This is a genomic window from Paenibacillus sp. JNU01 (assembly GCF_059130585.1).
On record NZ_CP169723.1, the window covers coordinates 2,364,528 to 2,422,198 of the forward strand.

Sequence of the window (57,671 nt, forward strand, 5' to 3'; positions counted from 1 at the left end):
AGTGCTAACCCGCTATCGCTGGGTCTGCTGGAAGCCCCAGGCAAGCTGGGTGCCGACATCGTCGTTGGCGATGCACAGCCCCTCGGCATCGCCGCTTCACTCGGCGGCCCGACATGCGGATATTTCGCCGTATCCCAGCCTCATATGCGCCGGATTCCTGGCCGAATTGTAGGCCAGACAACGGATCGCAACGGCAAACGTGGATTTGTACTCACACTGCAAGCGCGTGAACAGCACATCCGCCGCGAAAAAGCGACATCCAACATCTGTTCCAACCAGGCTTTGCTTGCGCTCAGCGCATCTGTATATATGTCCATCATGGGTAAACAAGGCATGATCGATGTCGCGGATCTGAATCTGCAAAAGAGTCATTACACCTTAAATACATTAACTGCGATTCCCGGTGTTAGCCTGACGTTTAAGGCGCCAACATTTAATGAATTTGTGATTAAGCTGCCTGAAGGAACTGACGTGGATGCCCTTCAGTTGAAACTGTTGGATGCGGGCTTTATTGGTGGCTATGAACTTGGACGTGATTATCCGGAGCTTGCCGGACATATGCTTATTGCTGTTACCGAACGACGTAGCAAAGAAGAGATCGACGAATTTGCACGAGTATTGGAGGGATCGCTGTGACTCAGGAAACGACAACAACGACAACATCGATACAAGGACAATCTGAAATGGGTGCATCAGTATCCACTCCGGCTCAATCTGAGACAGCTACAACATTCAGCGCACAGACCTTATCTCCTGCTCCGGAACAATCATTGATCTTTGAACTTAGCAGCCCTGGACGTGTCGCTTATTCCCTGCCGCAATGTGACTTTCCTCGTCAGGCTGTTGATACGTTGATTCCCCGGGAAATGCTCCGTTCGGAAGCAGCGGCACTGCCAGAAGTATTTGAGGTAGATGTTATCAGACACTATACTGCGCTGTCCCGTCGTAATTTCGGCGTAGATAACGGATTTTATCCGCTGGGTTCTTGTACGATGAAATACAATCCGAAGATTAATGAGGATGTTGCACGTTACAATGGTTTCGCCAAAATCCACCCTTATCAGCATGAATCCAGCATTCAAGGTGCACTTGAACTGTTATATACATTGCAAAATGACCTTGCGGGGCTGACAGGTATGGATGCGGTAACCCTACAACCAGCCGCTGGTGCCCATGGAGAATGGACTGGACTTATGATGATTCGTGCGTACCACGAAGGTCGTGGTGAACAACGTACCAAAGTCATCGTGCCCGATTCATCTCACGGTACCAACCCGGCAAGTGCAACCGTTGCAGGATTTGAGACCGTGACGATTCCATCCCGCGCAGATGGACTGGTTGATCTGGACGCACTCCGTGCAGCCGTTGGTACGGATACAGCAGCATTGATGCTGACGAACCCGAATACACTGGGTTTGTTCGAGAAAGACATTCAGGAGATTGCATCCATCGTACACCAGGCTGGTGGCTTGCTGTACTACGATGGCGCGAACTCCAATGCCATTATGGGCATTACCCGTCCGGGTGATATGGGCTTTGACGTGGTGCATCTGAACTTGCACAAAACGATGAGCACGCCTCATGGCGGTGGTGGACCTGGTGCCGGACCCGTCGGGGTGAAGAACCGTCTGATCCCGTTCCTGCCTAAACCGATGGTGATCAAGAATGATGATGGTGTGTATTCACTGGACCGTGAAGGAGATCAATCCATTGGCCGGGTCAAAGCGTATTATGGCAACTTCGGTATTTTGGTACGTGCCTATGCCTACATTCGCACCTATGGACCGGAAGGCTTACGCCGTGTATCGGAGTGTGCGGTACTGAATGCCAACTATATGATGGCCCGTCTCGCACCTTACTACGAGATTCCGTATCCAGGGGTATGTAAACATGAATTCGTCATGTCTGGTCGGGGATTGAAGCAGTATGGTGTGCGTACACTGGATGTTGCCAAACGATTACTTGATTTTGGATATCATCCGCCAACGGTGTACTTCCCGCTCAACGTTGAGGAATGCATCATGATCGAGCCAACAGAAACCGAAAGCAAAGAAACACTGGATGGGTTTATTGATACGATGATACGGATTGCCAAGGAAGCGGAAGAGACACCTGAATTGGTACTCAACGCACCTTACGGAACACCGGTCACTCGTCTGGATGAAACAACAGCAGCTCGTAAACCTGTACTGAACTGCGCTTGCAGTTAATCTAATCATTGTTCTCACAGAAGCTCTTGCTGACATTCCAATCAGCAAGAGCTTTTCGAATTGCCTTCCCTCCGAATCAGATTATCCCGCTCATAACAAAAAAAGCCGATATCCACAATGAATCGCGGATACCGGCAAAATTGCTGCACGACTGCAGCTTTTTATCGGAAAAAGAAACCCTTAAAATCGGGTGGAAACCCCTTAAAATTACATTATGCTTGAATGCTTTGAACCAATTCAACGACTTGTTCAGCCGTTTGCATATCCAGAGCTTTAGCAGCCAGTTCCTGCATATCCGCACGGGACAGCTTGGTGATCTGACTACGAGCTGGCAGAATGGATGTTGCGCTCATGCTGAACTCATCCAATCCAAGGCCGAGCAGCAATGGAATTGCTGTTTCGTCTCCTGCCATCTCACCGCACATGCCAACCCATTTGCCTTCACGATGCGCTGCATCGATAACCATTTTAACCAAACGCAAAATGGCTGGGTTGTAAGGTTGGTACAGATACGATACACGTTCGTTCATACGGTCTGCAGCCATAGTGTATTGAATCAGATCGTTCGTTCCGATACTGAAGAAATCCACTTCTTTGGCAAACTGATCCGCGAGAACTGCAGTCGAAGGAATTTCGACCATGATTCCGAGTTGAATGCTGTCAGAAACAGCAATACCTTCAGCAACCAGCTTCTCTTTCTCTTCGAGCAAGACAGCTTTTGCTTCACGGAATTCACCCAGTGTTGCGATCATTGGGAACATGACACGCAGGTTTCCATGTACGCTTGCCCGCAGCAATGCACGCAATTGTGTACGGAAGATATCCAGACGGTCCAGACACAGACGAACTGCTCGGAAACCGAGGAATGGATTCATTTCTTTTGGCAGATCCAGGTATGGAAGTTCTTTGTCTCCACCGATGTCGAGTGTACGAACAACAACAGGTTTGCCTTCCATTTTTTCCAGTACCGCTTTGTAAGCATTATACTGAATGTCTTCGGAAGGAAGCTTGTCTCTACCCATGTACAGGAACTCGGTACGGTACAGGCCTACAGCCTCGCCGCCATTCTCCAGAACACCCGTTACATCATTTGGTGTACCGATATTGGCTGCAAGTTCAACATGAACGTTGTCCACGGTTACTGTTGGCTCATCACGCAGTTTTCTCCACTCTGCACGTTGTGCATCATACTGTTCCTGTTTGGTACGGTATTCAGCAATAACTTCATCAGTAGGGTTAACCAGTACGTGACCATCCAGACCATCAACAATGATCATATCGCCTTGTTTCGCTTGAGCCAAGATGTCCTTGGTTCCAACAACAGCTGGAATTTCAAGAGAGCGAGCCATGATCGCTGAGTGAGAAGTACGTCCACCAATGTTAGTTGCGAAACCTTTAACAAATTGGCGATTCAATTGAGCCGTATCGGAAGGCGTCAGATCCTCCGCAAGCACGATCACTTCTTCATTGATCTCAGCCGGACTCATGAAGTCGATACCAAGCAAGTGATTTAGCACACGTTTGGTAACGTCACGCATATCTGCTGCACGTTCCTGCAGGTAGGCACTCTTCATGTTCTCAAACATGGAGATAAATTGCGATGCCGTTTCATTCAAAGCATATTCTGCATTGATCATGTTATCAGCAATACTCGCTTTAACCGGATCAATCAATTCCGGGTCATTCAAAATGAGCAAATGCGAAGCAAAAATCTCTGCTTTTTTCTCGCCAAGCTCTTGTAAAGTACGCTCTTTGATCGCCTCAAGCTCAGCCTGGGACTTGCCCAGTGCTGAGTCGAGTTTTGCGATCTCTGCGTCAACGTCGTTAATTTGGCGTTTTTCTACAGAGTAGTCAGGATGCTCCAAGATAAACGCCTTGGCGATAGCAATACCCGCCGAAGCCGCGATCCCGGAGACATTAAGCATTAATTTCGCCCAACCCTTCGTTAACCATAACGTCAGTCAAAGCTTGAAGAGCTTCAGCTTCGCCTTCGCCTTCAACGATAATGCTGATGGTGTCGCCTTGTTCCAATCCGAGGGAAAGAACACCCAGAATGGATTTCAACGTTACTTTTTTACCGTTAGCTTCTGCAAAGGATTCTGCACCTTTGAATTTGTTTGCTGTATTAACCAGGGCTGTCGCCGGACGTGCGTGGATACCATCTTCGTCTGTAATTCTGAATGTTTGTTGCATTACAATCATCTCACTTTCAGTAGTTTGGTTTAGGCATTGCATATATTTACACTTGCTTGCCATCGTCGTAACACTTCTTATTTTATCTCAATGATTGGCTGATCGCCAACTTTGAGCACTCCACTCTTCTTCAGGGTTACCGTGGAGCCCTCTGGCAGGTTGGTGAAAATAACTGGCGAAATGATCGATGGAGCGTTTGCTTTCACATACTCCAGATCCACTTCCATAATCGGCTGACCCGCCGATACCAGATCACCTTCCTGTACCAGTACGTTAAAGCCTTGACCCTTCAGCTTCACCGTATTGACACCTATATGAACAAGCACTTCCTTGCCTCCGTCGGACATGATGCCCACGGCGTGTTTGCTTGGAAATACATTAAACACCTTACCATACACAGGAGAAGTTATTGTACCATCATGTGGCAAAATTGCGAATCCATCACCTGTCATTTTCTCAGCAAAGACTGGATCAGGTACATTCGTAATGTCCAACAACTCACCATTGACTGGCATGACGATGTCCTCAGCAACGATACGCTCGCCTTGCTCACCTTGTGCCTTCTCCTCTTCTGGAGTTGGTTTGGCTGCTACTGGCGTTGGTGCTGGTGTTCGTCCTGCAATGATATCCTGCATTTGAGATTTGATCGTGTCGGAACGTGTTCCGAAGATGGCTTGAACATTATTACCCACTTCAAGCACACCAGATGCACCCAATTGTTTCAAACGATCTTTTTTCACATTGGATTTCTCATTAACTTCAATCCGCAAACGAGTAATACAAGCGTCCAGATGTTTGATATTTTCTTTGCCACCGAAAGCTTCGAGAATATTATGGGGCAGATCATCCGTTGAACCGGAGCCTCCACCAGATTCGGTTTCAGGCGTTGCATCTTCACGTCCTGGTGTTTTGAGATTGAATTTGCGGATGATAAACCGGAAACCGAAGTAATAGATTACCGCGAGAATCAATCCGACAATAATAACGTCCCACCATGGTGTACGGTTTGGAATAATACCAAAGATCAGGAAGTCAATGAACCCACCGGAGAAGGTCATACCGATCTTCACACCCAGAATTTGCATGGTCATGAAAGACAAACCTGCAAAGATACAGTGTACTGCAAACAGGATTGGTGCTACAAACAGGAACGAGAATTCAAGTGGTTCTGTAATCCCTGTCAGGAACGAGGTCAGCGCAGCTGAACCCATGATACCTGCAACATACTTTTTGTGTTCCGGTCTTGCTTCATGGTACATCGCAAGAGCGGCCGCTGGCAAACCAAACATCATGAACGGGAATTTACCAACTTGGAATGTTCCCGCTGTGAGGTTAACACCATCACGCAATTGATTGAAGAAGATTTGCTGGTCACCACGAATGACATCTCCAGCTTTGTTCACATACTCACCGAATTCAAACCAGAATGGGGAGTAGAAAATGTGGTGAAGACCAAACGGAATTAATGACCGTTCCACGACACCGAAGATAAATGCCGACAATGTCGGGCTTGTATCGACCATGAAGTGAGACACAGCATTCAATCCATTTTGAATTGGTGGCCAGATAATCACCAGAACTAACCCCAACAAGAGGGAAACAACCGAAGTGACAATCGGAACAAATCGTTTACCTGCAAAGAAACCCAGGTAGGACGGCAGTTCAATTTTGAAAAATCGATTGTAACAGAGCGCGGCGGCAATACCTATGATAATACCTCCGAACACGCCTGTACTCAATGTTGGGATACCCAGAATGCTGGCATAACCCGGTACTTCGCCGATCATTGCTGGTGTAACCCCTACGGCTGTACCCAGTGTGACGTTCATGACCAGATAACCGATGATGGCTGCAAGACCCGCAACCCCTTCGCCACCAGCCAATCCGACGGCTACACCGACGGCGAACAGCAATGCCAGATTGTCGAATACGATCTGCCCTGCGTTCATCATAATTGTTGCGATCGAATTCACCCAAGGGGTGTCGAGCGCCGTTACATATTGCAAGAAATCTGGATTAACCAGCATGTTACCGATTCCAAGCAGCAATCCTGCCGCAGGTAGAATGGCTACAGGCAACATAAGAGCTTTACCTACTCTTTGCAATACACCAAAAAGCTTTTTAAACATCGCGTCGTATCTCCCTTTCGTCTAAGTTATATGTCGTGATGCAAGCAAGGAAACACAAAAAAAGGCATGAATTAATAAAGTGAACTGTGCCAACCTTCGGGTATAGCATACCCTGTATAAGGTAAGAACAATCACACTCAAATTAACTCATGCCTGATCGAGTCAGTAACACGTCGCTTATGTTTATTCAGTTGCTTGATTACGGACACCATTGTAGCACCAGTTCTAATCTATTGCAAGCCTTTACACCAAAAAAATCAATCCGTCATTCCATCACTGGTCACTTATCCTCTTCTTCTTTCCGCTGATTCAGCCGTTGCAGGTGAATGGTTAGATAGCCTACCTCTGCAGGATAAACAGGCAGATTCAGTCTTTTCTCCATCACTTTGGTCAGTTTCCATGCAAGCGAGTACATTTCGGGATACTCCAACTTCAGCAGGGAATCCAACTTATGAAGCTCTTCCACTTTGTCTCCACGGCGAACACGCTCAAGAGCGAACCGAAGATGAGTCAGCAAACGAGAGTAATCAAGCGATTCCGTTTCAAACGAATAATCGAGTTGATTAGACACCAGGTTCACCAAATCCGTGATCAATTGAGAATGCTCACGTACTTGGGATATATTTTGATTGGTCATTGCACTATAGATATGGAGCGCAACAAAACCAATCTCGTCCATCCCGAGATCTACGCCCATTCTCTCTTTGATCAGACGAATGGCGTAATCTGCCATTCGATATTCTTCCGGATAAATCTCGCGAGTCTCATATAAAAATGGATTTTGTATGACAATACCCTGCTCTTTGCGTTTTAACGCGAAAGAAATGTGATCGGTTAATGCAATATGGATATGTTCATTCAGAGGAACATCTGTACGCTCTGCAATATACGTAATAACTTCGTTAATAATCTCGATCAGCGCTTCATCCACCTGTGGAAGAAGCTGTTTGTACTGCTCTTGCTCCTGCTGGTTTTTCAGAATAAACATTTTCTCCACAGCCATCAATGGAATGTGATCACTAGGTTTTCGGTTAAAGCCAATGCCTTTTCCAATAACAACGACTTCCCCGTGTTCAGGATGCTGTGCAATGATTACATTATTATTTAGCGCTTTATCTACATGCAGGCTGCTCATTGTTTGCACCTCTTTTTTCACACCATCTTAGGTGCGATTAAGTCACACCCTGTTACGAACGAAAAGACACCCGGAGCGGGCAATCCGCGCCGGACGTCTCGCTTAAAAAGTAACAAAAATTCGCCTTAAGGTCAATAGAGCAACCATGCAAGATTCGAAGTACTTCTTACTCGTCAACCCCAGCTCTCTCCACAATCTTGTCGATAATAGAAGGAGTTGTAACAGCCTCGCTCTGTTGAATGGCAACTGGAGCAGGTGTTTTGGACTTGGTAAGGCCTTTAATCAGCTGCTCTACATCGATGCCGGATACACTCTTCAGCATCTCTGGAGCCGTCGCCATAAGTTCGGTAACATAGTTACTCACTCGCGCTGCACCTTCACCTTTACCTGTATCTACCACCGTCAGTTTATCAATAGATGCAATTGGCTCTGCAATTTTGCCAGCCAGTTCAGGCAGCATTTTGACAATGATATCGAGTACAGCCGCTTCGCCAAACTTCTGGAACGCCTCGGCCAGTTTTTCCTTCGCTTCGGCTTCTGCAAGACCACGCAAACGAATAACTTCTGCATCCGCTGTACCTTTAGCAAGTTCTGCATCCGCCATGGCCTGACCTTCGAGTCGCTTCTGTTCAGCTGTTGCTTTGGCATGTGTTTCAATGGAATACTGCACAGCATCGGCTTCCCGCATTCTTTTGGCTTTATCCGCCTCGGCAGCCTGCTCCACCGCATAACGATCCGCTTCTGCCTTTTTCTTCACTTCAGCATCATATTGCTTCTCACGTACGACAATTTCTTTTTCCTGGAGATCGATCTCACGTTCTTTACGAACGAGTTCAACTTTCATTTCTTCTTCCACTACGGTTTGTCTAGCACGTGCTTCATGGATATGGTATGCCTGATCAGCTTCCGCTTTGGCTGTATCCTGATCCCGCTTAAATGTGGCTACTTTCAGTTCCTTCTCTTTGGCTGCCTCAGCGATATTGGTATCACGCAGCAACTCTGCTTTTTGACCCTGCTCTTCTGCATTGGCCTTTTGAATACGTGCATCACGCATCGCTTCCGCTTCGGCAATCTCGGCATCACGCTTCACCGCCGCAATTCTTGGTTTACCGAGAGCATCCAGGTAACCCTGTTTGTCACGAACATCTTTGATGGTAAAGGAGACAATTTGCAGACCCATTTTCTTCAGATCTCTAGCGGCTACGCCTTGAACCTCTTGTGCGAAACGATCCCGGTTCCGATATACTTCTTCTACCGTCATTGTACCGAGGATGGCCCGCAAATGCCCCTCCAGTACCTCCTGTGCTTCGCTTCTCAGCGCTTCTACAGGTTTACCGATGAATTGCTCAGCTGCCGTAGCAACGTCTTCTACAGCGCCTCCAACCTTGATAATAGCTACACCGTCAGCAATAACCGGAACCCCTTGCTCCGTGTACACTTCAGGTGTAGAGACATCCAGCTTGTGGGACAACAAAGAGATGAACTCCGATTGCTGGAACACGGGCAGGATAAATGCACCGCCACCACGAACAATTTTAATTTTTCGGCCAGAATCATCATCGGAGATATTCTTGCTACCCAGGAAAGACCCCGTAACGATCATCGCTTCATCCGGTCCAACCGTTTTATATCTCGCCCAGAAAGCCAAGCCCAGAATCAGTATTACAGCAACCACAACTATAGGAATCAACAATACATCCCAATTCAAATTCAAACTATCCATTCCACATCTCTCCCCTTATTCATTCATGATGAGTGCTCAAAACTACTTAGGTGACAAGAATACTTTATAAATCTTTAAGTACATTTTCATCCCATTCCGACACACGTAGTACGCCATCTACGACATCCACAACAACAACACGGGCTCCCGCCGCAATGGGGAGGTGTTCAAAACTGGATGCCGTTTGAATCGTACTGCCGGATGCAAAGCGGATCATTACTTCACCAAACCCTTTTTCCGGCACCGGAATGGTAATTTCCCCAATTTTCCCAGATAACTCTTTCATTGAAAATGCAATCGAGACATCGCTGTTACGCATCGGTTTGATATATGCGAAGAATACCAGCATGGCTGCAGCAATACCTATAAGCAGGGATAATATTAGACCCGACATCGCACTTAATGAACTGTAACGTGTCAGCATAATGCCTGCCCCACCGAAGGTTGTAATGGAACCAGCTAACACAACGGGTTTGAAAAAATCAAGACCTGGCATCTCAAAAGCCCCGTCCAGCAAGCCGTCAATCAAGTCACCCAGCACCAGGCTGACAACCGCAAATATGGCCCCTCCGATCAGACACCCCCAATAGATCGTCTCCATCCCCTGTTCCTCCTCTCTCTGCCGCAAATTCATCCTAACTGGGCATTCCACATGTAAATAAATACGTAGCTAACATCAAAATGTTTCAAAATCTTTCCTCAAATGTATTCTGGAGCCGATAATGGGTATTATCACGACATTCTTTACTTCATGCTTCAAGATCCTCCATCATTCGCGTACGCATCCAACACATAGAAAAACCGCAAGCCCCCATAAAGGAGACTTGCGGTTTTTGGACAACAGGATGTGTCCTTTCACTTGTATGTGATTATAGAATTACAGAGAAGCCTTGTAGATGGATACAACATCTTCCCGTTGCAGTTTCTTGAAGTTACCGAATGGACCAAACAACATAGCTTTATCAGCCATAACATCGATCTGGCTATCATCGATATCGTAATCAGCCAAACGGTTAGGGGCACCGATGGATGTCCAGAATTGGCTCAGCGCATCGATACCTTCTTCGGCAATCTGTCTGTCCGACTTGCCTTCAGGATTCACTTCGAATACATTAATTGCCAGACGTTTGAATCGATCCACATTGACATCCAGGTTATGTTTCATCCAGTGCGGGAACAAGATCGCCAGTCCGCCACCATGCGGGATATCATACACTGCGGATACCGCGTGTTCGATATTATGTGTTGCCCAGTCTCCTGCGAGACCCATATTCAGCACACCATTCAATGCCATCGTTCCGCAATACAGAATCGTTTCGCGCAGTTCATAGTTCTCCAGATCCTCAACCAGACGAGGCGCTGCTTCCATTACCGTACGCAGAATCGTTTCACAGAAACCGAGTTGAACCGGTGTGTTGGCATCCAGATGGAAGTAATGCTCCAATACGTGGGACATCATATCCACCATACCATATACCGTTTGGTCCAGTGGAACAGTGTATGTATTCACCGGATCCAGGATGGAGAATGCAGGGAATGAGTATGCACTACCCCAGCCCAACTTTTCTTGTGTATCCTGATTCGTAATAACCGAACCGGAGTTCATCTCTGAACCCGTTGCTGCCATCGTTAATACGGTACCAAGCGGAAGAGCGTCTTGTGCAACGGCTTTGCGCTGAGCAAAATCCCACATGTCGCCATCATATTTAGCACCTACAGCAATCGCTTTGGAGCAGTCCAGTACACTACCGCCACCTACAGCGAGAATCAGGTCAATGTTATTCGTTTTGCAAAGGTCTACCCCTTTATGCACTGTAGAAAGACGTGGGTTAGGTTCAACGCCTGCCAGTTCAGTCACTTCTGCTCCAGCTTCCTTAAGCAATCCGATCACTTGATCGTACAGCCCACTGCGTTTGATACTGCCGCCACCATATACAAGCAGAACCCGTTTACCGTATTTCGGCACTTCTGTCTTTAATGCTTCCAGTTGTCCTTTACCGAATATCAGACGGGTTGGATTATAGAATTGGAATGATCTCATATCTATTGTCGCCTCCAATGGAGTTTAGAATTTTTTGTGCAACTCCAATTATAGTACCCCGTTTATAGAAAAACAAATCGATAGCCACTCACTTTATAACAATCCGTTAATCTCCAAATGTGCTCTAAACATCTCGCTCGTTGAAGGCAAATCCTCAGCGTCCACCCATGTTTCATGGGCCCATAACCCAGCCTGTTTGAATGCTCGTGGACAATGAATAAAGCACTCTTCCACATCCACAATGACAGCTGCACCTATGGTTTTACCACTCCATCCCATGCTCGCAATGAATTCTTCATCCTTGGTGATGGAAGCTGTACCATTGATACGCAGCACTTCATTCATTCCCGGAATCAGAAAGAGCATACCAATACCTGGGTCAGACAGAATGTTCAACAAGGAGTCTATCCTTCGATTGCCTGGGCGTTCTGGATAAACGAGTCGATATGTATCATACACTTTTACGAATCCTGCTCCATCGCCCCGTGGAGATACATCACTTTTACCATTATGATCGGACGTGGAGAGGAAAAATAATGGTGACATGGATAAAAAATTCTGAACATGTGAATCCACAAATGAAATTGCCTTGTTACGCACATGTTCATGCGGTTCACCCACCATGCCTTGCAGTTCCTCAGCATCTGTAATCAACGTAATATCCAATGCCTGCTTTTCCAAGATATTAACCCCATTTCCTCAATTCATTGTGGTACTCTAGGACTTCACTCCATTATAACTGGCTCGGAAGTTCATTCCAATGCACACAAATATCAAGAAAGACAAGAACACCCGCTCATGATTGGGCGGGTGTTCTTGGGTTATGTTAATTATGTTGATTCCTATTCCGTGTATCCCATGCTGCTTACAAAACGACGGAAAGCCTGGCGTCCTGCTTCATCATATTTGTAGACACCTGCATGTTCGAGAATCTCGGCAAATTTCAAGCCGACTTCTTGCTGTACGATGGAAATGGCTTGTTCTTTGTCCAGGTTAGGCCCAAATCGTTCAACCAACTCTTCGGCCCAGCCCAGATGTTTGTTCAACACATGATCAGAAGCTTTAGCTGCTTCAGCAAGTTTGGCATCTCCAGCGAGAATATCCGCGATACTGTCCAGCTCTTCCTTCAAACGGCCCGGCAGGATGGCAAGTCCCATCACTTCGATCAGACCAATGTTTTCTTTCTTCAGATGGTGCATCTCACGGTGAGGATGGAAAATCCCTTCAGGATGCACATCATTCGTGCGATTGTTACGCAAAACGAGATCCATCTCGTAGCCACCGTCTGCACTGCGGCGAACGATTGGTGTTACCGTATTGTGTGGTACCTGTTCACCGTCTACTTCACTGAATGCTTCGATATCCACAGCCGAATCACTGTAAACCTTCCACGCTTCATATACAGCGTTACCGGCTTCAAGCAGCTCTGCAGGATCGTGTGAAGCCAGACGCATGACGGACATTGGCCATTTCACAAGACTCAAAGTAAGTCCAGGTGCATCCGCATGGCGGAAGACTGCCTCTGGCTGTGCATTTTGAATGGCAAACGTATGACGTCCGCCCTGGAAATGGTCATGTGTCAGGATAGAACCGCCAACGATCGGCAGATCTGCATTAGACCCGATAAAGTAATGCGGGTACTCCCCAACAAAAGCAAGCAGCCTGCGCAGCGTATCTTTGGTCAGTTTCATCGGCACATGGTCATGATGGAAAATGATACAGTGCTCGTTGTAGTACACATATGGCGAGTACTGGAACAACCAAGGCTCGTTGTTAAGCTCCAGCGGAATGACTCTCAAATTCTGACGGGCTGGGTGATTTACTCGACCCGCATAGCCTACATTTTCACGACACAGTTGGCATTTTGGATATATCGGTGGCGGAAGCAATTTCGCCATGGCAATTTCCTTCGGGCTTTTCTCCGGCTTGGAGAGGTTAATGGTAATCTCCATCTCCCCATAAGCCGTATCCTGCGTCCAATAGACGTTCTTCGAGATGCGATCCATCCGAATGTAGTTGGAGTTAATCGACAAGTCATAAAATTGAGATGTGGCCGCCTCAATGCCTTCCGTCTGCTCGGTGTGGCGGAATGCGCGTACCACTTCCGATGGGCGTGCCATCAAATGACCCATGATTTTGGCATCCAGCAAATCACGGAACGTATCGCTATTTTCAGGAATGAGTCCAATGGTAAATCCATAATCGATCAACGTATCCAGCATCGCCTGTGGACCATCGGGCACTGTTGTGTCCAACTCGCCGGCATAAGGCTCCGAGAATCCGAATTGTTCCAGCAAGAGGTTGCGGCTGTAATCCCAATCCGCTTCCTCAATTAATTGTTTCTGCAAGGCAAATGCAACCAGACGTTCAATGGCATGCAGTGCTTCCTGCTGCTCCGGTGTCCGCTCTGTGGCACCTGCTGCAATATGAGTCTGTGACATAAGGTGTTCGCCTCCTAGTTTTTTCCGTAGCCGTCAGGACGTGATTGGTGCCAGCTCCAAGCGCTTTGAATGACATCTTCCAGATTGGTCCATTTTGGATTCCAGCCCAGAACAGATCTCGCTTTTGCAGATGAAGCTACTAGCACTGCCGGGTCACCCGCACGACGTGGTTCCTGTACAACCGGGATATCGAGGCCAGTCACTTTTTTAGCTGTTTCGATCACTTGTTTTACCGAGAATCCTGTGCCGTTACCCAGGTTAAACACGTTACTGTTCTCACCTTTACGCAGGTAATCCACTGCACGCAGATGTGCATCAGCCAAGTCGCTCACGTGGATGTAGTCACGGATACATGTTCCATCTTCGGTTGCATAGTCGTCACCAAATACTGCGATATGCGAGCGTTGTTTCAAAGCCGTTTGCAGTACGAGGGGGATCAGGTGACTCTCTGGCTGGTGATCTTCACCAATTTTGCCGCTCTCATGCGCACCGGCTGCATTGAAGTAACGCAGGGAAACGTACTTGATATCCTGAACTTTATCGAACCATGACATCATGCGTTCCATCATCAGTTTCGTTTCACCATATACGTTGGTCGGCTCTGTACGATCGCTTTCTTCGATTGGCACTTTCTCAGGCTCACCGTAGGTCGCTGCCGTGGAAGAGAAGACGATGCGACGTACATTTGCTGCATTCATCGCTTCCAACAGACACAGTGTACCAAACACGTTGTTGTCATAATATTTAACCGGGTCTTTCATACTTTCGCCTACGAGTGAGTTGGCTGCGAAGTGAATAACCGCATCAATTGAATTTTCAGCGAATAGCTTCGCCAGAATTTCTTTGTCACGAAGATCTCCTTCATACAATTTACCGCCCAGCAGCGCCTCACGATGCCCTGTCTGCAAGTTATCCAGTACAACAACCTCTTCTCCACGTTCCAACAAAGCCGCTACCGTATGAGATCCAATATACCCTGCTCCACCTGTCACCAAAATTGCCATTTTACTTCGCCTCCTTCAATTCTTTAACACCGTCACCTACGCCGCATACATAAAAATCACCTTTGAGAGTGGTACGTGCTTCATATGCAGCGCCCACTTCGCTTACAAAACGCTCGACATCATTTTCATGCACCAGCGATACGGTGCAACCGCCAAATCCTGCGCCAGTCATTCGGGCACCAAGTGTGCCAGGAATACGCTGAGCTTCTTCCACCATAACATCCAGCTCATCACAGCTTACTTCGTACAAGTCGCGAAGCGATTCATGAGAAGCGTTCATCAATTGGCCGAAGGTTTCCAGATCATTACGCTGCAATGCTTCGACTGAAGCGAGCACACGCGCGTTCTCTTCCACAACATGTTGTGCACGCTGTCTAACTTTCTCATCCTTGATCTGATCCTGTAGTGTTACGAACTGCTCTGGCGTCAATTGAGCCAGGTAATTCAGTGCAGGCAGCTGTTCCTTCAAGATGGCAAGTGCCTGCTCGCATTGGGAGCGACGTTCATTGTACGCCGAATCCACCAGCCCGCGGCGTTTGTTTGTGTTCCCGATGACCAATTTGTAAGAGCCTGTACGGAAAGGAACCTTTTCGTACTCCAGTGTGTCACACATCAGCAGAATCGCGTGATCCTGCGCACCGTTTGCAACAGCGAACTGATCCATGATTCCACAGTTGACGCCTACGAACTCATTTTCCGCTTTCTGGGACAGAAGTGCCAGTTGAACCGTATCAATATCCGACACGCCCTCCAGAGACTGAATCGCGAATCCGGTAAGTACCTCCAGAGATGCAGATGATGAAAGTCCTGCCCCGTTCGGAATCTCCCCGTGGTACAGGAAGTCGTACCCTTTCGTTACATTCACACCTTTGCCTTGCAATTCAACCATGACACCAACAGGATAGTCGGTCCATTCACCCGTTTTCTCCTTACCAATAGTGGAAGTATCCAGTGCTCCTTCATAAGACATGTTCGTGGAAGCCAGTTGCAACTTGTTGTCCTGACGCTCACGGATTATTAATGTTGTTCCAAATTCAAGTGCTGCCGGAAGCACGTATCCACCATTATAGTCAATGTGCTCACCGATCAGATTCACACGACCAGGGGCATGAAATACACGGATGTCCGCTCCACTCTCTCCGTACTTCTCAATAAACTTTTGTTTCAATTCAGTTACGTTCACTGCTTCTGCACCTCGCCTCGTTGTTGTGGTTTTCTTAATGTTATTATATAAGAAAGCGGTGCCTCATGTAATGCAACCATGTGTGTTTCATATGGATAAATGTGACCTTTAGGCGTATAATGATCAGAGCATCCCGGAAAGAAGGAAACAACTATGGCAGATCAATCCAACGCCAAGAAAGACCCGCTTGCATCTTCAATAGAAAAAATACAGGAATCACCTTCCGGTAAAAGTGGAGCACTCAGTTATTCGGTCGCCTCCAATCCAGTCTATTATGAGCAAGGCGCACTGCATGTCCTGTTTGCCGGAGCAAGTCAGACCCTTCCGGGTCACGCCCTCGGCCCTAAATTGTTTGATTATTATCTGCTGCATTATGTAGAAAAAGGGGCGGGTACGTTCCGTACCGAACTGCACACCTACGAATTATCCGCAGGTGATTGTTTCCTCATTCACCCCGGGCAGCTGGTGAGCTACCAGTCACATGCCCGTAACCCATGGCAATACCGCTGGATCGCCTTTACCGGCAGCCAGGCTGCCCAGCATGCCGAGGAAGCAGGGTTTCGCCCGGAGAAGTCCGTTTTTCATGCCGGACCTTCCTGTGGAATATCCGATTGGTTATCCGTGATGCAGGATGCTTTTGCCGAGCGCAAAGAAAGCTCCCATTTCACATCACTGGGTACGTTATATATGATTCTAGCCGAAGCACAGAATCACCTTTCGCAGGGTCAAACCTTAATTCCAGGTGAGTCATCCATCCGACGTACGGTTAAACAGATGATTCAATATATGGCCACCCAATATGCTTATCCGGTCTCCATTGAACAAATGTCTGCGAGTCTCGGGTATAATCGTGCGTATCTTTCCCGTATTTTCAAACAGGAAACCGGACTTTCGCCAGTCACTTATCTGCTAAAACTGCGGATCGACAAGTCGCGCCAACTCCTAAGAGAACGCCCGGATCTGTCCATCGAACAGGTATCTGCATCGGTCGGACTGCCAGACGCGCTGTATTTCTCCAAACAGTTCAAACGATTCCACGGTGAAGCGCCCAGCTTGTATCGAGAGAAAATCCTCTCGCGTCCACGACATCAGGGGTTACAGAAGAATGCTCAACCTAACAAACGGTGATCAACATAATGGACCAAGAATCATATACGACAAAAAAGGTGCATTCCGCCATTATGGCTAAGATGCACCTTTTGCACGTTAATTATTTGTCATCAGACTTGGGTGACAGAATGGACTCAATCCGTTCCAATTCCTCTGTAGAGAAATCCAGTTGGCTGAGTGCAGCCACATTCTCTTCAATCTGGGAAGGACGGCTTGCGCCAATCAGCGCAGAAGTTACCCTGCCGTTACGCAGAACCCAAGAAAGTGCAAATTGGGCCAAGCTCTGACCACGGGCTGCTGCAATCTGGTTGAGCGCACGCACTTTGCGGAGCGTCTCCGGAGAGATGTTGCTCTCATTCAGGAATACCGACGGTCCTTTGGCACGTGAGTCTTCCGGGATACCGTTCAAGTATTTGTTCGTGAGTACACCTTGTGCCAGAGGACAGAAGGCAATACTGCCTGTTCCATATTCATCCAGCACGTCCTGCAAACCATCTTCAATCCAGCGATCCAGCATCGAATACTTCGGTTGATGGATCAACAGCGGCGTACCCAAACTTTTGAGAATCTCAGCGGCCTCTCTCGTCTGGTCTGCGGGATAGTTGGAGATTCCTACATAGAGGGCTTTGCCCGAGCGAACAATATGATCCAGTGCCATCATCGTTTCTTCCAAAGGCGTTTCGGGATCATAACGGTGGGAATAGAAAATATCCACGTAATCCAGGCCCATACGCTTCAAGCTCTGATTCAGACTGGATACCAGGTTTTTGCGTGAGCCCCACTCGCCATACGGGCCGGGCCACATATAATATCCTGCTTTGGTGGAGATCACAAGTTCATCCCGATAAGGTTTCAGATCCTGGGCAAGCACCTGTCCAAACAACTGTTCTGCCGAACCTGCCGGTGGACCATAATTGTTGGCAAGGTCAAAATGGGTAATACCCAGATCAAATGATCGGGTGATCATATTTCGTCCATTCTCAGCGTTATTGATACCGCCAAAATTATGCCATAGCCCCAGTGAAATCGCTGGCAGTTTCAAACCTGAACGTCCAACGCGGTTGTATTTCATCGTTTCATAGCGAGTATCGCTTGCTACGTAGACCATCATGAATCCCTTCTTTCCCCAGGTTCCGCCTCCTGATCCGGTCAACACCGGAGAATGCGGTTATTCAGTCCATACGTTTAACCAAGAAGCTGGTCCACATCATTCATTACCTCACCAATCGGCTCTGTAATCAGCAAATCCGCCCTGCTGTCGTAAGCGGTAGGTGTAGCATTGAGCAGAACGGTATGTTTTCCCTGAAAATACGTAATTAACTGGGCTGCTGGATATACCGTCAGTGACGTGCCGCCCACGAGTAACAGGTCTGCGGAAGACAATGCATCAATAGAGCGATACAATGTTGTCTGATCCAGCTCCTCCTCGTACAGCACCACATCCGGCTTGATCACACCACCGCATGCGGTACAGCGAGGTACGATATCTTGGGATTGTATAATATCATTCAGTGCATAAAACTGCTTGCAATCCATACAGGCATTACGATGAATTGAGCCGTGTAGCTCCAGGACATTGCTGCTGCCTGCCTTCTGATGCAATCCATCGATATTTTGCGTGATCACTGCCTCAAGTTTTCCCTCCTGCTCCAGACGGGCTAACAGTCGATGGCACCCATTAGGCTCCGCATCTGGATGAAGCATTTTGCCTCGATAAAAATCATAAAAAATATCGGCATGCTGATCAAAAAAATGCCGGCTTAACAACTCTTCCGGTGGATAAGGGGAATGCTGTTCCGTCTGATACAGACCCGCAGCCGAACGGAAGTCGGGAATCCCGCTTTCCGTTGAAGTCCCGGCCCCTCCGAAAAAAACAATACGGGAGCTTTCCTGAATCCAGGCAGCCAGTTGTTCTGTTGCGTTCATCCTCTCTCCTCCTTTTATATACAATATAAATTGAACTAAAGAATATTTACACTGACCACTCCGATGACAGAACAACCTTCCGATTAGCTTTCTTTTAGAAAGCTTTTAGGCTAACGCTTCGCTTCTTCAGATTCTATCTGTCCTCTCCGTTTTGTGTAAATGATTAGTTGTTCAATTTATATAGTTCAATCTGGCCAGAGTGACTTATATAATCACACTTATCTCATGATAATGGCGAATAATGGCATGGGCATCAACCAGGTGTGATCCTTGATCTAACTGCGGACAGTAACCCAGCGTATAGGATACCTCTGCATGCCGTCCCATCTGCATATCCCCATTACTGTCTCCAATGACAACGGCCATCGCAGGATCGATATGTAATTCCCGGCAAGCCAAAAGTGCTGCTTCTCCATCCGGTTTGCCCTGGGTCACCCGATCACAGCCTACAATGGATGTAAAAAATGAACGGATTCCCATCCAATCCAGATGTGTCTCTGCTGCAACTGTACTGTCTGAAGTGACAACCGCCAGAGGTATGTCCGCTGCCTGGCAACTCTGCAAGAAATCCAGTAATCCTGGCATCGGTTCAGCCGATTTGCGCTCTCGTACCGATCTCATGGCTACACTTGAGAATTGTCGTATCGTTGTGATCGCTTCATTCCATGGCATGCCTGCTGCATATAGCTGCCCGGCAAGCAATCCCGTGCACTCATCCACAGTTGCAATCGCGAGGGGACCTTGCGGATCATAACCGACAATATGCCCCTCTGCATTATGGGTGGTGCCCAGAACGTGCTCCAGTTCAACCGTAAATGAAGCACCAAGTTCGTTCATACGTGATTGTAACTGATTCAGTAACGTCTCTGCCCACGGCCCCCATAACTGGAGGAATTCTAGCAGTGTTCCATCTTTATCGAACAGGATACCTTTACATGGGATCTGCGCTCCATTCACTTGAAGCATGGCCACCCGTATCACCTCCATCAAGTTATGCTATAAATGCATACAGTCCTCAATGCAGACAGATTAATCTAGATCACTTAATGGTACTTAACCAACCCAGGACTGTCTTGACGGTCTGATTCAGCTGTTCTTCTCCACTCACTTCCGGCTCGCCATCCCCTTTTTGATGACCATAATCACCAAACTGGGCGTGGTTACCACCTTCAATGGTGTAGTACACCGTCTCCGCGGGCAAATACATACGTCCACTCTGATACTTGGTCATATTCACAACCTCATCTTTGGTACCCAGAATGGATAAGGCAGGTAGACCCAATGTCAACAGACTTCCTTTTTCATCCGGATAGGATGCCAAGAAGAAGATGCCCTGTAGTGCATCAGGATGCGACGCCACATAACGTGCAGCCATGGACCCACCAAGAGAATGTCCACCCATAACGAATTGTTCATCTGGATATGCGGCCAGAATCTCATCTGCCAGGTTTGGCTTGAGCACTGCCAGGTTAACTGGCATCTTGGCAATAATCGTGTGATGACCGGCAGCAGCCAGCTCATGGGCAAGTGGTGCATAACTTTCCGGTTTTACCAGTCCGCCGGGGTAGAAAAGAACACTCTTACCCGCCGGTTTGTCTGGCGCAAAATCAATCCAGTTCTCTTGTTCGCTCACCGTCACCTGATTGACTGTTTCCATGGCCGTTTGAGCTGTTTCCTGTGGACCGTATGGTGTGAATAATTTCCACGCAACAAATCCACATCCAATAACAATGAGCGCCAGAAGTACGAGCAGGAATTTCCCGATGCCCCTCTTCTTGCGCCCTGTATTATACCGATTTCTCAACGTTAATCACCTTTCTTCACTTCCGCAGGTGCCGCGGCTCACAGAATTGGGAGCCTTCGTTAATCAGGCTCCCCTCTCCGGATTGAAAAAATATTATTCAGCCTTGGCCTTGCGGTAAGCATCCATATATTGTTCTGCTTTGCGACGGACATGACTCAGGTCACCCGTCTTCACAGCTTCCGATGTCAAGTCGGAGCCGATCCCTACAGCCACTGCTCCACCCTTGATCCAATCCCCCAGATTAGATAAGGATACTCCGCCAGTTGGCATAAAATTCGCCTGCGGCATAGGACCTTTCATCGTTTTGATAATCGAAGGATCGTACAGATTACCCGGGAACAACTTCACAATGTCCACACCAAGTTCCAAGGCGCGTTGAACATCAGCAATCGTCATCACACCAGGCAGGATCGGAATTCGATACAGGTTGCAGATCTGAACGGTATCCGGATTTAGGGAAGGACCGACGACAAACTCGGCACCCGACATGATGGCCGCTCTTGCCGTTTGCGGTTCTAGCACCGTTCCCGCACCAATAATCGCGAACTTCTCTGGATCTTGTGTGTTCCAATGGTATACACGGCTTAATTTTTCAATGGCTTTGAGTGCACTGGGTACGGTCATCGTAATCTCGATAACTTTAATGCCACCCGCAATCGCTTGCTCGGCCATGGCAATGACCTGATCCGCAGAATCTGCACGCAGAACTGCCACAACCCCATTGTCCGTAATCTTTTGCAACAGCTGAAGCTTCTTCATTTCATTCTCTCCCTTGTCAATGTGGTGGTTGTGTATACAAGCCTTACATTTGAAGAACGAAGATGAGCCATATATGATTTCAGCAGCGACTAGCGCTCAACATGGGCAACGTTGTTCAGCTTGGCCTCGACCTGCCCCCACGTCGGGAGCGCCTCCCAATCGCCAACAGCCTGTATAACCATGGAACCGGTCAAATTGCCGAGACGAGTTGCTTCCTGCGGGGAGTATCCTTTTAATAGACCTGATAAAAATCCCGCGCAGAATCCGTCTCCTGCTCCTACCGTATCCAGAACATGATCCGCCTTAAAGTACGGAACTTCCGTTAGGGTACCATTCGCCAATACGTAGGTCAAATCAGGGCCACCCTTCACGATGCACACAGCATTCATGGCAGATAAACGCTCAAGTACTTTTTGATCATTTTCTTCGTTGTATAGAAGTTTCATCTCATCCAGACCCGGTAAAAAGTAGTCCGCCAGTTCAGCCAGACGCAGTAAAACCGGACGGGCCTCATCCGCTGACCACAGTTTGAGACGCAGATTTGGATCAAAGCTTACTTTCACACCTGCCTGTTTGGCAATATGTATGGCAGCTTCTACCGTTTCAAGTCCAGACGAACTAATGGCGGCTGTAATACCTGTAACGTGCAATATTTTAGCTCCGGCAATATATGCGGGATCCAGATCATCTGGTGTAATCGCACTTGCTGCCGATAGCTTCCTATAATAATGTACCGAGGCTTTCCCGGAAGCGTTCTCACGAATCATCAAACCAGTGGGCTCGTGATCACTTAACCTTGCACGTGATACATCTACACCTTCACCGCGAATGGCTTTCAGAATCATGTTGCCGATCGGATCATTGCCCAAACGTCCAAACCAGCCACTGGTATGCCCGAGCCGGGATACACCAATAGCCAGATTGCTCTCGGCACCCCCAAACGACTTGTCCAGTGTGGCTGCATATTCCAGCCCTCTTGTATCTTTGGCAGTCAGCAAACCCATACTTTCCCCAAACGTAATAATTTCCGGGCTTGGATTGGGACTCGTTGACATGATTTCTTCCCTCCTTATCGTTACATTTCCTCATCTTCTGTTACTATTGTCATCCTCTATGCAACCGTTGTCAATCCCGGAGCGTTCATTTTGTTGTCACAGCTTTGAGAAAAGATAACGCTTACTAATGTGAATTAAATCACAATAGATAATGTACATCCGTATTACCCTTATTACAGATGCAAATGACCTTGCAGCTAGGGTCTATAAGGGGGCTACACCATGAAAAATCAGACACTGATCCAGGATGATCAGGAATCTTTCTTTTACAATCTGCGCTTTATGCTTATCGTCTGTGTCCTTGCCGGTAATGCACTGGAACCACTCATCACACGCTTTGCAGGAGCAGAAGCTCTGTTCTTGTGGATATATACGTTTCACATGCCACTCTTTGTATGGGTGACCGGGTATTTTGCGACACACTCACTTCAAGGGGCCTCGGGGCGAAACGTCCTGAAACAGATTGCCTTGCAGTATGTGCTATTTCAGTCCTTATACGCATTAATGGACTTTACTGTGTTCCACACACCCCATATGCGACTATCCTTCTTTGCACCATACTTGCTGTTATGGTTTCTCGCGAGTCATTTCTGTTGGCGACTGTTGCTTCGTCTGACGATTTCATGGAAACCGATATATCGGCTGATTGGATCGATTGCGCTCGGTGTCATTGCCGGGTATTTGCCCATCGACGGATTCTGGCTCAGCTTCAGCCGTACGTTTGTGTTCCTGCCGTTCTTTGTCATCGGTTATGACTATGGGGCATCCATCCGTTCTCGTTTATTATCCGGTTGGGGGCGAAGAACCGCAGCCGTCCTCTCCGCTGCATTGTTGGTATGGATCGGGTATGGCGGTTTAAATATTACATCGGGATGGTTACTCGGCAGCATGACTTACGCCGAATTGGGCCATCACGAATGGTATGCCGGCATCTTCCGACTTGGCATCTATTTGCTGGAAATCGGATCGGCAGCACTATTCTTGGCCTGGGTACCCTCCTTGACTTCCAGACTGACGGACCTTGGAAAACGCACACTCTATGTATTCCTGCTGCATGGTTTTCTCGTTCGTCTCGCAATCTGGTCTGGAGTCTACAGTTATATGGGAAGCTCGGCGTATATTCCAGTCATACTTGTCATCGCCTTACTCTTCGCAGTCACATTGGCTCTGCCGGCTGTTCGCCACACGTTCAAACCCTTGATCGAACCGGATATATCCCGCTTTTCTTTCAATCGACATGAGGTGTTTAAACGGTCGGCCTAATCCTCTGACGGATTCTCTTCGCCATCGATTCTAACCTGGTTGGTTGTTTCAGGCTGGAAATGATGTGGTAATTTAGGGATACGCGCTACAAAAAACAACTTATTGTTGTAAGGAGTGATTTGTAATGGCACGTCAACCGACGTCAGAACGCAAGATGAGCCGTGAGGAAGCCGGAAGATTAGGTGGGAGAGCCACCTCCAAGAACCATGATCGAAGCTTCTATCAGATGATTGGAAAAAAAGGTGGAGAAGCGACTTCAGATGCCCATGACACTGACTTTTACAAGCAGATTGGCCGCAAGGGCGGCGAAGCAACCTCCGAAACCCATAATAAGGAATTCTATCGTGAGATTGGACGCAAAGGCGGAAGCAACTAATGATTTCCGCTCCCACATCGAAACATGATCATAGTTTTCCCGCAAATCAAGAAGTCTGATTCCATGAAAATGGTTTGAGGCTTCTTTCTATTGATTGTAGAAATATGACGATGGTTGTGATAGACTCAATAGAAAAACCGGGTGTTCACGGGTTTAAAGCAGCAAAGAATTTCACAAACTACGGGGAGCTCGACACCGGCAAACCGATCTTTTTTTTAGAGTACGGATGAAATTAAACGACAGATGCACTGCCATTTACTTTTCCATTCATGTTGCTCAATATTATATATTTGGGGGGAAACACACCATGTCAGCCAAGAAGATGCGTTCCGATATGATCAAAAAAGGTTTTGACCGTGCACCGCACCGGAGTTTGCTCCGCGCAGCGGGCGTTAAAGAAGAGGATTTCGGCAAGCCATTTATTGCCGTATGTAACTCTTACATCGATATCGTGCCCGGCCACGTCCACCTTCAGGAATTCGGTAAAATTGTAAAGGATGCTATTCGTGAAGCCGGTGGCGTTCCATTCGAATTTAACACCATCGGGGTAGATGACGGAATTGCCATGGGACACATTGGTATGCGTTACTCGCTGCCAAGCCGTGACATTATCGCGGACTCCGTGGAAACCGTTGTATCTGCTCACTGGTTCGACGGCATGGTATGTATCCCGAACTGCGATAAAATCACACCCGGCATGATGATGGGTGCACTCCGCTGTAATATCCCTACCGTGTTTGTCAGCGGTGGACCGATGAAAGCCGGTCGCGACAGCAATGGTAAAGCTCTTTCCCTGACTTCCGTATTTGAAGGCGTAGGTGCTTACCAAGCAGGTAAAATCGATGATAAGAGCTTGCTTGAACTTGAACAGTTCGGTTGTCCAACTTGTGGATCATGCTCCGGTATGTTCACAGCAAACTCCATGAACTGTCTGGCTGAAGCGATGGGACTGGCGATGCCAGGTAACGGAACCATCCTGGCTGTTGCTCCTGAGCGTCGTGAGTTTGTTAAACAATCTGCCAAACAACTGATGGAACTTATCAAAATGGATCTGAAACCACGTGATATCGTTACTGTAGAAGCGATCGATAACGCGTTTGCTCTGGATATGGCGATGGGTGGATCTACGAATACAGTACTGCACACGCTGGCACTGGCTCATGAAGCGGGCATCGAGTACCCAATCGAACGCATCAATGAAGTAGCTAACCGCGTTCCGCATCTTGCTAAACTTGCACCAGCTTCCGATCTTCACATCGAAGACGTTCACAATGCAGGCGGCGTAAGCGCAGTGCTTAACGAATTGCTCAAGAAACCAGGCGCGATTCATGGGGATTGTATTACGGTTACTGGTAAAACGATTCGCGAGAACGTTGAAGGAAAAGAAATCCAGGATACCAATGTCATTCACCACTTGGATAACCCGCATTCCGAAAAAGGCGGCCTGGCTGTATTGTTTGGTAACCTTGCACCACAAGGCGCTATCATCAAAGTTGGTGCGGTTGATGCTTCGGTTGGTGGATACCACAAAGGTCCTGCTATCTGCTTTGACTCCCAGGAGCAAGCGCTCGAAGGCATTGCTAACGGCAAAGTAAAAGAAGGACATGTTGTTGTTATCCGTTATGAAGGACCAAAAGGCGGACCAGGTATGCCTGAGATGTTAGCTCCTACTTCCCAGATCGTTGGTATGGGGCTTGGTGCCAAAGTTGGTCTGATCACCGATGGACGCTTCTCTGGCGCATCCCGCGGAATCAGTATCGGACATATCTCACCAGAAGCAGCTGAAGGTGGTCCAATCGCCTTTGTTGAAGAAGGAGACATCATCGAGCTGGATCTGAACAACCGTATCATCGAATTGCACATCAGTGACGAAGAGTTTGAACGTCGTCGCGCAGGTTGGAAAGGCTTTGAACCGAAAGTAAAAACCGGTTACCTGGCTCGTTATTCCAAACTGGTTACCAATGCAAGCAATGGTGGCGTACTGAGTATCTAATTTACGTATTCCATACTTGACCTATTGGAAACAATCTAATAAATAAAGGGTTGCTCTTCTGCCAAATCTGGCGAAGGGCAACCCTTTTCTTTTGCTGGTTGGTGTAATTAGTCCGTTTAATTCCGCTCTGGCAATATCTCTTGTTCAATTAACAACGATTCATCTCTGGATTCTTCTATCGTTGCAGCCACCTGTGTCGTATGTTGACCGTAACGTTCCAACAATATATCCAGCGGCATGGCAATCATCTTGGGTACCAATTGTTCTGTACGCTGTTTCAAGCGTTTGGTTCCTGCCGGATGGATCACACTTAAGAGCAGTTTAAGGTATACTTTGGATGCAGCGCTGAACGGTCCAGGGGGCAATTCTCGTATGGTAAATCCAAATTTTTCAGGACCTCTGTTTATCATACTTACACCGTATATGGCTTTGGCAGAGCGTAACTCAGGATCGAGCGCCACCATATGTGCCAAATCCGGCAATTGCTGTTCCATCGTACGAATCATGCGAATAGCCAAATGCATACTTGAACGCGAAGTCACTCCAAGTTCGAATAACTTCTGATTGTCAAAATGCAATTCAATGACCGGATCTCCGTTTTGGATGACATGGCCATCGCTCATCTCCATTCGTGCTCCGTGATATACACGAGATCGAAAGTGTAACATGGGATCTTCGGGCGAAGCCGTCCGCAGATGATATACCCAGTGGAACAATTTCTCCCAGCCAAGCCATAAGGCAACAACGATCCGCTTCCATAGCTTTAACGTTGTCTGTGGTTGATTCTTGTTCTGAGATTCGCTCACTGTAACACCTCCCATCAACGTGTCGACACGTACGCTTTGCAGACCCAGCCTTTCAGCTTCCTGCAATACGACTTCCAGCGCCTGAAGCATCTGCTCCGGCGCGTGTGCATCAGCACCAAGAGTCGTTCCTCGATCATGCAGCAGCATGACCTCTCCGCCTCTTAACTCCTTCAGCATCCGTTCGGTCAGTCGCTGGACACCTACTCGGCTTCTCCAGTCTTCAAACATGGAAGACCATAGTACAATCTTTCGTTCTTTCTTGCTGAAAAAATCAAACAGATTCATAATGCCCCATGGTGGACGATAAAAACAAGTTTTCACACCGGTTACTTCATGGATAATCTGACCTGTTCGCTGAATCTGGTCACGAACCGTACGCGGCCGCATGAGCCAGTTCGTCTTGTGAATATAATTATGAATGCCAATAAGGTGGCCTTCGTCATGTATGCGCTGAATGAGTTCAGGATGACTCGCGGCATGTTCTCCCACGACAAAAAATGTTGCTTTTGCTTGATGCTGACGAAGCAGATCGAGCAATCTCGGCGTATACTTCGGATCTGGCCCATCGTCAAACGTTAATGCAAATTGTGTATCACTTCTCCCCCGTCTAAATACACGAAAACCGAAAATCCTGCTGATCAAACTTGGAATAAAGGCGTAAAAGGATGAAAGATACAATAACCACAGTAGAATACTCTGAAGTATCGTTGTCATGTTGCAAGCTCCCCACTTCTCCTGCTGAATTACGGTGCGCTATGGCACTATCAAAAATAAACCGCCTTTAATTTTATCATAGTTCAGACTTTTCTTGAATCCTGTTTTCCCAAAAAGATAGCTATCGTGTACAATATATACATTATAATGATCTGCCTGCAAAGGAGCCATGTCCATGCTACCGCTTTACAAAAAATACGGGCGAACTGTCTTTGATATCGCTTTACTCGTATTAACCGTGTACGTCATCATGTACAGTTTTAGCCAATTATATCAAATCGCTGCACCGGTTTTTCTCTCATTTATCGTGTACTGGATGATTGAGCCATTAGCCAAATTTCTACATCGCAAAGGACTGCCCAAGACGCTTGGAGCTGCCATATCCGTCCTGTTATTTCTCGCGATAATTATCGCGGCCTTTTTTGGTGTGGGCTTGATTATTATCTCACAGATATCCAATCTTCAAGATAATTTTCCTGTATACATTGAAATGATACAGCGTGAGTTTACCAATCTGGTGTTATTCATCCAGGACAAGTCAGACGCTCTCCCTGATGGGATTATGGATAAAGCTAATGATTATTTTGCAACACTGACCGGCTTTCTTTCCAAATGGGTAACGAGCGGAGCGCAATTCATTGTAGGTTTCCTCAGTTCATTCTCTTCATTTATTACGAACTTCGGAATTGCGATTATTCTGGCCTTCTTTCTCAGTATCGAGATTGAATCCTGGCGCAAGTTTGCCCGTGCGAAGACGCCTAAAACCTTGAAGTTAGCTATTGAATTCATGCGTAATCACGTGTTCAAGACGATCCGTTCGTATCTGAAGGCACAGATGATCATGATGCTCATTACGTTCGTATTGATTTATGCAGGTTTGTTGATTTTGGGAACCTCTAACGCCTTTACCATTGCAGTCGTCTGTGCAGTTTTTGATCTGGTACCATTGCTAGGGGTTCCTGTTGTATTCATTCCATGGATTATCTACTTGTTCATTATAGGAAATAGCAGCCTGGCCATCGGCCTGATTGTGATTCTGGCAGTGACGATGCTGACACGACAATTGTTGGAACCGAAGATATCGGGTAACTCGATTGGTGTATCTTCGGCGTACTTGATGCTTTCGTTCATGCTAATCTCCCTTTCGATCTTCGGCCTGGCTGGTGTAGTGTTATCTCCAGTGCTGCTGATCCTTTTGAAAGAACTATTACAACAAGGGTACCTGCAAAAGTGGATTCACCTGCCAAAAGATGAATTTGAATCTTCTCCATTGGTTATGGACCCGCCCGTTAGCACGGCCTCAACGAATTCTGCCGAGTCCGCGATGCATACGCCTGTTCCTGCGAAGGATCACGAGGACCCAGCCAAATAGTCCATGACCTTCCTGAAGAGAGCTGTCGCCTGATGATGGCTGTCTGGAGAGACATTTTGAACAAGCACAGCTACGGCGTACTTGGGTTGTTCTATCGGTCCATAACCGATGAACCATTGATGATTACGCTTCTCCCCATGTTTCTGTACCTGAGCTGTACCTGATTTCCCTGCAACTTGCCACTGCGCATGCTGCAGGGATTTTCCTGTTCCCTCACGGACTACCTTATTCATCCAGGATAACAGTTTATGCGCAGTTGCGGGAGCAATCTGCCCTGCGGCTGAAGGAGAATCATGCAATGGCATCTCCAGCATGATGCCACCATCCGCATATCGGATTCTCTCAACGAGACGTGGGGCACTAACCTTTCCATCATGTAATAGTGTCACAATCAGATTGGCGGCTTGCAGCGGTGTGACCAGCACATCTCGCTGACCGATGGCTGTCTGTATTTTCGCACCTTCATCACCAGAAGAAACAGCCTCTGTTCGCACACGCCCGTGATCTTCGTGATCAAAGTGTCGCAAGACGGGCATTCCTGCCATCTTTTTCCCCTCCCAACCAACAGGTCGCGCCAGTCCCAGACGATCTGCCGTGTTCTCCAGTTGCTCCATGCTAAGCCTGCGCGCCGTTTCCGCGAATACGACGTTGCAAGACTCCGCAAATCCTTGTTCCAGATTCAGGTTACCATGCCCATGCTCTTTCCAGCAGGACAAACCATACTTTCCATACTCACCACCACAATGAAATTCTTCTCCATGAGAAACCGCATGGTATTCCAGCGCAGCAGCCGCAGTGACAATTTTGAAAATGGAACCCGGGACGGCTCCCTGTACTGCACGATTTCCCCAGGCCGATTGTTTGGGGTCCACATGTTGTGGCTGATAGAATGGACTTGAAATCATGGCGCGAACATCTGCGTTAGCCGCATCTAACACAACAACGGCCCCTTCTTGTAAGCCAGCTTCTTCTGTCAACTGCTCCAATCCACGCTGCAACTTGGCATCCACAGTCGTTTCTACACGTAAAGGATAATGGCCATTGGCCGGTGCAATAACGTGCGGCTGAATTTCAGGGATAATCTCCCCACTACCCGAGACCATACGTGATACAAGCGTAGGACCAATTCCCCTCAACAGGGGTTCTAGTGTCCTCTCCAGTCCAGCTGCCCCTGATTTCATGGCAAATGGCTGTTTTACTTCATCCTGATGCCCAGTTAGAGCTCTGGAGGACTCAGGCTGTTCAGCCAGATAACCCATCCACTGCATTCCCGTATGCCCCTGAAGATACCTTGTCATCATTGGATAGATACCCGCTCCTTGCAGGTGCAGATTACGCAGACACTCCACCTGAGCAGCTGTCAAATGAACAGGCTGAGTTGCACCTGCTGTCCAGAAATGAGGTGCATTTTCCCGATTCCATTCCTTCTTCAATTGATCCAGATCGGTATGTAATATAGCTGCCAACTGCGTCATCTCTGAGCCTTCTAATGCCTCTTGCTTGCGTAGTTTACCTGATAGCACTGCCTGTGGGAAAAGAACCAAGCCCCATTGCAGCTTACCCGTCAATGCCTCACCTTTGTAATCCGTAAATTGTCCACGGCCCGGATCTAACATCACCCCGCGTTCACGCTGCAATACGGACATTTCACGTACCGTTCGGTGAAATCCAGGCATCGTCTGATTCACCTGAACGATCTGGACCCATCCCAATCGCAATATAAGCAATCCAAAGACAAGAGTTAGCATAATACAAGCTATATAGATTCGCCGTTTCGCAAGGAGATGCATCCCAGTCTCACCCTTTGTCGTTTTGACATATTATTGCTAATACAGCTTGGAATTATCCGGTAAACAGCAAGAAGGCCTGTCCCATGTACGGGACAGGCTCCTTAGCAATATTAATCCGCATATTTCACGGATATGCTTTATTTTTTTGTTACACCGTAAAGCGTGACAACGTTTCTTTCAGTTCCGTGGACACATTCTCCAGCTTACCAGACAGATTTACCAGCTGATTACTGATATTTTGCTGTTCACTACTCAAGGAAGCTACTTCTTGGGACGTTGCAGAAGATTCTTCAGCTACAGCGCTAACATTGCTCATGGCTTCAGACAACGTAGCTTGAGATTGGTTTAATTCTCCAATGGAACCTGTCACCATGCCCAGACGCTCCACAAATGCCCCCATCTGTTCCTGCACAGAAGCAAAGATGACGTTGGTATCTTTAACCGCATCCATCTGTTCCTTAAATAACGGATAGGCTTCAGACAAAGCATCCACGGTCTCGTTCATTTCGGTCATGATTTTGTCTGTGATCTCTCCAACCATTTCAATGGATTGTCTGGATTGAGCCGCGAGCTGTCGGACCTCATCAGCCACCACCATGAATCCGCGTCCGGCTGCACCGGCACGTGCTGCTTCAATGGTTGCATTCAGGGAAAGAATATTCGTCTGTTTTGTGATATTTTGCAGCACTTCAAGCACTTTAAGAACAGAGGATGTACTCTCTTTCAGCGAATCTACCTTATTCACCAGTGCACCAATCATTTCTTCTGTCTTCTGAGTTTTGGTCATCAACTGATTCAGATGTTGTGTTCCTGTCTGACTGGACTTCTCTACATGACGAGCAGAATCACCCATCTGTTCATTAGTAGCGATTACACTCTGCATCTGACGAGAGATATTGTCCGTTAATTCATTGCCACGTTCCGCTTCGGTTGCCAAACTGCCTGCACCGCCTGCGATCTCTTCTGTGGCTACGGCAATCTCCGAAGCGGATACAGCCGTTTTCTTGGATGCACTGCTCAGCTCAGACGCCGTATCCAATACTTCCTGCGCAGAACGATTCGTTTGTTCAACCAGCTTCGTAATCTGCTCCATCATCAGATTAAAGGCGGTAGAGAGCTGACCGATTTCATCTTGGGAGCTGTACGGTGTTCGAACTTTAAGATTACCTTTAGCACCTTCCTGCATCAAGTCTTTCAGTTTGCCGAGTGGACGAGCAAACATACGCACCATCCAGACCCCGATCAATACTGCAATCCCCGCATCAACCAGCGCCATCCACAAGGTCAGGGTCAGAATGCCTTTTGCATCCTGAACCAACACAGAGGTAGGTATCATACCAACCAGTTTCCAATTGGATGTATCCATCGTGCTGTATACAGCCAGCATTTCCGTAGATTTTCCATCTACAAGATACTTCGTATTCGTGCTACCTGCTGGTTCGGTCAACTCTTTGACAAATGCAAGATCTGTATCTTGTCCCGTACCATCCGAGATGGAGGATGCGACCACTTTATTATCCGGAGCAATCAGTTGAAGAACAGCTCCTGGCCCCAGATCAAGCGATTTCAATTGTTCCTCCAAAACTTCCAGCTTCAGCTCAATAACCAGAACATACGACTGAGTAGTCCCCTGCAAGTTTTTCATGGAACGTGCAATTTTGAACGTTGGCGTTGAGCCATCTTCCTTGACCTCGGTTGGAAGCCAGCGATAACCGCCCGACTCAATCAACTCAGTGTACCATGCTTCCTGACGAATACCGCCCATGGATGAACTGTTGTTGCCCGTACCCATAACGGACTTTGTTTCGTCTGTAGGCACCAAATAAATCGCTTCCATAGATTTATTTGTAAATGCAACATTGGACAGTTGCTTGTTGATTGAACTTGAATTCACAAATGTATCATACGCAGTCAGATTCTTATCTGACATCTTTTGCAGCAAGGACTGCATTTCCGGATCAAAGAAAATCTGTGTGGATGTATCCACAAATCTCTCCAAAATAATGTCCATTTTTTGTTTGGTCTGATCAATGGTCTCCTGATTGGCACGCGAAGCATTTTTCTCTATCGTACCCTTGGCTTTTGAATAGGATAATAGACCCAAACTCACTACAAAAATCATGATCCCCGCAAAAAAGATCAAGAACAGTTTAACCCCTACGGATTTTACCGGATTTGCCTTCCTAATTTGTTTAAAAGAAGCTCCCCCAAGGTTTTTCCAATCCCGGTTTTTGAATTGTTTCTTTACCCAATCGGTCTTGATCCAGCCCAGCTTCAGTTTACTACGATCAAGCTTAAGTAATTTTTTCCCATTCCCTGTAATTTTACTTTTACCTACTTTTTCTTTCTTCACTTTCTGAACCTGCTCAGGATTAACCTGCTCATCTTTTGTCACTTGCTCTCCACTGTCTTTCTGCTTCTTTTGAACCAATCCCATTCACCTGCCAGTTATTTACTTGTTAGATTTTTGTGTCTCTCCCCTATAATTATGTAGTATTCGACAGCTTTCTTCGTTCACCTTTCATTTCCCAGAAATTTTTTACAACTTTATTCCTATTTTTCTATAAAAAAAAGACCCCCATATGCCGATAACGGAGGTCCTTCCTGTTGATTTCATAACACTATTTTGTTAAATCATAATACTATTTTGGCACATTGTAGGTATTTGAACCTACTTCTTTTTTCTCATCATGTCAAAATACGAAACCGGCTGATCCACTTTCATTTTAACCAGCTGTAAAGGGTGACGAGCAGCATCTAGAACATTGCCTTCTTCATCCTGTATTTCGCCGACCACCTGTTTGAAAAAGTGACCTCCCGGACCAAAAAATTCGATTTCCTGTCCTGGTTTGAAGTGATTGCGCTGTTGAATGGTTGCCATTCCTGTTTCGGCATCATACCCCATAACCAATCCAGCGAAGTCAAAAGGTACAGCTTTTTCTTCCGGTTCATAGATATGATCTTCATGGTCTGGTGTATCATAGAAAAACCCGGTATTCAGCGGGCGATTCGCCGCTTTGTTCATTTCTTCAACCCACTCAGGTTTCAGAACATAATTCTCCGGATCTGCCATATAGGCATCAATGGCTTGACGATATACGTTAACCACGGTTGCCACGTAGTGAATCGATTTCATACGTCCTTCGATCTTGAAACTGTCCACACCCACATCAATCAACTCGGGAATATGGCCAATCATGCACAGATCCTTTGATCCCATGGAGAATGAATTATCCTGTTCCTGGAACAGGGGAAGCTGGTTCTCACCCAGTTTGAATGGTGCAGGTGTCTTCATCTGCACGTCCTCTTCGCTAACCCACACTGCATCTTCTCTCGCATCCTCAAACAAATCATACTTCCAGCGGCAAGACTGGCAACAGCCGCCCCGGTTGGAGTCGCGATCCGTAAAATGGTTGGAGAGCACGCAACGTCCGGAATACGAGGAACACATTGCCCCGTGAATAAAGGCTTCAATTTCAATATCCACATTTGCCTTGATCTCTTCAATCTCTTCGAAACTGGTCTCACGTCCGAGAACAACCCGTGGAAGTCCTTCATCTTTCCAGAACTTCACAGCCTGCCAGTTGAGTGTGGATTGTTGCGTACTCAGATGTACCTCAAGACCTGGCACAGCACGCAGGGCTACTTCAATAATAGCAGGATCAGCTACGATGATCGCAGAGATTCCAGCATTATAGAGATTTTGCAGGTATGTTTCAATACCCTCAATATCCTCATTATGTGCATAGATGTTCGTCGCTACGAACACTTTGGCTCCATACTTTTTGGCAAACTCCACACCTTCACGCATCTCTTCAAAGCTGAAGTTGTCCGCGTTGGAACGCAGTCCATAGGCCTGTCCACCGATATATACGGCATCTGCACCGTAATGGATTGCAAATTTCAGTTTTTCCAGATTACCCGCCGGAGCTAGCAGCTCCGGTTTGTCCAGACGGTTACGTTTACCCGAGAACTTCCGCTGTACCGCCACTGTTTCCATTCTGTTCACCTCGTCTATTAATACACTTGTTCTTTATAGAAAAATCCAAACGACAATTCACGTTCAGGATCCTGTAACTCACGTACCTCATCGAGCCACTCTTCGGAGAACGCATATGCGTCAGCATCGGCAACATAACTGTCAATCGCTGTCCGATATGCACGTACAACAGCTTCATTGTAGGCTAGTGATTTTAGGATACCTTCAATTTTGAAACTGTGTACACCCGCCTCCATCAACAGATGAAGATCTTCGAGGATGCATATGTCCTCCGAACTCATAATATGTGTGCCGTTAATGTCTTCATATATCGGGAATTTCTCATCCCGGCGTTCAGCCTCGATCAGGAACAATCCACGTTCTTTGCCCAGTTGTCCCTCGACTGGCCGTCCTTGATGAGCCATATAACTTTGCACCAGGCTACGCTTGGAGTGATATATATTCGTCATGCCATGTACCTGAACCTGAGCTTCCACCTTGAGAAAAGGAACCATCTCCGTCAACTCGTCCATATTCAACTCACGGGCAAGCACAACGCGACTCGCTCCCTTGGTCCCCCAATAGTTGGCCGTTGCATAGTTCGTCGAAGTCATCTCCGCATTCCAATGCAGCTTCACATGTGGAGCATATTCCTTCATGGTAGCCAGCACGGATGGATCATTAAATTCCACACCGTCAATACCGATTCTGCCAAGTGCTTGAACATATTCGGGCAATTCTTTCAACAGCTCGTTGGACATCAGATTCGTCATGGATACATACACCCGCGCCTGATGTTTGCCTGCAATGGCAACCACCTCTGCTGTCTCCTCCACGCTGAAGCTGCCTGGAAGACGCATACCGAATCGATCATCTCCAATGACCAGAGCATCTGCTCCAGCCTGGAGCAGCACTTCTGCCTCTTTCACATTCGCTGCTGTAACGAGCAGTTCATGTTTCTTACTCATATAATCCCCTCCGCTTATTGCGCAGCCTTACTTTTGGCTATATTTTGCTGGTGTTCCTTATACGTTTTGGCAAATAGATGTCCAGACGAGCCGTCCTTTTTTGTCACATAGAACAGATACTCCGATGCTTCCGGATTTAGTGCTGCTTCAATGGACGGAAGACTTGGACTCGCAATTGGACCCGGCGGCAGGCCTTTATTCAGATACGTATTATAAGGACTTTTCACCTTCAGATCCTTGTAATACAATCGCTCCTTTGGCCTGTCGAGCAGATATTGCACGGTAGCATCAATTTCCAGCTTCATATCCTGATTAATCCGATTGTAGATTACCCCTGCAACCAGTGCACGTTCCTCATCCACTACAACTTCTTTCTCCACCAGTGACGCAATGGTCAGCAGCTCGTGCAGGGAAAGATTCTTCTCTTGGAGCTTGGCTTCCAAATCCGGGATAGAATTAATCTTGGTCTGGAATTCTTCCAGCATACGTTGCATCACATCATGCGTGGAACTTCCCTTTTTCAGCTCGTAGGTCTCCGGGAAGAGATACCCTTCCAATACGTAGCGAAGTTCTTCATCCACTGGAATATCTTTGAGGATATCTACATCGAAGGCCGAAGGATCATTGGCCAGCTTGATGAATTCATCCCGATCGAGAACATGCTCATAAGAAAGCTTGCCCGCCATTTGCAGAACATTATAACCCTCTGGAATCGTGAATTTCACCATTTCCTCCGGTACCACTTCACCACTACTCAGCTTGCTAACAATCTCATCATATGTCACGCCAGGATTCATAGAATATGTACCCGCCATGAAATTGGATCCTAGTTTTTTCCACTTTAAATACCCTTTAAAGGTTAACCCGCTTCGAATGAGGCCTTCTTCTTGAAGCTGATCCGCGATTTTTGAAGTTCCCGATCCGCTCTTAATCTCGAATACGACCGGTTCTGTAGAAGCTTCCACAGGACGCATCATACTCCATACGTAAACACCTGCGCCTCCGGCAAGAACTACAATGATAAGCAGTATGACTACTATTGCTTTCCCTTTCAAAAAAGAAACAACTCCTTTACACAACCAAAAAGAGCGGACTTCTCCGCCCTCCCGGTTTCTTCAATTTGAAGCTGATTAATCTTCGTCAATGGGGAGTGTACATTCATCATACAGTTCTGAGATGTTCTCCCACTCATCATCATCGTCGATCGTAACTAACTCTGGCATGATCTGGTTCTCACTTCCAGGTGATACCCGCAGAAGTTCAACCTCGTCATAAGGTCGCAACGAACTGCGGAGCACCGCATATTGCTGACCGTTCACTTCGAACTCAGCCAACAAGTCATACGGTTGTGATTTACCGTTCTCTTCCTCGAGCTCAACATGAGCACCGAATGCCAGACGCAGTGAATCTGTCCATTTCAGGTCTTTGCGGCTATATTCCGTCATTTAGTTCGCTTCCTCTTCATCATCTTCAGCAAGAAATGTATTAAACGTCTCCTCGACGATATCCCACTCGGCATCATCTTGGATAACGAAAAGTTTGATATCGTCGCCCTCTTCTTCATAACGGAATGCATATACATCCGTTTCGCCATCTTCAGGTTCAACCGGAGCAACCATCATATACTTGGCCTCCGAACCGTCTACTTCAAACTTCATGATGACTTCGAATTCCTCTTCATTACCCTCGTCATCCGCAATGTAAATGATTTCCGCTTCTTCTTCCATACCCAGTTGATCTTCAGCCATTGTTGATCCCCCTCACCTTCTACTATTGGCATCCAAATAATTTTGCAAAATCAAGCTTGCGGCCATTTTGTCCACAACTTGCTTGCGTTTTTTCCGACTGACATCCGCTTCAATCAGCGTACGTTCTGCTGCCATGGTTGTCAGCCGTTCATCCCAAAGGTGAACAGGTAAATTCAGTTCATCCCGCAGGCGATCGGCAAAAGCAATGCATATCTCACCGCGCGGTCCTACGGTGCCGTTCATGTTTTTGGGAAGTCCCACTACGATCTCACTAATCTCATGCTCACGCACAAGTTCGGCAATTCGAGAGAACTCGCCTTCATCACGGCGGCGTTCAAGTACTTCCAATCCCTGGGCAGTCCAACCGAAGGCGTCACTCGCGGCAACTCCGATTCTTCGGTCCCCATAGTCCAAACCTAATATTTTCATCCATGCTCTCCCATCCTGGGGCCTGCTCAGGTCGATTCAACATCGCCTTCTCAAGCTTCAGGCTGTATTCTGTCGGTTCATTTCCCGCTGCCTGCATGGCTGCAACACAGCGGAAGCGGCGTACATTACCGGTGATTGGCCAGATAGGAACGTACAAGCTCTTCAATCAGCTCATCGCGCTCCTTTTTACGGACCAGACTACGTGCGTTGTTGTGACGAGGAATGTATGCCGGGTCTCCGGAAATCAGATACCCAACAATCTGGTTGATCGGATTATACTCCTTATCGACCAGTGCATCATATACCGTGAGAAGAATCTCTTTGGATGATGCTTCCTGTTCGTCACCTTTCACATTAAATTTAACCGTCTTATCCATGGAGTCCATTGATGACACCTCGCTCCTGCATGAACATGGGGACCATGTCCTGCCGAATTGATTTCTGTTTATATAATAACATATTCTGACTACCACAAGTAAACAAAGGATAAGGCAATTGTGTTTTTTGCTTGTCCTTTACTGGCTTCAGCATACTGCATCATTGGATTTCAGTCGTTCTCAGGTACAAAATACAAATGAACAGAACCATTTCGATTTATATTTTGACGATGATAAGCTGCTCAATGGATTATGCAGTATGCCCGCTAACCAATGAAACCGCCAGTTTCAGCGCTTCATCCAGCTTGGTAGCATCCTTGCCTCCGGCTTGGGCCATATCTGGACGTCCACCGCCACCGCCGCCGCATACTGCTGCGACTTCTTTGACGATTTTACCTGCGTGCAATCCTTGTTTTACTTGTTCAGCAGGTACCGCTACAACAAAATTCACTTTACCATCCGCCGGAGCACCCAATACGAGTACTGCATTAGGCAATTTTACTTTCAGCTCATCTGCCACTGTACGCAGTGCATCCATGTTCGGAGCATCTACGCGTGCTGCCAGTAATTGAGTATTTCCTGCTTGTACCACTTGATCGGTCAGTTGACCAGCTTCCATGGCACTCAGCTTGCTTTGCAGGGATTCCGTCTCTCTTGCAGCTTCTTTCAGTTGCAGGTTCAGACCTTCAATCCGTTTAGGTACATCAGCCACATTTGCTTTGAGCAGTGCTGCTGATTGCTTGAGCAGTTCCAACTGGCTTTCCACATACAGATATGCGCCACGGCCAGTTACAGCTTCGATCCGACGAACGCCGGAGCCGATTCCGCTCTCGCTTACCAATTTGAAGATTCCAATCTCTGAAGTATTATTTACGTGACAGCCGCCACAAAGTTCCAAACTGTAGTCTCCGACTTGAACAACACGTACAATATCTCCATATTTTTCGCCAAACAGGGCCATCGCACCCATTTCTTTCGCTTCATCAATAGCTTTCAGCTCGATGTTTACGTTCAGACGATTCCAGATCTGTTCGTTCACCTGACGCTCAATCTCTGTCAACTCTTCCGGCGTGATGCTGCCGAAATGAGAGAAGTCAAACCGCAGACGCTGTGGCTCAACGAGCGATCCTGCCTGGTTTACGTGTGTGCCGAGCACATCTTTGAGTGCCTTGTGCAGCAAGTGGGTTGCTGTATGGTTTTTGATAATGTCGCCACGTTTGGCTGCATCCACTTCAGCGTTAATCACATCACCTACACGCAGTTCACCGGACTCCACCGTTACCTGATGTACATGTTGTCCGAGTGGAGCTTTGAACAAGCCTTGTACTTTCGCTGTTACACCAGCACCGCGCAACAAGCCCTGATCACTCACTTGACCGCCACTTTCCGCGTAGAACGGAGTCTTGTCCAGAACAACCTGACACGTTTGTCCTTCGCCTACGGTTTCAACAAGGGCGTCACCAGCTACGATGGCTACCACTTTTGCTTCCGTCAACAGGTCAGTATAACCAACAAACTCGCTTTTAACCTCCAGCTCAGCAAGTGGTCCACCTTGGACTTTCATGCTCTCACTCTCTTGACGCCCAGCACGTCCAAGCTCACGTTGCTTCTGCATGGAAGCATCAAAACCTTCACGGTCCACAGTCAGACCATGCTCTGCAGCATAATCTTCTGTCAGGTCAAACGGGAAACCGTACGTATCATACAGTTTGAAAGCTTCAGGTCCGCTAATAACCGTGCGTCCTTCGGATTTGGCAGTACCGCTAATATCAGCCAGAATCGCCAGACCATCTGTTAGTGTTTCGTGGAAGCGCTCTTCCTCCGTTTTAATCACTTTGGCGATAAACTCTTGTTTGTCTACGACCTCAGGGTAGTACATGCCCATCACTTCACCAACCGTTGAAGTCAGTTCATACAGGAATGGACGATCGAGTCCAAGCACTTTTCCATAACGAACTGCACGACGGAGCAGTCGGCGGATGACATATCCACGTCCTTCATTACTTGGCAGCACGCCATCACCTACTGCAAAGGCAACGGTACGGATATGATCGGCAATGACTTTCAGTGCAACATCGATTTCGACACTGTCGTTATATTTCACACCCGCAAGAGCGGCTGTTCTTTGAATCATCGGTTGGAACAGGTCTGTGTCAAAGTTGGAATCCACATTTTGCAGAATGGAAGCAAAACGCTCCAAACCTGCACCTGTATCAATGTTTTTGTTAGGAAGCGGTGTGTAGCTGCCGTCCTTGTTATGGTTGAACTGGGAGAATACCAGGTTCCATACTTCCAGATAACGTTCGTTTTCCCCACCTGGATACATTTCAGGATCACTCATGTCGTTTCCGTAAGCTTCGCCGCGGTCATAGAAGATCTCGGTACAAGGACCACATGGACCTTCGCCGATATCCCAGAAGTTTTCATCCAATTTAATGATACGCTCAGCAGGCAGTCCCACTTTTTCGTTCCACAGTTTGAAGGCTTCTTCATCTTCCGGATATACCGTTACGGAAAGACGTTCCGGATCGAAACCGATCCACTCTTTGCTGGTCAGGAACTCCCACGCCCATGTTACGGTCTCTTCCTTGAAGTAATCTCCAATAGAGAAGTTACCGAGCATCTCGAAGAACGTATGGTGACGACGCGTTTTGCCGACATTCTCGATATCATTGGTACGGATACACTTCTGGGAGTTCGCAAGACGCGGGTTCTCCGGCTTCTCACGTCCGTCAAAATAAGGCTTGAGCGGTGCCATACCTGCATTGATCCACAGAAGGGAAGGATCGTTGTGAGGCACGAGCGATGCGCTCGGCTCGATTTTGTGACCTTTACTTGCAAAAAATTCTATCCATTTGGACCGGATTTCACTGGCTTTCATACTGGATGCCCCCATTAAATTATAATAGTCCGTTGCGTATTCGCTCCGGTTGGTCAACATTGTTTTCTGTAAAAATAAACACAAAAAACGCCCCTGAATAATCAGGGACGATGTTATCGCGGTACCACCCTGGTTATTGCTGTTTATCCCTTGCTGCGTAGATAAACAAACAATCTCCTCGTTCATGCGAAATAACGGTCGCTCCCGGCAGGGTTGTCCTGCACTCCGAAATTAGCTTTCTGCCGCTTCATCTTTCAAGACTCTTCCAGCCATCAGTTCAGGTTCACCCTGATCCGAAGAAGTCTATTCTCTGAGGAAAGGAACCCTCGGCGTACTTTATTTCATCATCGATTTCATGTTCTAAACATACACACTCATTATATCGGTAGCACAAGCGGGTGTCAACGCAGGCTAGCTGTTGTTGTAACCCTATTTATCAGTCGATCCTACGTTTGATGTAATAGGCGAAAAAGTGTTGCACAATCACCTTTAGTACGGCAAAAACGGGTACTGCCAGAATTAAACCTACAATGCCTGCCAGTTCGCCTCCGACGAGCAGTGCAAATATAATGGACAGTGGGTGCAAATGCAACGTACGTCCCACAACCTGAGGAGAGATAACGTTACTCTCCAGCACTTGGCACAGGGTGTTCACAATGACCACAAGTAGCACCATTTTAAACGACACGGTTGATGCCATGACCACAGCAGGAGCAGCACCAAGGAACGGCCCCAAGTAAGGCACAATATTAAACACAGCTACAATGCTTGCAAGCAGCAGGGCATATGGCATATCAATGACGATATAACCAATGTAGGCAAAGATGCCAACAATAACACAGACAATAAACTGGCCCCGAATGTAGTTCCCCAGTGCAGTATCGATTTCTTTCATCACGGAGACAATCGCTTTACGGCGTGAACGCGGGAGATATGCCACTATAGTGCGCTCAAACACCTCAAAGTCTTTTAACATATAAAATATCAGAAATGGCACGATGAATACATTGAATAACACATTAATGGTCGCCCCGATATTGTCCATAAGCACGGTAATGCCCTGAGTTAGTCGATCCTCCATCTGAAAGAACCAACTGTTCATGCCTGTTCGCACACTTGGCGGCATTAATTTGTGATCCATATTGTTCATCAGGCTCTGGGCACGCATGGACAGCTCCGGCATATGCTCGTTGAGTTCCTCCAGCTGTTCAATCAATACCGGAATCACATTCATCAGAATGACACCGATGCAGGTCAGGAAAAAGGCATATATGAGCAGTACCGCAATCGTACGCGGCACCTTGCGCCCTCCCAGCATGCTGACAATCGGATTAAGTACATAGGATATGATAAGAGCTACGATAAAGGGTGCCAGCACTGTTTTCAGGAATGCATATATATGAAGCAGTAAAGGCCGCAGCAACCAAATAAAATATAGAATAATTAATCCGAGCAGCAGCCAGATCGCATAACGGAACAGCTTGTTTTTGGTTAATTGCTCCACTTGTATCTCTCCTTTTGGACTGGCTCTGAGAGTCAGTATATGTAGGAAAGGTAAAATTTATTAACACAGCGCAGAAGTGGAAGGAGCAATTCGAACATTTTTTCTTAAACCCAAAAAAACGCCTCCTTCATCAGAGAAGGAAGCGCATTTTGCAGTAAAGGGTAGCATATAATCATACATGTGCAACCCGAACCATTATGTAACCGCATCTATATACATGTGCCATCATATAACGACAGCATCCCATGACATGCATTGTCATGAAACCGCATATAGAGGAAGTTATCCTGCTTATTAAGAAGAAGCGTGAAGATGAGGGAAGTCTTGTGGCAGCTCGTCCCCGAAAAACAGATCATCCAGGGAGCTCAGCGTACCGTCTTCTTCCACTTGATATACAGACATTTTCTCACCGTTTACCGTTAATTCGATAAAGCATCCCCAGCAATAAAACTGGTGGGAACCAATTTTCCCGATATCTTTGGAACTACAGTTTGGACATTTCATATTCATTCACCTATCCATTAACAGAATGAATGGCATTTTCCAAGCGCTGTTCACTCAGAGACGGTACCATAATGGCACTTTCCCCGATAGACATATCGCTTGTACATGGCAGCCATTTGCGGCCCTCGATCAGATCGGACACAAAACCGTCCGTAATTTCAATCCCTATTATTGTATTTCCCAACTCTTGGTCAAAATAAACATCGGAGACACGCCCAAGCAGCAAACCTTCTTCGGTGAGCACGGACATCTCCTTCAATTTAGACCGACCGAGGAGGTACGTGTATTTTATGTCGTCGGCTCCCGTCTTGCGGACAGCCTGTTGATTACGGATCATGACGGCATCTTCGCCGTAGGCAACGATATCTTGCCACTGCACGATTTTGACATGATTGGTAAACAGGCCTTTGTTCTCAAGTTCAATGCCTTCAATCTGCCAATCATCATTCACAATGAAATCCTGGATTTTACCGACCTGCTTCCCGTCCTCCACATCAAAAACGGCAAGTCCGATCATTTCCTGAAGCTTCATCGCTGGGTCCCCCTCATCTTCTTATCATTAAATAGGCGCGGCGCTATTGCTAGGTATGCCCAAAGTTGATGAGTGGCAATCAGACGCCGATCATCAAAACCGCTTCTATCCAACCGATGAAATGGAACTTCTTCCCTCCTTCTGTTCCATGTGTAAAGTTCCCCTTAGGGTCTATTACGCAGTCGTCCAAGAATGGTTCCAATTTTTTCGGCGGTTATCATGATTTCTTCCGTAGTATTACCCAATCCCCAGCTAAAACGAATCGCAGAATGTAAAAATGTTTCAGGCAGTTTCATCGCTTTGAGCACATGAGAGACTTCAAGTGAACCGGAAGTGCAGGCAGAACCGCTTGCAACAGCAATCCCTTCCATATCCAAATTCATTAACATCGTCTCTGTGGACACTTCCGGAAAGCTGATATTCAGGATGTTCGGCAGCGTATGCTCCGCGTGTCCATTCACATGAAAGTGCTCCGTCCCCACATGGATTTCAAGCTGTTCCAACAAAAGTTTGCGCAATTTCAAATCATGCTGACGATGCGTCTCCTTTTGAGCTGATGAAATCTTGAGAGCCTCTGCAAATCCGGTAATACCTGCGATATTTTCCGTACCAGCGCGCCGCTGACGTTCTTGCAACCCACCGTGGGCTCTTGCTTCCAACACGATTCCTCGCCGTACATAGAGTACACCGACACCCTGAGGCCCATTGATTTTATGCGCTGAGAAGCTAATCAGGTCCACAGGAAGTTCCTTACAGGAAATATCCTGGCTACCCAGAGCCTGAACTGCATCAGTATGGAACAGAATATTGTGTTTACGTGCAATCTCACCGACCTCACGGATCGGCTGAATGGTGCCCACTTCATTGTTGGCAAACATCATGGTAATCAGAACCGTATCCGGCCGGATGGCCTCTTGCAATTCATCCAGATTTATTCGACCGTGACGATCCACAGATAGATAGGTTACTTCATAACCTTGCCGCTCCAATTCCTGACACGTATGCAAAACAGCATGGTGCTCAATTGCGGTCGTAATGACATGTTTCCTCTGATCTTGCCTTGCTGAGACTGCTCCGAAAATCGCCAGATTGTCGCTCTCCGTGCCACCTCCGGTAAACACCAATTCGTCCGGGAAACAGTCCAAAGACGCCGCAATGACATCCCTTGCTCCGCTGACAGTCCGTTTGGCTTCACGCCCAAAGGCATGGATACTTGATGCATTGCCAAATTGTCCTGTCATGACGTTCATCATCGCTTCTGCGACTTGTGGATGCATAGGTGTCGATGCGGCGTGATCCAAATAAATTCGTTTCATTTATTTCCACCCCGTTATATGTTAAATTTCTATCTCATGGCGTACTGTCAAATTGGAAATTGAAATGGATGCTCTATTGTCGCATCTTCGTGTATAATGTTCTATATCCATTTCAAAAAGGAGAGAGAGACATGAGTGATCCCATTCTCGGGCAGATTCTGAATCAACTTCAACAAATGGACAAACGATTCGACAGCATCGACGTACGTCTTGAAAAGATGGAAGACAGACTAATTACCATGGAAAGTAGATTAGACACCATGAATGGTAGATTTGATACCATGGATGGTAGATTGGATACCATGGATAGCAGATTGGACACTATAGAGGAACAAACCAAGAACATCCCACTTCTTCAACAAGCTGTTCTGGAAACATTGACCGTTACGAAACGGCTTGACGCTTCCCACTCCGCCTCTGAACGCAAAGTAACTACCGAATTGAATACCCATCAGCACAGCATTGATATTTTGAATCGCCGTCAGTTACGCATGGAAGCTGATATAGAAACTTTAAAAAGTCGCTGATTCACAAGATATCCCGTTAAACTCACACTTCACCAACTTGTAAATCCGCGGCTGAATACATAGTCCTTACTTCCCTGAAGTGATCTGTAGAAATGGTAGAACAAAGTACCCATTGGTGCGTGTTCAAAGAGTCTGCTTTTCAATACCGAGAAGATCAGACTTCTTGAAATATCTCTATTGGCATGTCTAAAGCCCCCTAGTTGGGGGCTTTAGTGTGTCTTCTGCGATGCGAATAATGACCCTAAATATAGAACATGTAGCTATCTTTTTTCTCTTGATCCTGGAATGTAATCAGGTCTTTCAGTGTTGTGGAATCCAACACTTCCGCAATACCGTCACGGATTCGCAACCATAGATCACGCTTCGCCGGATCATCTTCCTCTGTGAAGTCTACTGGAGAGATTGGCCCTTCCAGTACACGGATGACATCACCTGCAGTTACGGTTGCAGGATCACCTGCAAGGATATAACCGCCGTATGCACCTCTAATGCTCTTCACCAGTCCTGCATTACGTAGTGGAGCAATCAGTTGCTCCAGGTAATGCTCCGAAAGCTGGTTGCGCTCGGCAATGCTCTTAAGTGATGTAGGGCCTTCGCCTGTTCTGGCAGCAAGCTCCATCATGATTGTGAGGCCGTAACGGCCTTTTGTCGATATTTTCAAAGGAGTCACCTCTTTCAATTTTCAGTAACGATTGGAAACTTTATATTGTATCCTGTAGTCCATGACCATTTGTTTCACGATCTGTCCACAGCAGAGATTCATAGAACTCATTTTTAACTTTCTAATTCTCCGTATTCCGATCATAACCCTCAGCTAATGTTAACATATCTGCATGCTTTATGGAAAAGAAAGATTGACGATATTCCAAAATGTGCGTCTGTGGTGGACACTATCCAAAATTGGCCGGGTGTATCGTATCTTGGGTCCGGTTATGCTAGAATAAGAAACGAAACACATTTATATATAGAAATGGTGATAACGATGTCCAAAACAATTGAAAATACACGGGTCGTCGTTGGCATGTCCGGAGGTGTCGATTCTTCTGTTACCGCGTTGCTGCTGAAAGAACAAGGTTACGATGTCATCGGCATTTTCATGAAAAACTGGGATGACACCGACGAGTTCGGCCACTGTACCGCTGAAGAAGATTCAGAGGATGTACGCCGCGTATGCGAACAGATCGGCATTCCTTACTACACTGTCAACTTCGAGAAAGAATATTTTGATAAAGTATTTACCTATTTCCTTGATGAATATAAGTCGGGTCGCACGCCAAATCCGGATGTCATGTGTAATCGTGAGATCAAATTTGGTGAATTCCTGAACAAAGCTCTGGATCTCGGCGCAGATTATGTAGCTACAGGACACTATGCTCGTCTGATTGAAGAAGATGGCACATTCAAACTACTGCGCGGTGTGGACAACAATAAGGACCAGACGTATTTCCTTAACGCACTCAATCAGAACCAGTTGTCCAAAGCCATGTTCCCGATTGGTCACTTGCCCAAACCGGAAGTACGCAAAATTGCAGAAGCGGCTGGCTTGTATACTGCCAAGAAAAAAGACAGCACAGGTGTCTGCTTCATCGGTGAGCGTAATTTCAAAGAGTTCCTGAGTAACTATCTGCCTGCCAAAGGTGGAGACATGGTTGATATCGTGACCGGTGAAGTCAAAGGCCGCCATGATGGTCTGATGTACTACACACTTGGACAGCGCCAAGGTCTTGGCATTGGTGGTTCAGGCAATGGTGAGCCCTGGTTCGTTGCAGACAAGAATCTGGAGAAAAATCAACTGCTTGTTGTTCAGGGCGATGCCCATGCAAGCCTGTACTCCACTGGTCTAACCGCAACGGGTGTGAACTGGATTGCTGGTACAGAGCACATGCCTAATGTGCCATACCGTTGTACTGCCAAATTCCGCTATCGTCAGCCGGATCAAGGTGTTACACTGACCTGGCAGGAAGATGGAAGTGTGGACGTGCAATTTGATCAGCAGCAAAAAGCCATCACGCCAGGACAAGCCGTTGTTTTCTACGACGGAGAAATCTGTCTGGGTGGGGGTACGATCGATCAGGTGCAAAAGGTACCTGTACCCGCAATGCAATAATAGAGCTTGTCCATAAAATGCGGATTATACACAATACCGTGTATCCCTATTAAAAAAGCCGTCTTTCATGTATACCATGAAGGATGGCTTTTTTCCTGCTTTTCTTTGCAAAAAAAATAAAAATAGTTCGTTATGCAGTCAACCAGAATCCTGCCAAGGAGGCCAAAACCCCAACTCCAACCGAACTGACGACATAGAGCGCGGCGCTAGCGTATCGTTGACGACCCATAAGTCCTAACGTTTCATAGCCAAAAGTGGAGAATGTGGTGAACGCACCGCAGAATCCGGTTCCCCAGATCACCCAGATTACATCTGAGATCATTACCGATTGATGCCACCCGTATAACAGCCCCAGCAACAATGAACCACTGATGTTAATGATCCATGTCCCCCATGGAAAAGCCGTTCCCAGCAAGCCCGAGACCCATTTGCCTAGACTGAAACGCAGTACTGCACCCAGTACACCAGCCAAACCAATCCATACGATCATGAGGCATCACCCTCTTGTCTTGGCGATCCCAACATACGCTGTCCGATGCTCATTCCTAACGCACAAAGCATTAATCCTGCTAACACACTTGCGATCATATAAAGGGCGGCATTCACCCATTCGCCCCCTTCGGATAAACGAACAATATCCAATGTAAACGTGGAGAACGTCGTAAATGCGCCGGTAAAACCTGTGCCAATTGCCAGTCGAAGTTGTGGTGTTATTTTGCCTGGAATAGCGATGGTAAAGAACCATCCTAAAAAAAGACTTCCCATTGCATTGATTAGCAGCACTGCCCAAGGGAACCCCCCGTAGACAGTTGGTATCGCTAACTGTATAGCATATCGGGTTAATGTCCCAAGAAATCCACCCGCTCCTATATACATAAGCTCTTTCATGTTGTGTGCATCTCCCGATTGATCTGTCTGTTCTTAAAATTCCCTGCGCCGCTGTTGGTTCAGCCTGATCTTCGATTCGTTGCCTTGTTCCGTTGCCTCATAGAATACTCTACGTGAAAGCTGTTTTGGTAAATATTCCTGTTTCACATAATGCCCCGGGTAATTGTGCGGATATTGATAGCCCTCATGTCCAAGTTTCACGGCACCCGAATAATGCGTATCTCGCAAGTGCAGCGGAACTTCTGCCGATTTCACTTCATCAATGGCGTTCATGGCTTTGGAGATGGCGGTGTATACCGCATTGGATTTTGGACTTTCGACCGCGAACAGAATCGCTTGTGCGATGTTCAGCTTGGCTTCGGGCCAGCCGTTATTCCGGTATGCATCAAGTGCTCCAATGGCCTGGGTCATGGCTTGCGGGTTCGCAAGCCCAATGTCTTCACTGCTTGCTGCAATCAGACGTCGAATGAAGGTCATTGGGTCCATACCGAGCTTCTCCACCGCGTATAGAAACCAGAATAGCGCCGCATCACTAGACCCCCGGATACTCTTGTGAAAAGCAGACAGCACATCATACTGGGTAGATTCATCGGCTTTCACAATAGGGCGCCGAATAGACTCTTCAGCTACACCAAGTGTAATATGAATGGAGCCATCCTTCTCCGGTGGCGTCGTCAACGCAGCCAGTTCAAGTGCGTTAAGCGCACGCCGAATATCCCCATTGGCCATCGTGGCAATATGCTCAAGCGCCTCATCGTCTGCCTGTAATTCCATGAACCCCAGACCTTTGTCCGCATCACTCAATGCTCTGCGCATCGCAATAAGGGAATGATCCTTGTTCAGCGATTCTAGCTGGAACAGAGTTGAACGGCTCATTAGGGCCCCATTGACGTAATGAAAGGGATTCTCTGTCGTCGCGCCGATAAAAATAATCGTGCCCTTCTCTACCGCTGGCAATAACGCATCCTGACGTGAGCTGTTAAACCGATGCACCTCATCGAGGAACAAAATGGTTTTGGTTCCATACAGCTGTTTGTTCGTTTGCGCCTGTTCGATGACTTCACGCACATCCTTGACAGAAGCTTCCACTGCATTCAGGCGAACGAACTGTCCCTGCGTTTGCTGAGAAATAATATGTGCCAGGGTTGTCTTGCCACATCCCGGAGGGCCATATAACAAGATGGACGAAATCTGATCCGCCTCGATGGCGCGCCGTAGTAATTTCCCCGGTCCAATAATATGTTCCTGTCCAATATATTCATCCAGATGCTCTGGCCGCATGCGGTCCGCGAGCAATCTGGCTTGTGGTTTGGAGTCCTGCTGAAACGAAAATAAATCCATTGCTTATCACTTCCTTAACGGATTGCCTTAACATGTGTACATTTACACTTCTGATGTATTACCACTCTCTATCATATCATACTCCCGTGGTAACATAGCTATAAATGCGCCAAGCGCACTGCTGACAAACGCATCCTTGCGTGTAATAAAACGAGTCATCATTCTACTTATGCCAGAAGGGAGCGAATGTTTGCGAAGATTTCCATTTGCGATTTGCTGCCGAATCACAATCTCTGGTAACAGAGAAATCCCCATTCCGGACGTCACTCCACTAATAATCGCCTCCAGCGTTCCAAACTCCATAATCACTGGACGATTTACCCCACTTGAGTTCAACCACTCCTCTAAAATCTGTCGGTAGGAGCATCCCATGCTGTAGACAAGGATCGGCTTACGGGTAAGCTCTTCTTCGGGCCCCACACCCGACGAGACCACAAATAACTCTTCATCAAATACATCGATGGACTCGATATCGGGATGATCACAGGAACAACCAATGAAAGCCCCTTCCATTTCATACCCAATAACTTGATCAATAAGCATCTGCGAATTACCCGTAGCCAGTGACAAGGACACCTCGGGATACTGTTGATAATATTTTGCAAAAAGCTCAGGTAAACGAACTGCTGCTGCCGTCTGAGTAGACCCTATTCGCAACGGACCCGATGGTGTGCTCGTCGCCCGTAGTGCCTTGGAAGCATCATTCAGCAAACCAATAATTTTATCCGCATACGTCAGCAGCATCTCTCCGGCTGGAGATAACGTCATGCCCCGGTTATGACGAATGAACAACGTTGTACCCACTTCTGCTTCCAGATGCCTGATACGTGCCGTTACGTTGGATTGAACATACCCCAGCTTAGCAGCAGCTTTGGTCAGATTCCCTTCCTGTGCAACACACTGAAATATTCTAAGATCCCCGCTCTCCATGGTCCCCCCACTCTGACATCATTCAAAATGATATCAACTTCATTACCAATCATTATACTTCATGTGCAAACCGAACTACAATTCATGTAGATCCCTAACCAGTCCTCTGACTGGATGATGATAAGGAGTGTTCGGCATGACATACTGGAAAAATAGAGTTGCTTTGATCACAGGTGGCGGAACAGGCATAGGCCGTGCTGTAAGTCTAATGCTGGCTAAGCGTGGAGCGTTGGTCGCCGTCAACTATTCGCGCTCCAAACATGCAGCAAGCGAGACTGTTCAACACATTTTGCATACGGGCGGCCATGCATTCGCCGTTCAAGCTAATGTTGCCAATGATCTTGATGTCCGGCGCATGGTCAATACAATAACTGAAACCTATGGCCCCATTACTGCACTTGTAAATAACGCCGGAATCACGCAGTACATCCCTCTGCACGACCTGGAGTCTGTTACAGATGACGTCTGGAATGAGCTGGTGGATGTGAATGTGAAAGGCACGTTTCATTGCGTGCGTGCAGTGACGGAAGGCATGAGACAGGCTGGTGGGGGTTCCATCGTGAATCTGGGCAGCATTGCAGGCAGTACAGGTTCTGGCTCATCCCTCCCTTACGCCGTCTCCAAAGCGGCAGTTCACGGCCTGACCTTATCCCTTTCGCATGCACTCTCACCACACATTCGGGTGAATGCTATCGTCCCTGGCGCAGTTGCTACAAGGTGGTGGGCTGGAAACGAGGAGCGAATGCATCGTCTCGGTGGAGAAGTATTATTGCAGAAAATCGCCTCGCCTGAGGATATCGCACACATGATCTGTGCTGCGCTTGAACAGCAATCCATGACCGGGCAGCTCATTACTGTAGATAGTGGACAAACGTTATGAACTCCAGACATGAAAAAAGTATCCGCACCATCCAACCCTTGAAGTATACAATTTTGATCATTTTGACAACGCTAATCATGGGTACTTCGTTTCCAGTCGGCAAGATCGGTATGTTATATGCTCCACCTTTCCTGCTCATGGGTCTACGTTATGTACTGGCAGGCAGCTTGATGGCCTGGTATCTACGTAAACGTCCATTACCTGCCCAGTGGCAGTCTTGGTTGAAAATAATCCTCATTGGCCTGTTCCAATCCGCAGGAGTGATGGGCTGCGCCTACTACAGCATGAACTGGATTACCTCTGGCGAATCGGCCATTATTACATTTACCAATCCGTTGCTGGTCATTATCCTCAGTGCTCTCTTATATAGACTGACCTACCGCTTCAGTCAGTGGATCGGTGTTATGCTCGGTTTCATGGGGATTATGTTAACCTTTGGATGGCAGATGAGTTTTAGTCCTGGCACCTGGATTGGATTCGGTGGTGCGATCTCCTTTGCCGTGTCCACAATGCTTATCAAACGCTGGGGCGATGACTACGATACTTTTGTCTTAACAGCCTATCAGATGCTCGCGGGAGGTGCTGCGCTTCTTCTACTGAGCGTATGGACTGAACATCCTCACTTTATAGTGAATACCACCTCGGTTATCGTACTGCTCTGGTTAACGCTTGTTTGCTCCATCATGCAATTCTCGCTTTGGTTTTATTTGCTGCAACATAGTGATCCGGCTCAAACCAGTTCCTATCTGTTCCTGGCACCATTCTTTGGTGTATTGTCGAGTTGGATCTTGCTGGGAGAACATGTCCAGTGGTTTGCATTGGCAGGTGGTTTACTCATTGCTGTCGGCATATTCCTGGTGAACCGTCGCTCGTCCAGAATGGGAAATAGGGTAACATAACCCTAAACTTCCACTGTCGTTCTTTCTCAGAGGTTTAAGCATTCTTGCACAAATGCAGAAAAGGCATGCGCTTATGGGACATTTCCCCATGAACGTCATGCCTTTTAATGTTTAACAGACTTTATTCACCCAAGTTCTGGCCAACCTTGAATGGTTACAGGCTCGCCGCCCGGATTATGTGTTGCGGCCGCGTACCCTGGCAAATCACCATCATGGAAGAGCCACAATTCGTGCAAGGCCCGTGTACACCCCACGTACAACAGCTTCGCATCACCGGCATTCGGCAGATAATGCTTCTGATCTACGTCTGCCACGATAACGGCATCAAACTCCAACCCTTTGGACAGATAAACAGGTAAAACGGAGTGTCCGCCCGTGTACTGCTTTTTGCCACCGTCGATCAGGTTCAGATCCCAGCCTGCGGCCTGCAGTTCACGATGAAGTTCCTCTGCTTCATGCAGGGTACGGGTCAGGATGGAGACCGTTCGGTAGTCTTTGACCGTTAACACCTTCAAAGCCTGCTCCAGACTTGCCGTCCGCCCTTCGCCTCCATAAGCCAATGTCCGAACCGGATCACCACTACGGAAAACAGGGATCGCCGTAATTCCGCTCTTGACACCACGTTCCAGAATCGTATTGGCATAGTCGATAATTTCCATCGTTGAACGATAACTTCGGGTCAATGCAAAGTATGCATTCTGCTCCTCAGGAAACAGAGAACTCATCTCATCCCACGCATGAACACCACGGTACTCATGAATCCCTTGGGACAAGTCACCCAGTATGGTGAAGGAATGCCCTTTGACGAACTGATCCAATAACGCCACATGAAAAGGGGAAAAGTCCTGCGCTTCATCGATTACGACATGATCGAACCGCTCCGAACCCTCAATATCATGAACCAATGTATGAATGTATACCAATGCAGGCAGATCCTCTTCACGGACGATATCCTGCTTCAGATCTGCTGCCGTTTGTTTCATGACCAATTTTGGAATAAGCCCGCTGAGCGAGGTTGGCACTGTGCCACCCTTTGCAGCTTTGAACAGCTGTTTGTATAACGTAAGCGGCTCGTATTGAGGCCATTTTTTGGCATAAGCTTTCTCACGAGTAGATGCTTTTTTCTTGCGTTCTTTACGCACAGCTTCTGGCATTGGTTTCTTAAGTTCCATCTCAATCCAGCGGTGAACCCGCGCCATGACCCGTTCTTTGCGTTTGGCCAGCGGATAATGTTTGTATTCCTCACCGAACCAGTTCTCAATCTCCGTCTTGCTAAGCACCTTACCATCCCATGGACTGAAATCCATATCCGGTACGGAGTCCGCTTCCATCCCCGACAGCCACTCTCGAATAAGTTCCATGAAACGGATCGATCCTTTATACCGTCCAGGTACATCATCATTCAATTCAGGCCGTGCATCTGGTGTTTCGAACCAGGTGTTGAGCGTATCTGACGTATTCGCCAAAGGCATCTCCAGCCCCAGCAGGTTCATCGCCCAATCCGGGAATGTCCGCTGCTGGATGTCCCCTACTCCGAGTTCCGGGAGCACATCCGAGATGTAGTCCAGGAACATGTGGTTGGGTGCAAAAATAACCATTTTCTCCGCAGATACCTGCTCCTTGTACTGATACAGCAAAAAGGCCAGTCGATGCAGGGCAACCGTTGTTTTCCCGGATCCAGCCACACCCTGAATGATCAATGCGGTGTTTCTCGCCGCACGAATGATCAGATCCTGCTCCGCCTGAATCGTAGATACGATATCACGGAGCTTGTTATCCTTGTTCTCTCCCAGTCGATAAACGAGGAATTCATCCGATACCGCTGGCTGGTCGCTGTCACGGTTATATGTATCCGCCACACGTTCCAATATCCGCTGTCGAATGACAACGTTTCGTTTCAGGTACACCAGACCTTCAATTAGCCCTTCCGGGGCTTCATACGTTGCGGAGGCTTCGCCTCCTGTAAATGAGTAAAACAGGCTGGCGACAGGAGCACGCCAGTCGATGACGAGCGGATGCTCTCCCACCTCTTCGCGGTCTACGCCGACTTTGCCAATATACAGCGGTTTCCGTGCACCACTGCCCTGTTCTTCGAAATCCAAGCGTCCGAAATAGGGTTGCTGCGCGCTCTTGGACAAGGCGGTGCGGCGCTCTTCGCGTCCGGCTTCCAGCACTTGTTCTGTGAAGTCGTGGCCGGTATACACCGGAATATTTTGCAGTCGTTGCAACTGACTGTCCACTTCCTCCATCGTTCGCTCTAACCTGTACTCTTCTTCTTGATAGGCACTTTGAAAGCTGTCTGACATGTTTCAGTTACCTCCTAAGAATATGTTTTGCTCTGCATCACCAATCACTGACGACGCAAAAGGATACCCACTATATCATATTGATGTAAAAAAAGCTACAGCAACCTGAATGAACTCATACAAGAAAACCGTTGCTCACGCTCGTACTGAACGAATGAACAACGGTCTTAAGTAAAACTATATTTGAACCTTATCTTTGAAAAACAATAATCGATCTAGTTCTGATTCAATCTTGACCTTCCTGTGCCACAAACTGTTTCTGTGCTAATTCACGGTATACCGGATGATTGCCAATTAATTCAGCATGAGTTCCTGTTCCGGTCACATGTCCATGCTCTAGTACAACAATCTGATCGGAGTCCACCACTGTAGACAACCGGTGCGCGATCACAATCGTGGTTCTGCCTTCCATAAGGTTGGACAGAGCCTGTTGTACTTCATACTCCGAGGTACTGTCCAGACTGGATGTTGCTTCATCCAACATGAGAATATCCGGACTGCGCAGTAAGGCACGAGCAATAGCAATCCGCTGACGTTGTCCCCCGGATAACTTAATTCCCCTCTCGCCTACTTCCGTCTCATATCCCTGTGGCAACTTGTCGATAAAGTCGGCAGAATAAGCCATCTCGGCAGCTCGACGGATCTCATCCATCGTGACCTCACGGTCCAATCCGTACGTGATATTGTCTTTGATCGTACCCGCCATAAGCGGACTTTCCTGAGACACATACCCGATCTTGCTGCGCCAGGAGGACAAGGAATAGTCCGTTATCGCTTGTCCCCCATACGATATGTGGCCTGAATCGGGCATATAGAACTGCTCCATCAAGGAGAACAGCGTTGATTTACCACTGCCGCTTGGACCAACAATCGCGGTCACTTTACGTGTAGGTACCGTCAGATTAATTCCGTGCAACACTTCCTCACCTGTGACATAGGAAAAGTGTACATCATGGAACGCAATCGTCTCATTTCCTTTTGGAGCTACCTTGGTGCTGTGATGCGGCTCTTCCTCATCAGCAAGAATAGCTTGTATGCGCTCTGTCGCACCTACAACTTTTTGCAAACGGGAGTATAGTGTTGTGAACTGCCCCATTGGCATAATGACCTGGAACAACAGCAATATAAAGGCGACCAGTTCACCTGGTGACAGCATACCAGACGCTACACGCATTCCCCCTACACCAAGAATAACGACCAATACTGCCGTCATGACAAATGTAAACAAAGGACCGATCAGCGCAAGGATGCGTGCTTCCTGCAAGCCAAAAGCAAACATTTTACGAATCCGGGAATCCCCGGCTTCTGATTCCTGTTTCTCCGTTCCATAGGCTTTGACCAAGCGAATCTCACCAATAACCTGACTAAGTACGGATGTAAGACCTGCCATCTCATCCTGCTGTTTCTTGGAGATTTTGTACATCTTCCTCCCCACTGGCAACAGGATCAACAGCGTAAGTGGCACCAGACTCAGAATAATGAGTGACATCACCCAATCCAAATAAAAAAGTAACGCCACCCCACCTACAACGGCAACGATGTTCGACACAAAGGAGACCAGATAATCTGCAATCAACGTCATGATCTGGCTTGTATCATTCGTAATCCGGCTCATCGTATCGCCTGTCCGATTGCGATCGAAATATGGCATTCGCAGCGATAATACTTTGTTCCACAGCTTCGTGCGAAGTGTGGCGACCACACGTTGTCCTGCGTAATTTAACATATAAATGCTGATACCCGAGGCAATCGCCTGAATCACAAATGCACCGAGCAACAATAAAATAACCGATTTGTTCAGTGCCGAAGTGGTTAGTCCATCAATCAGACCTTTGGTCATCAGTGGCACAATCAGTCCGGCCGTCGTCTGAATCAAGGTCAGGATGAGGGCCAGGATCAGAATCAGTTTTGGCGGGTTCGTGGAAGCGATTAGCTTGACGAAATCCTTAAATCCTTTTTTTCCTACCTTCGGTTCCTTCTGCCCTGCTTGCTGCTGTTCTTCCATTCCCGTTCCTCCCGTTCTACATCTGCTCACCAGAAATCATACGTATGAACTTATATAACGTTGCCTTTTGTTGTATAACACAACTTTACAAGATGCCGTGCAGCACAAAATTGGCCAAAAAGAGGATGGATATGCCATACATGACCACAGGCACCTGTTTACCCTGACCTGCTGCCAGCTTCGCAAGTGGATAGGCAATAAATCCAAACGCCATCCCGTCCACGATGCTATATGTGAATGGAATCATGACCATGATCAGAAAAGCAGGAAAAGCCTCTGTAAAGTCACCAAAGTCCATATCTTTCACACCTTGCACCATCAGACCGCCAATAATGATCAAAATGGGTGCAATCGCACTGTCTGGAATGTAACCGAGCAGAGGGATGAAGAAAAAGGTTGCCCCAAACAACACGGCTGTAACGAGCGGAGTTAACCCTGTGCGTCCACCTGCGGCAATACCAGCTGTCGTCTCGGCGGCGGCCACTGGAGGACTGCTTCCAAATATGCCTGCCAGCACGGTACT

General features: G+C 47.3%; 50 protein-coding genes and 1 pseudogene (2 of these 51 cut by a window edge). 11 read left to right on the forward strand and 40 right to left on the reverse strand.

The genetic code is table 11. The annotated features are described in order from the left end of the window. Both gcvPA and gcvPB read left to right on the forward strand, forming a co-directional pair. Window positions 1-636, forward strand: the 3' portion of a protein-coding gene (gene gcvPA, locus NLBNIHML_RS10250; RefSeq protein WP_494354325.1) for an aminomethyl-transferring glycine dehydrogenase subunit GcvPA. 720 nt of this gene lie to the left of the window's left edge; 636 of the gene's 1,356 nt are visible here — the last part of the coding sequence; its start codon lies off the left edge, out of view; the stop codon is at window positions 634-636. Then, the gene (gcvPB, locus tag NLBNIHML_RS10255) at window positions 633-2,210 is read left to right on the forward strand and encodes an aminomethyl-transferring glycine dehydrogenase subunit GcvPB (protein ID WP_494354326.1); all 1,578 of its coding nucleotides are present in this window, start codon (window positions 633-635) and stop codon (window positions 2,208-2,210) included. Before gcvPA ends, gcvPB begins: the two co-directional genes overlap by 4 nt. 212 nt (window positions 2,211-2,422) lie before the next feature. Here gcvPB and ptsP read toward each other — a convergent pair whose 3' ends face one another. The 11 genes from ptsP to NLBNIHML_RS10310 form a co-directional block, all read right to left on the reverse strand. Further along, a complete protein-coding gene (gene ptsP, locus NLBNIHML_RS10260; protein WP_339236905.1) occupies window positions 2,423-4,135 on the reverse strand; it encodes a phosphoenolpyruvate--protein phosphotransferase in 1,713 nt (570 codons plus the stop codon). Continuing rightward, the gene (locus NLBNIHML_RS10265) at window positions 4,128-4,403 is read right to left on the reverse strand and encodes an HPr family phosphocarrier protein (protein ID WP_036617010.1); all 276 of its coding nucleotides are present in this window, start codon (window positions 4,401-4,403) and stop codon (window positions 4,128-4,130) included. Before NLBNIHML_RS10265 ends, ptsP begins: the two co-directional genes overlap by 8 nt. A gap of 77 nt (window positions 4,404-4,480) precedes the next feature. Continuing rightward, the gene (gene ptsG, locus NLBNIHML_RS10270; protein ID WP_494354327.1) at window positions 4,481-6,532 is read right to left on the reverse strand and encodes a glucose-specific PTS transporter subunit IIBC; all 2,052 of its coding nucleotides are present in this window, start codon (window positions 6,530-6,532) and stop codon (window positions 4,481-4,483) included. 280 nt (window positions 6,533-6,812) lie between these two features. Then, window positions 6,813-7,667, reverse strand: coding sequence for a glucose PTS transporter transcription antiterminator GlcT (gene glcT / locus NLBNIHML_RS10275; RefSeq protein ID WP_339256945.1), 855 nt, complete (start codon window positions 7,665-7,667; stop codon window positions 6,813-6,815). A 166-nt stretch (window positions 7,668-7,833) separates the two neighbouring features. After that, the gene (floT, locus tag NLBNIHML_RS10280) at window positions 7,834-9,390 is read right to left on the reverse strand and encodes a flotillin lipid rafts scaffold protein FloT (RefSeq protein ID WP_339256947.1); all 1,557 of its coding nucleotides are present in this window, start codon (window positions 9,388-9,390) and stop codon (window positions 7,834-7,836) included. A gap of 64 nt (window positions 9,391-9,454) precedes the next feature. Beyond that, window positions 9,455-9,991: an NfeD family membrane protein gene (locus NLBNIHML_RS10285; RefSeq protein ID WP_017686844.1), complete on the reverse strand. Its 537-nt coding sequence runs from the start codon at window positions 9,989-9,991 to the stop codon at window positions 9,455-9,457. 276 nt (window positions 9,992-10,267) lie between these two features. Next, window positions 10,268-11,431, reverse strand: coding sequence for an iron-containing alcohol dehydrogenase (locus tag NLBNIHML_RS10290; protein ID WP_339236914.1), 1,164 nt, complete (start codon window positions 11,429-11,431; stop codon window positions 10,268-10,270). A gap of 93 nt (window positions 11,432-11,524) precedes the next feature. Continuing rightward, on the reverse strand, window positions 11,525-12,112 hold the full coding sequence (locus NLBNIHML_RS10295) for an MSMEG_1061 family FMN-dependent PPOX-type flavoprotein (protein WP_472476668.1): 588 nt from the start codon (window positions 12,110-12,112) through the stop codon (window positions 11,525-11,527). Window positions 12,113-12,273: 161 nt separating this feature from the next. Continuing rightward, entirely contained in the window at window positions 12,274-13,872 is a 1,599-nt protein-coding gene (locus NLBNIHML_RS10300) for a UDP-glucose--hexose-1-phosphate uridylyltransferase (RefSeq protein ID WP_494354328.1), read from the reverse strand. A 14-nt stretch (window positions 13,873-13,886) separates the two neighbouring features. Beyond that, entirely contained in the window at window positions 13,887-14,876 is a 990-nt protein-coding gene (galE, locus tag NLBNIHML_RS10305; protein WP_091020409.1) for a UDP-glucose 4-epimerase GalE, read from the reverse strand. A 1-nt stretch (window position 14,877) separates the two neighbouring features. Next, the gene (locus NLBNIHML_RS10310) at window positions 14,878-16,059 is read right to left on the reverse strand and encodes a galactokinase (protein WP_253440133.1); all 1,182 of its coding nucleotides are present in this window, start codon (window positions 16,057-16,059) and stop codon (window positions 14,878-14,880) included. A gap of 153 nt (window positions 16,060-16,212) precedes the next feature. Between NLBNIHML_RS10310 and NLBNIHML_RS10315 the strand changes: the two genes are divergently transcribed. Beyond that, window positions 16,213-17,187: an AraC family transcriptional regulator gene (locus NLBNIHML_RS10315; protein ID WP_494354329.1), complete on the forward strand. Its 975-nt coding sequence runs from the start codon at window positions 16,213-16,215 to the stop codon at window positions 17,185-17,187. A gap of 82 nt (window positions 17,188-17,269) precedes the next feature. Here NLBNIHML_RS10315 and mgrA read toward each other — a convergent pair whose 3' ends face one another. The 6 genes from mgrA to NLBNIHML_RS10345 all read right to left on the reverse strand — a co-directional run bounded on the left by mgrA (window position 17,270) and on the right by NLBNIHML_RS10345 (window position 22,713). After that, complete coding sequence (gene mgrA, locus NLBNIHML_RS10320) at window positions 17,270-18,277, reverse strand: L-glyceraldehyde 3-phosphate reductase (protein WP_339243184.1); 1,008 nt, start codon at window positions 18,275-18,277, stop codon at window positions 17,270-17,272. Between the two features lie 77 nt (window positions 18,278-18,354). After that, window positions 18,355-19,095, reverse strand: a complete 741-nt coding sequence (locus NLBNIHML_RS10325) for an NAD-dependent protein deacylase (protein WP_339306088.1) — start codon at window positions 19,093-19,095, stop codon at window positions 18,355-18,357. A gap of 204 nt (window positions 19,096-19,299) precedes the next feature. Continuing rightward, entirely contained in the window at window positions 19,300-20,067 is a 768-nt protein-coding gene (locus tag NLBNIHML_RS10330) for an HAD family hydrolase (RefSeq protein WP_494354330.1), read from the reverse strand. 67 nt (window positions 20,068-20,134) lie between these two features. Continuing rightward, window positions 20,135-20,899 carry an alpha/beta fold hydrolase gene (locus tag NLBNIHML_RS10335; protein WP_494354331.1) on the reverse strand — a complete coding sequence of 255 codons (765 nt, stop codon included), beginning with the start codon at window positions 20,897-20,899 and terminating at the stop codon, window positions 20,135-20,137. A gap of 93 nt (window positions 20,900-20,992) precedes the next feature. After that, window positions 20,993-21,658, reverse strand: a complete 666-nt coding sequence (locus tag NLBNIHML_RS10340) for a bifunctional 2-keto-4-hydroxyglutarate aldolase/2-keto-3-deoxy-6-phosphogluconate aldolase (RefSeq protein ID WP_017686833.1) — start codon at window positions 21,656-21,658, stop codon at window positions 20,993-20,995. Window positions 21,659-21,747: 89 nt separating this feature from the next. Beyond that, window positions 21,748-22,713, reverse strand: a complete 966-nt coding sequence (locus NLBNIHML_RS10345; RefSeq protein WP_339256961.1) for a sugar kinase — start codon at window positions 22,711-22,713, stop codon at window positions 21,748-21,750. A gap of 222 nt (window positions 22,714-22,935) precedes the next feature. Between NLBNIHML_RS10345 and NLBNIHML_RS10350 the strand changes: the two genes are divergently transcribed. The 3 genes and pseudogenes from NLBNIHML_RS10350 (at window position 22,936) to ilvD (ending at window position 26,345) form a co-directional block, all read left to right on the forward strand. Further along, the gene (locus NLBNIHML_RS10350; protein ID WP_339256963.1) at window positions 22,936-23,976 is read left to right on the forward strand and encodes an acyltransferase family protein; all 1,041 of its coding nucleotides are present in this window, start codon (window positions 22,936-22,938) and stop codon (window positions 23,974-23,976) included. Window positions 23,977-24,100: 124 nt separating this feature from the next. Then, window positions 24,101-24,343 (forward strand): annotated as a pseudogene (locus tag NLBNIHML_RS10355) (KGG domain-containing protein); the annotation flags it as partial. Between the two features lie 316 nt (window positions 24,344-24,659). Then, window positions 24,660-26,345, forward strand: coding sequence for a dihydroxy-acid dehydratase (ilvD, locus tag NLBNIHML_RS10360; protein WP_074096200.1), 1,686 nt, complete (start codon window positions 24,660-24,662; stop codon window positions 26,343-26,345). A 116-nt stretch (window positions 26,346-26,461) separates the two neighbouring features. Here the strand turns inward: ilvD and NLBNIHML_RS10365 are convergent, their stop codons facing one another. Further along, on the reverse strand, window positions 26,462-27,865 hold the full coding sequence (locus NLBNIHML_RS10365) for a polysaccharide deacetylase family protein (RefSeq protein ID WP_494354332.1): 1,404 nt from the start codon (window positions 27,863-27,865) through the stop codon (window positions 26,462-26,464). A gap of 175 nt (window positions 27,866-28,040) precedes the next feature. Here NLBNIHML_RS10365 and NLBNIHML_RS10370 point away from each other — a divergent pair, with 175 nt between their 5' ends. Next, window positions 28,041-29,237, forward strand: coding sequence for an AI-2E family transporter (locus NLBNIHML_RS10370; protein ID WP_494354333.1), 1,197 nt, complete (start codon window positions 28,041-28,043; stop codon window positions 29,235-29,237). Here the strand turns inward: NLBNIHML_RS10370 and NLBNIHML_RS10375 are convergent. The 14 genes from NLBNIHML_RS10375 to NLBNIHML_RS10440 all read right to left on the reverse strand — a co-directional run bounded on the left by NLBNIHML_RS10375 (window position 29,216) and on the right by NLBNIHML_RS10440 (window position 45,265). Beyond that, entirely contained in the window at window positions 29,216-30,955 is a 1,740-nt protein-coding gene (locus NLBNIHML_RS10375; protein ID WP_494354334.1) for a peptidoglycan D,D-transpeptidase FtsI family protein, read from the reverse strand. The genes NLBNIHML_RS10370 and NLBNIHML_RS10375 overlap by 22 nt on opposite strands. A gap of 220 nt (window positions 30,956-31,175) precedes the next feature. Further along, a complete protein-coding gene (locus NLBNIHML_RS10380) occupies window positions 31,176-33,464 on the reverse strand; it encodes a methyl-accepting chemotaxis protein (protein ID WP_445252917.1) in 2,289 nt (762 codons plus the stop codon). A 234-nt stretch (window positions 33,465-33,698) separates the two neighbouring features. Beyond that, window positions 33,699-35,027 (reverse strand): peptidase U32 family protein, encoded by a 1,329-nt coding sequence (locus tag NLBNIHML_RS10385; RefSeq protein ID WP_339256972.1) that lies wholly within the window; start codon window positions 35,025-35,027, stop codon window positions 33,699-33,701. A 17-nt stretch (window positions 35,028-35,044) separates the two neighbouring features. Next, entirely contained in the window at window positions 35,045-35,974 is a 930-nt protein-coding gene (locus tag NLBNIHML_RS10390; protein WP_494354335.1) for a peptidase U32 family protein, read from the reverse strand. Window positions 35,975-35,988: 14 nt separating this feature from the next. Continuing rightward, on the reverse strand, window positions 35,989-37,029 hold the full coding sequence (gene mltG / locus NLBNIHML_RS10395) for an endolytic transglycosylase MltG (RefSeq protein WP_342570870.1): 1,041 nt from the start codon (window positions 37,027-37,029) through the stop codon (window positions 35,989-35,991). Between the two features lie 75 nt (window positions 37,030-37,104). Next, the gene (locus tag NLBNIHML_RS10400; protein ID WP_339236954.1) at window positions 37,105-37,419 is read right to left on the reverse strand and encodes a DUF1292 domain-containing protein; all 315 of its coding nucleotides are present in this window, start codon (window positions 37,417-37,419) and stop codon (window positions 37,105-37,107) included. Beyond that, entirely contained in the window at window positions 37,420-37,722 is a 303-nt protein-coding gene (locus NLBNIHML_RS10405) for a DUF1292 domain-containing protein (RefSeq protein WP_278298550.1), read from the reverse strand. 12 nt (window positions 37,723-37,734) lie between these two features. Further along, window positions 37,735-38,151 (reverse strand): Holliday junction resolvase RuvX, encoded by a 417-nt coding sequence (gene ruvX / locus NLBNIHML_RS10410; protein ID WP_494354336.1) that lies wholly within the window; start codon window positions 38,149-38,151, stop codon window positions 37,735-37,737. A 125-nt stretch (window positions 38,152-38,276) separates the two neighbouring features. After that, window positions 38,277-38,537, reverse strand: coding sequence for an IreB family regulatory phosphoprotein (locus NLBNIHML_RS10415; RefSeq protein ID WP_036616950.1), 261 nt, complete (start codon window positions 38,535-38,537; stop codon window positions 38,277-38,279). Between the two features lie 241 nt (window positions 38,538-38,778). Further along, the gene (gene alaS / locus NLBNIHML_RS10420) at window positions 38,779-41,409 is read right to left on the reverse strand and encodes an alanine--tRNA ligase (protein WP_494354337.1); all 2,631 of its coding nucleotides are present in this window, start codon (window positions 41,407-41,409) and stop codon (window positions 38,779-38,781) included. Window positions 41,410-41,845: 436 nt separating this feature from the next. Continuing rightward, on the reverse strand, window positions 41,846-42,913 hold the full coding sequence (locus tag NLBNIHML_RS10425; RefSeq protein WP_253440170.1) for an AI-2E family transporter: 1,068 nt from the start codon (window positions 42,911-42,913) through the stop codon (window positions 41,846-41,848). A 294-nt stretch (window positions 42,914-43,207) separates the two neighbouring features. Further along, the gene (locus NLBNIHML_RS10430) at window positions 43,208-43,417 is read right to left on the reverse strand and encodes a YrzR-like zinc ribbon domain (protein WP_017686815.1); all 210 of its coding nucleotides are present in this window, start codon (window positions 43,415-43,417) and stop codon (window positions 43,208-43,210) included. Window positions 43,418-43,427: 10 nt separating this feature from the next. Further along, on the reverse strand, window positions 43,428-43,949 hold the full coding sequence (locus tag NLBNIHML_RS10435) for a PRC-barrel domain-containing protein (RefSeq protein WP_339236963.1): 522 nt from the start codon (window positions 43,947-43,949) through the stop codon (window positions 43,428-43,430). Window positions 43,950-44,113: 164 nt separating this feature from the next. After that, window positions 44,114-45,265, reverse strand: a complete 1,152-nt coding sequence (locus tag NLBNIHML_RS10440; protein WP_494354338.1) for a cysteine desulfurase family protein — start codon at window positions 45,263-45,265, stop codon at window positions 44,114-44,116. Window positions 45,266-45,396: 131 nt separating this feature from the next. Here NLBNIHML_RS10440 and NLBNIHML_RS10445 point away from each other — a divergent pair, with 131 nt between their 5' ends. Beyond that, window positions 45,397-45,792 carry a hypothetical protein gene (locus NLBNIHML_RS10445; RefSeq protein WP_342570873.1) on the forward strand — a complete coding sequence of 132 codons (396 nt, stop codon included), beginning with the start codon at window positions 45,397-45,399 and terminating at the stop codon, window positions 45,790-45,792. A gap of 241 nt (window positions 45,793-46,033) precedes the next feature. On the opposite strand, the gene cymR is transcribed toward NLBNIHML_RS10445, so the two are convergent. After that, window positions 46,034-46,453, reverse strand: coding sequence for a cysteine metabolism transcriptional regulator CymR (gene cymR / locus NLBNIHML_RS10450; protein ID WP_062835876.1), 420 nt, complete (start codon window positions 46,451-46,453; stop codon window positions 46,034-46,036). Between the two features lie 321 nt (window positions 46,454-46,774). Here cymR and mnmA point away from each other — a divergent pair, with 321 nt between their 5' ends. Then, on the forward strand, window positions 46,775-47,899 hold the full coding sequence (gene mnmA / locus NLBNIHML_RS10455) for a tRNA 2-thiouridine(34) synthase MnmA (protein WP_150364602.1): 1,125 nt from the start codon (window positions 46,775-46,777) through the stop codon (window positions 47,897-47,899). A 130-nt stretch (window positions 47,900-48,029) separates the two neighbouring features. On the opposite strand, the gene crcB is transcribed toward mnmA, so the two are convergent. Genes crcB through NLBNIHML_RS10475 form a run of 4 tightly spaced genes read right to left on the reverse strand, consistent with a single transcriptional unit; the run spans window position 48,030 to window position 51,058 of the window. Beyond that, window positions 48,030-48,389 (reverse strand): fluoride efflux transporter CrcB, encoded by a 360-nt coding sequence (gene crcB / locus NLBNIHML_RS10460; RefSeq protein ID WP_494354339.1) that lies wholly within the window; start codon window positions 48,387-48,389, stop codon window positions 48,030-48,032. After that, window positions 48,386-48,787, reverse strand: coding sequence for a fluoride efflux transporter FluC (locus NLBNIHML_RS10465; protein ID WP_339256985.1), 402 nt, complete (start codon window positions 48,785-48,787; stop codon window positions 48,386-48,388). Before NLBNIHML_RS10465 ends, crcB begins: the two co-directional genes overlap by 4 nt. A 33-nt stretch (window positions 48,788-48,820) precedes the next feature. Beyond that, window positions 48,821-50,128, reverse strand: a complete 1,308-nt coding sequence (locus NLBNIHML_RS10470) for a replication-associated recombination protein A (RefSeq protein ID WP_339236977.1) — start codon at window positions 50,126-50,128, stop codon at window positions 48,821-48,823. 42 nt (window positions 50,129-50,170) lie between these two features. After that, the gene (locus tag NLBNIHML_RS10475; RefSeq protein WP_342570877.1) at window positions 50,171-51,058 is read right to left on the reverse strand and encodes a LysR family transcriptional regulator; all 888 of its coding nucleotides are present in this window, start codon (window positions 51,056-51,058) and stop codon (window positions 50,171-50,173) included. Between the two features lie 136 nt (window positions 51,059-51,194). On the opposite strand from NLBNIHML_RS10475, the gene NLBNIHML_RS10480 reads away from it, so the two are divergent. Both NLBNIHML_RS10480 and NLBNIHML_RS10485 read left to right on the forward strand, forming a co-directional pair. Continuing rightward, window positions 51,195-51,938: an SDR family NAD(P)-dependent oxidoreductase gene (locus NLBNIHML_RS10480; RefSeq protein ID WP_494354340.1), complete on the forward strand. Its 744-nt coding sequence runs from the start codon at window positions 51,195-51,197 to the stop codon at window positions 51,936-51,938. After that, entirely contained in the window at window positions 51,935-52,837 is a 903-nt protein-coding gene (locus NLBNIHML_RS10485) for a DMT family transporter (protein ID WP_494354341.1), read from the forward strand. Before NLBNIHML_RS10480 ends, NLBNIHML_RS10485 begins: the two co-directional genes overlap by 4 nt. A gap of 125 nt (window positions 52,838-52,962) precedes the next feature. Here NLBNIHML_RS10485 and NLBNIHML_RS10490 read toward each other — a convergent pair whose 3' ends face one another. The 3 genes from NLBNIHML_RS10490 to NLBNIHML_RS10500 form a co-directional block, all read right to left on the reverse strand. After that, window positions 52,963-55,143, reverse strand: coding sequence for a HelD family protein (locus tag NLBNIHML_RS10490; protein WP_494354342.1), 2,181 nt, complete (start codon window positions 55,141-55,143; stop codon window positions 52,963-52,965). Between the two features lie 226 nt (window positions 55,144-55,369). After that, on the reverse strand, window positions 55,370-57,148 hold the full coding sequence (locus NLBNIHML_RS10495; protein ID WP_494354343.1) for an ABC transporter ATP-binding protein: 1,779 nt from the start codon (window positions 57,146-57,148) through the stop codon (window positions 55,370-55,372). Between the two features lie 85 nt (window positions 57,149-57,233). Next, window positions 57,234-57,671: the end of an NCS2 family permease gene (locus NLBNIHML_RS10500; protein ID WP_494354344.1), read on the reverse strand. The gene runs 861 nt beyond the window's last position; only the last 438 of its 1,299 coding nucleotides appear in the window; its start codon lies off the right edge, out of view; it ends in the stop codon at window positions 57,234-57,236.

Coding starts and splice junctions, on each gene's coding strand:
- ptsP (WP_339236905.1), bottom strand. CDS start 4,135: ATGCTTAATGTCTCCGGGATCGCGGCTTCGGCGGGTATTGCTATCGCC.
- NLBNIHML_RS10265 (WP_036617010.1), bottom strand. CDS start 4,403: ATGCAACAAACATTCAGAATTACAGACGAAGATGGTATCCACGCACGT.
- ptsG (WP_494354327.1), bottom strand. CDS start 6,532: ATGTTTAAAAAGCTTTTTGGTGTATTGCAAAGAGTAGGTAAAGCTCTT.
- glcT (WP_339256945.1), bottom strand. CDS start 7,667: ATGAGCAGCCTGCATGTAGATAAAGCGCTAAATAATAATGTAATCATT.
- floT (WP_339256947.1), bottom strand. CDS start 9,390: ATGGATAGTTTGAATTTGAATTGGGATGTATTGTTGATTCCTATAGTT.
- NLBNIHML_RS10285 (WP_017686844.1), bottom strand. CDS start 9,991: ATGGAGACGATCTATTGGGGGTGTCTGATCGGAGGGGCCATATTTGCG.
- NLBNIHML_RS10290 (WP_339236914.1), bottom strand. CDS start 11,431: ATGAGATCATTCCAATTCTATAATCCAACCCGTCTGATATTCGGTAAA.
- NLBNIHML_RS10300 (WP_494354328.1), bottom strand. CDS start 13,872: ATGTCACAGACTCATATTGCAGCAGGTGCCACAGAGCGGACACCGGAG.
- galE (WP_091020409.1), bottom strand. CDS start 14,876: ATGGCAATTTTGGTGACAGGTGGAGCAGGGTATATTGGATCTCATACG.
- NLBNIHML_RS10315 (WP_494354329.1), top strand. CDS start 16,213: ATGGCAGATCAATCCAACGCCAAGAAAGACCCGCTTGCATCTTCAATA.
- mgrA (WP_339243184.1), bottom strand. CDS start 18,277: ATGGTCTACGTAGCAAGCGATACTCGCTATGAAACGATGAAATACAAC.
- NLBNIHML_RS10325 (WP_339306088.1), bottom strand. CDS start 19,095: ATGAACGCAACAGAACAACTGGCTGCCTGGATTCAGGAAAGCTCCCGT.
- NLBNIHML_RS10340 (WP_017686833.1), bottom strand. CDS start 21,658: ATGAAGAAGCTTCAGCTGTTGCAAAAGATTACGGACAATGGGGTTGTG.
- NLBNIHML_RS10345 (WP_339256961.1), bottom strand. CDS start 22,713: ATGTCAACGAGTCCCAATCCAAGCCCGGAAATTATTACGTTTGGGGAA.
- NLBNIHML_RS10350 (WP_339256963.1), top strand. CDS start 22,936: ATGAAAAATCAGACACTGATCCAGGATGATCAGGAATCTTTCTTTTAC.
- ilvD (WP_074096200.1), top strand. CDS start 24,660: ATGTCAGCCAAGAAGATGCGTTCCGATATGATCAAAAAAGGTTTTGAC.
- NLBNIHML_RS10365 (WP_494354332.1), bottom strand. CDS start 27,865: ATGACAACGATACTTCAGAGTATTCTACTGTGGTTATTGTATCTTTCA.
- NLBNIHML_RS10370 (WP_494354333.1), top strand. CDS start 28,041: ATGCTACCGCTTTACAAAAAATACGGGCGAACTGTCTTTGATATCGCT.
- NLBNIHML_RS10380 (WP_445252917.1), bottom strand. CDS start 33,464: ATGGGATTGGTTCAAAAGAAGCAGAAAGACAGTGGAGAGCAAGTGACA.
- NLBNIHML_RS10385 (WP_339256972.1), bottom strand. CDS start 35,027: ATGGAAACAGTGGCGGTACAGCGGAAGTTCTCGGGTAAACGTAACCGT.
- NLBNIHML_RS10390 (WP_494354335.1), bottom strand. CDS start 35,974: ATGAGTAAGAAACATGAACTGCTCGTTACAGCAGCGAATGTGAAAGAG.
- NLBNIHML_RS10400 (WP_339236954.1), bottom strand. CDS start 37,419: ATGACGGAATATAGCCGCAAAGACCTGAAATGGACAGATTCACTGCGT.
- NLBNIHML_RS10405 (WP_278298550.1), bottom strand. CDS start 37,722: ATGGCTGAAGATCAACTGGGTATGGAAGAAGAAGCGGAAATCATTTAC.
- ruvX (WP_494354336.1), bottom strand. CDS start 38,151: ATGAAAATATTAGGTTTGGACTATGGGGACCGAAGAATCGGAGTTGCC.
- NLBNIHML_RS10415 (WP_036616950.1), bottom strand. CDS start 38,537: ATGGACTCCATGGATAAGACGGTTAAATTTAATGTGAAAGGTGACGAA.
- alaS (WP_494354337.1), bottom strand. CDS start 41,409: ATGAAAGCCAGTGAAATCCGGTCCAAATGGATAGAATTTTTTGCAAGT.
- NLBNIHML_RS10430 (WP_017686815.1), bottom strand. CDS start 43,417: ATGAAATGTCCAAACTGTAGTTCCAAAGATATCGGGAAAATTGGTTCC.
- NLBNIHML_RS10435 (WP_339236963.1), bottom strand. CDS start 43,949: ATGAAGCTTCAGGAAATGATCGGACTTGCCGTTTTTGATGTGGAGGAC.
- NLBNIHML_RS10440 (WP_494354338.1), bottom strand. CDS start 45,265: ATGAAACGAATTTATTTGGATCACGCCGCATCGACACCTATGCATCCA.
- NLBNIHML_RS10445 (WP_342570873.1), top strand. CDS start 45,397: ATGAGTGATCCCATTCTCGGGCAGATTCTGAATCAACTTCAACAAATG.
- mnmA (WP_150364602.1), top strand. CDS start 46,775: ATGTCCAAAACAATTGAAAATACACGGGTCGTCGTTGGCATGTCCGGA.
- crcB (WP_494354339.1), bottom strand. CDS start 48,389: ATGATCGTATGGATTGGTTTGGCTGGTGTACTGGGTGCAGTACTGCGT.
- NLBNIHML_RS10465 (WP_339256985.1), bottom strand. CDS start 48,787: ATGAAAGAGCTTATGTATATAGGAGCGGGTGGATTTCTTGGGACATTA.
- NLBNIHML_RS10470 (WP_339236977.1), bottom strand. CDS start 50,128: ATGGATTTATTTTCGTTTCAGCAGGACTCCAAACCACAAGCCAGATTG.
- NLBNIHML_RS10475 (WP_342570877.1), bottom strand. CDS start 51,058: ATGGAGAGCGGGGATCTTAGAATATTTCAGTGTGTTGCACAGGAAGGG.
- NLBNIHML_RS10480 (WP_494354340.1), top strand. CDS start 51,195: ATGACATACTGGAAAAATAGAGTTGCTTTGATCACAGGTGGCGGAACA.
- NLBNIHML_RS10485 (WP_494354341.1), top strand. CDS start 51,935: ATGAACTCCAGACATGAAAAAAGTATCCGCACCATCCAACCCTTGAAG.
- NLBNIHML_RS10490 (WP_494354342.1), bottom strand. CDS start 55,143: ATGTCAGACAGCTTTCAAAGTGCCTATCAAGAAGAAGAGTACAGGTTA.
- NLBNIHML_RS10495 (WP_494354343.1), bottom strand. CDS start 57,148: ATGGAAGAACAGCAGCAAGCAGGGCAGAAGGAACCGAAGGTAGGAAAA.